This window comes from Exiguobacterium sp. s145 (genome assembly GCF_018618835.1).
Lineage (GTDB): Bacteria > Bacillota > Bacilli > Exiguobacteriales > Exiguobacteriaceae > Exiguobacterium_A > Exiguobacterium_A artemiae.
In genome coordinates, this window is record NZ_JACSMV010000015.1 from 1 (window position 1) to 57,671 (window position 57,671).

Sequence of the window (57,671 nt, forward strand, 5' to 3'; positions counted from 1 at the left end):
GGAGTCACGTTGACGAAGCTTGCGCTTCATTCATTGTTTGTATCCGAAGATACGTTTTTTGCCTCATCGTTCAGTTTTCAAAGTTCGTCCGCGCCTGTTTTGGCGACTCAATTAGAATACCAAGTCTGAAACAATAAGTCAACAACTTTTTAAAAGAAGTTTTTTTCTTGTTTCGTGCAGTGCGCTCGTCCTCTTAAGGACAAGAAATAATATACCATGGGATTTATTATTGTACAAGTGTTTTTTATAAAAAAAGAAAAACTCTTTTTTTCATCAGATTTATGACAAAAAAGAGAGTGTTCCTTCTATATATAATGCAGATGATACAGATCTTTAATCCATGAGCTGAATGATGTTCAGCTGCCGGTCCTCCATCAAATCTTTAACGATACGCCGGTTATGTTCTTCATACGCAATCACCGGGCGGTCAAATATACTGTTTTTTCGAAGGACTGTTGCAATCTTTCCATTACTCATCAAGACACGGTCACCCGGTTCAATCGGTAAGAGCAACTGTCCAAGGAGCATCACATATTTCGAATCATATTGCATAGGTCGCGCTTTTAAATGGCAGTATGCATCATATACCTTATATGCTTCACGGTACGGACGCCAACTTGTCATGGCTGCAAAGACGTCTGCCACGATGAACAATCTTGTATGATCCATGATTTTATCCCCTTTGACTTTCAAGGGATATCCGGAACCGTCCAACCGTTCATGATGTTGAACAATCAAGCGTTTGACTGTATCGGAAATGATGTTTTCCTTTTGTAAGGCTTGGAACGCCATTGCAGGATGACGGTGAAAGATTTCTTGTTGCATCGCTTCATAACGTTTTGTATGACGCCATTCCATGATTCGCGCTAATCCACAATCGGCAAAATAGGACGCGACCCATAAATCGTGAATCATCTTGCGCTCTTTTCGCGCTGCCTCTGCGAGCAGTTGCGCAATTGCCCCCCGGTAAATCGCATGTCGAACCGTATAAGCTTCTGTTCCGCGCTCTAGGAAATACGGTAAGATGTCGTCCCGACGCATCGTCTCCGGCATCGATTCCTTCACCCATCTCAATGCATCGTATACATTTGGAACCAATCCCTGCTCCCAGGAAGTGAACACATGATTATAAGTCTCGATCAATGAATCAAATATACTGTCTTCTGTCATGTCGTCCAGTTCTTGATCCGTCATCGAAGCTTCGCTCATACCTTCAGGTCGTTTCTCGATGTCCACCTCTTTGATCAAAAATCGTTTGATTCGTCTTAACTCATCTGCCCCGATTTTTTTGCCTGCCTCGACGATTGGAATATCTGTATGTAAAAATAAAGACTCGGTTATCCGGTCACCAAGAATAAGTCGCTCACTTGCCACACGCATCGTTGTCTCGTCCCTTTCCCTCAATGATTTTTAGAAAAACAGCAGAGTAAAGACAAGTTGTCCCCACTCTGCTGTACGTCGTTCTGCTTCGTTTATTCTTCTGTCTGCTCAGATTCACTGTTCATCTCAGAAGTGGAAACCGGCTGTTCTTCCGAACCCGTTTCGCCTTCTTCCAGTACAGTACCCTCTTCCTCGACAGCATCTTCTTTTTTCAGTTTCGCAACTGTTGCGACACGGTCGCCTTCTTCGATTCGAATCACTTTAACCCCTTGTGCATTACGTCCGACACTGGAGATATTTTGTGAATCTGTTCGAATGACGATGCCGCTTTCCGTCATGATCATGATGTCATCATCGACATCCACAACCCGGAGTGCCACGATTTGTCCGACCCGGTCCGTTACTTTACTAGCGATCAATCCTTTACCACCACGTGATTGTGTCCGGAACTCTGTCATTGGCGTCCGTTTACCGAAACCTTTTTCCGTAATGACGAGTACATCCTGTTCATCACGGGCAAGTTCCATTCCGATGACGATTGCGTCTGCCGATAAGTTCATCGCTTTGACACCGCGGGCACCACGACCCATCGAACGCACGTTCGTAATCGGGAAGCGGATCGCTTTTCCGGTATTTGAGACAGTAAAGACTTCATCTTCTGTCGAAGCAAGACGGACAGATGTCAATTCATCATCTTCAAACAGACGAATCGCAATCAATCCATTTTTATTGATTCGGGCATAAGCAGATAACGGTGAACGTTTGACACGACCTTTACGCGTCATGAAGATCAACGATTTCTGTTCATCCTGCATCACTTCTTCTGCATCAAGCGCTTCTTCCGGTTCTTCAAGACCATCCGGTGCATCTTCTGCAGTGACTTCGACATCAATGATGTTTTCGGTTGCTTCCGCTGCCTCTTGTTCTTCGAGGTAACGTTTAAAGTTGACCGGAATCATCGTCTCGACCTTCTCATCACGTTCGATTTGAATCAAGTTGATGATTGGAACACCTTTCGACGTCCGGCTCATCTCCGGCACTTCATAGCCGCGAATCCGGTAGACTTTTCCGCGGTTCGTAAAGAACAGAATCGTATCATGCGTCGAACATGACAAGAGACGTGTTACATAATCCGCGTCATTTGTACCGATTCCTTGGACACCACGTCCACCACGTCGTTGAGCACGGTACGAATCCGTCGTAAGACGTTTAATGTAGCCGCTGCTTGTCAACGTAATGATGATATCTTTTTCCGGAATCAAATCTTCATCTTCAAATTCGATGTGGTCCATCCGAATTTCGGTCCGGCGCTGGTCATTGAAGCGTTCTTTCACCTCTTCAAGTTCTGTCCGGATCAATTCGAGCAAGACTTCATCACTTTCAAGGATTCGTTTGAGTTCTGTAATCAATGCCATGATCTCATCGTACTCGGCATCGATTTTCTCACGTTCGAGACCAGTCAGACGCTGTAGACGCATATCAAGAATTGCTTGTGATTGTTTCTCGGACAATTCAAACCGTTCCATCAACTGTTCACGGGCAGCATCTGCTGTGCGGTTGGCACGGATGATCTTAATGACTTCATCGAGGTGATCAAGCGCAATCCGCAGGCCTGCAAGAAGATGTTCCCGTGCTTCTGCTTTCTCGAGATCAAACTGTGTCCGGCGACGGACGATTTCTTTTTGGTGCTCGAGATAGTGGTACAACATTTCCTTCAGCGTCAGGGTACGCGGACGTCCACTGACGATGGCAAGCATGTTGACACCGAACGTCGTCTGCATCGATGTCTGTTTGTAGAGATTGTTCAGGATGACACTCGCATTCGCATCACGACGGATCTCCATCACGACACGCATACCACGGCGATCAGACTCATCACGCAAATCGGTGATACCTTCGATTTTTTTCTCACGGACAAGATCGGCAATTTTTTCAACGAGACGGGCTTTGTTGACCTGGTACGGCAACTCCGTCACGATGATCCGTTCGCGATCTTTTTTTGTCTGTTCGATTTCGGCTTTCGCCCGGACGATGATTGATCCACGACCGGTTTCATAAGCGCGGCGAATTCCGCTGCGGCCCAAGATTTCTCCAGCTGTCGGGAAGTCAGGTCCTGGAATATGCTGCATCAGTTCAGAAATCGTGATGTCCGGATTATGCGATAACGCAAGGACTCCATCGATGACTTCACCGAGCTGGTGCGGTGGGATATTCGTTGCCATCCCGACTGCAATCCCGCTCGAACCGTTGACAAGCAAGTTCGGGAAGCGGGACGGTAACACTTCCGGTTCCCGTTCTGATCCATCGTAGTTATCTTTAAAATTAACAGTGTTTTTATTGATATCACGTACAATTTCCATTGCGATTTTTGACATACGGGCTTCCGTATATCGCATGGCTGCAGCGGAGTCGCCGTCGACCGAACCGAAGTTTCCGTGACCGTCGACGAGCTCATACCGGTAGCTGAAGTCCTGTGCCATACGAACCATCGTGTCGTAAACAGCAGAATCACCGTGCGGGTGATACTTACCGATAACTTCACCGACGATACGGGCAGACTTCTTGTGCGGTTTATCCGCGCGGATCCCGAGGTCATTCATCGCATATAAAATACGACGATGACCCGGTTTTAAACCGTCACGGACATCCGGTAAAGCACGTGCGACGATAACGCTCATCGCATAATCCATGAAGGATGTACGCATTTCTTGACTGATGTTGATATCTTTAATGATTCCTTGTTGATCGGACATTCGTATGGCCACCCTCTCTATTCAACGTTAAATATCCAAGTTCTTCACATAGTGGGCGTGCGACTGGATAAAGTCACGACGTGGTTCTACCTGGTCTCCCATCAAAATGTCAAAGACCTCATCTGCTTCGATCGCGTCCTGTAATTCGACACGCAGCATTTGACGACCACTCGGATCCATCGTGGTTTCCCACAGTTGCTCCGGATCCATCTCACCGAGACCTTTATAACGCTGAATGTCGTATCGTGCGTTTTCCGGAAGTGCTGCCAGTGCTTCGTTCAACTCACGCTCGTTGTGGACGTACGTGATGTTTTTTCCTTGCTTGATTCCGTAAAGCGGCGGCTGGGCAATATAGACGTAACCGTGCTCGACCAGCGGACGCATGTAACGATAGAAGAATGTCAATAACAGTGTCCGGATGTGGGCACCATCGACGTCGGCATCGGTCATGATGATGACTTTATGATACCGGGCTTTCTCGATGTTGAATTCAGAACCGATACTCGTTCCGAGCGCCGTAATGATCGTCCGGATTTCGTTACTGCCGAGAATCTTATCAAGACGTGCTTTTTCGACGTTCAAAATCTTACCTCGAATCGGTAAAATCGCTTGGAAATGACGATCACGTCCAGATTTCGCTGAACCACCCGCCGAGTCACCCTCAACGATGTAGATTTCAGAAATCGTCGCATCACGTGATGAACAGTCGGCAAGTTTTCCTGGAAGTGAACTGACTTCAAGGACGCCTTTACGACGTGTTAATTCACGGGCACGTTTCGCAGCCATCCGGGCACGAGACGCCATCATTCCTTTTTCGACGATGGCACGGGCACTTGTCGGATTCTCCATCATGAACTGTTCAAACGCAGACGAGAACAACGTATCCGTTGCCGTCCGTGCATCCGAGTTGCCGAGTTTCGTTTTCGTCTGTCCTTCGAACTGTGGATTCGGGTGTTTGATCGAGACGATCGCTGTCATCCCTTCACGTACATCTTCACCGGACAACGTACCGTCGGCTTCTTTCATCAGACCGAATTTTTTCGCGTAGTCATTGATGACACGTGTCAAAGCCGTCTTAAAACCGGTTTCGTGTGTTCCGCCCTCATGGGTCGGGATATTGTTCGTGAACGAATAGATGTTGGCTGCAAAACCATCGTTATATTGCAACGCGACTTCGACTTCAATCCCGTCGCGGTTCCCGTGTACATAAACGGGTTCTTCATGGACGACTTCTTTCGAACGGTTTAAATGCTCGACGTAAGACTTAATTCCGCCTTCGTAATGGAAGCTGCGCGTAATCGGTTCATCCGCACGATCATCCGTAATTTCGATCGTCAGTCCCTTATTTAAAAATGCGAGCTCACGAAGACGTGTCGCCAGCAGATCATAATCGTATTCAAGAGTTTCCTGGAAGATTTCATCATCCGGGAAGAAACGGATCATCGTCCCGGTTTCTTCTGACGTGCCGATAATTTCTAAATCGGCAGCAGGTACACCGCGGTGATACGCTTGGTAATACAACTTTTCATTCCGTTTGACGAATACTTCAAGTTTCGTCGACAGGGCGTTAACGACAGATGCCCCGACTCCGTGAAGTCCACCGGATACTTTGTATCCGCCGCCGCCGAATTTACCGCCGGCATGAAGTACGGTCAAGATGACCTCAACTGCTGGACGTCCCATCTTCTCTTGGATATCGACCGGGATTCCCCGTCCGTTATCTTCGACCAGAATCGAGTTACCCGGTTCAATCGTGACTTTGATCGTATCGCAATATCCTGCAAGTGCTTCATCGATCGAGTTATCGACGATTTCCCACACCAAATGGTGAAGCCCCTTCGATGCAGTCGATCCGATATACATACCCGGACGTTTCCGAACGGCTTCTAGACCTTCAAGCACCTGAATTTGATCGGCACCGTACCCTTGTTCTAATTCCATATCTTCATGATTACTCATCGGTTTTCTCACCTACTATTTCTTTGTATGATGTCTCTTCCAAAATGACGGCCCCCTGTTTCACGTGGAACAACTTCGCCTGTTTGATCGTTTCATGTGCGATTCCATCGACACTCGTTGTCGTCAGAATGGTCTGCACCTTTTGTTGCATCGTATCGAGCAAATGGGTTTGACGATGATCATCGAGCTCGGATAAGACATCGTCTAGAAGTAGCAATGGATATTCCCCCACTTCTTCATGAATCAATTCAATCTCTGCTAATTTCAAAGAGAGTGCTGCCGTTCGTTGCTGTCCTTGTGAACCATAAGTCTGGACATTCCGACCGTTGACTTCCATTTCGAAGTCATCCCGGTGCGGACCGAACAACGTCACACCTCTTCGGATTTCGTTTGTCTTCATTTTACCAAACTTCTGCATGTAAGAAGCAGTCATTCCTTCAACATCGAGCAAATCATTGCTGAATGTATCCGAACGGTAAATAAGGACGAGCTGTTCCTGTCCGCGACTGATTCCTTCATGAATCGGACGTGCCCACTTTTCGAGCTGGGCAATGAAGTGATGACGGCGCTGAACGATTTTAACGGCAAGCGTAATCATCTGCTCCGTCAAGACATCGAGGAACGTCTCGTCCCCACCTTTCATCGATAACTGCTTAAGCAATGCATTCCGTTGTTTGAGGACTTTTAAATACTGACTTAATTCATGTAGATAGACCGGGCTGACCTGACCAATTTCCATATCCAAAAAACGACGTCTGATTTGAGGACTGCCTTTGACGATGTGTAAGTCTTCCGGTGCAAACAGCACGATATTCAACGCACCAACATAATCACTGAGCCGGCGCTGTTCGAGATGATTTAGCTTCGCTTTTTTACCACGGCTTGAAATCGCGATTTCCTGCGAATGTGATCCTCTTCTCTTGTGAATCCGTCCTTCGACACGGGCTGTCTCGGCATCCCACTGGATCAATTCTTTGTCATGCGTCGTCCGGTGGGACTTTGCAAGAGCCAGAACGTAGATGGCTTCAAGGAGGTTTGTCTTCCCTTGTGCATTCTCTCCAATCAGCACATTCGTCTTTTCGGAAAAAGATAATTCCAACGACTCATAGTTGCGGTAGTGACTGAGTCGGACCGAATCTAGTCGCACGTTAGTTTCCCTCGTTCTTAATGATGAACTGACCGTAATCTTCTACGTCAATCACATCTCCATCCCGTAATTTACGACCGCGCCGCTGATCGACTTCACCGTTGACAAGAATGGGTACCTCGGCGAGGAACGGTTTAGCTTGTCCACCGCTCGAGATGATATCAGAAAGTTTCAGGAACTGACCTAATGTGACATATTCTGTTGAAATCTTGATTTGATTCATGGTTTGACTCCTCCTACCTACATATTATAAATGACGTACTCTTTATTGTACTAAAAAACTTATGATTTGGCAAAATGAACGAACGTATATGCGGATTTCAAAAAAAGCCCAAGGAACATAAACGGTTCCTTGGGTATAAATTATGCTGTCCGGACTGGCAGGATCAGCTGTAAGACGTTGTCTTGGTCAACCGGATGCAGAATGAACGGGCGGATCGAACCGGTGAACTGGATTTCGATATCCGTCGCATCGAGTGCCTTTAACGCGTCCATCATGTATTTCGAGTTGAACGAGATTTTTAACTCTTCTCCTTCAAGCGATAAGATGCTGACTTGTTCCGACACTTTACCGACTTCCGGTGAGTGGGAAGAAATCTCGACTGCCGTCGTTCCTTCTGCTGCAAACTTGATGACGTTGTTACGGTCTTCGCGAGCAAGCAGTGACGCACGGTCGATTGCTTGAAGTAATTCCTTCGCATTCATGCGGACTGCCGTGCGGTACTCTTCCGGAATCAAACGCGATGTGTCCGGGTAGTTGCCGTCAAGCAGACGCGAGAAGAATAAGACATGTTTCATCTTAAACAGGATCTGTTGATTCGTAATCGTGATGTCGACGTGACCATCACTAAGTAATTTGGATAATTCGTTTAAGCTTTTTCCTGGGACGATGACGTTTTGGAACGAAATCTCGTTATCCGTTTCAAACTGTGCCCGTCGTAAGGCCAGTCGGTGACTGTCCGTCGAGACGCATGTCAGGATGTCTTTATCCGCCGAGAAGTTAACACCCGTCAATACAGGACGTGTTTCCTGTACAGCAACGGCAAAACTCGTTTGACGGATCATTGACCGTAACAGATCAGCCGGTAAACGGAACTGCTGTCCGCCGTCGACTTGCGGTAAGCGTGGGAATTCATCCGGATCAAGTCCATTCAGGTGGAACTCTGCCGTACCCGATTGGATCCGTGTCATGAAGTTTGGTGATACTTCAAGGATGACTTCATCTGTGGGTAACTTTTTCACGATATCGCCGAAGAAGCGGGCGTTTAAGACCACACTGCCTGCACGATGGACTGTCACGTAGGATGTTCCGTTCTCTTCCGCGTAGATCGTCCGTTCAATCGAGATTTCCGTATCGCTTCCTGTCAGCGTCATACCGTCACCATGGGCTTCGAGTTTGATTCCCGTTAAGATCGGAATCGTTGTCCGGGATGAAACAGCTTTTGCTACATCTTGAATTGCTTGGATTAAAGTATCCCGTTGAATTGTAATATGCATATTGTCGTTAAGCTCCTCTCAAAATGGGCGTTACATCATCATAACATAATAATATATTTTTTTAATAATAGTATTAGGGGCTGTGGATAGTGTGGATAAGTCGGTGGATAACTTGGTATAGAGCCAAAACGCGTGTGGATAACTTGTGGATAACTAGGCTGTTTTATCCACAGCTTATCCACAGGTTTTACGAATGTTTCAATTCATGCTTGATTTGTTCGATGACTTTTCCCGTTTCTCCATCCGATTTGACGAGCGTACTGATTTTTTCATGTGCATGAATGACGGTCGTGTGATCACGTCCCCCAAACTCCTCACCAATCTTCGGTAACGAGCTTTCTGTCATCTCCCGCGACAGGTACATGGCAATCTGACGGGGAAAAGCAATTGATTTCGTCCGTTTTTTAGCTTTTAAATCGTCAAACGGCAGATTAAAGTGTTTACTGACCGATTCCTGGATATCCCGAATCGTGACTTTCCGCGGTTCACTTGCAGGCATGATGTTATGCAGGGCTTCAGCAGCGACATTCGGATCAATCGTCCGTCCAACCAGGTTAGCGTAAGCAATGACGCGGGTTAACGCGCCTTCAAGTTCCCGGATGTTCGTATCAATCTGGCTTGCAATATAAAGCATGACTTCATTGGAAACGTCCAGTTGTTCGGCATTCGCTTTTTTCCGAAGAATCGCAATCCGGGTTTCGAGATCCGGTGGCGTGATGTCTGTAATCAAGCCCCACTCGAAACGAGAACGCAAGCGATCTTCAAGCGTCGGAATTTCTTTTGGTGGACGGTCACTGGAGATAATGATTTGTTTTTGATCGTTATGCAGGGCATTAAACGTGTGGAAAAACTCTTCCTGCGTTTGTTCTTTTCCGGCAAGGAATTGAATATCATCTATTAATAGAACATCGATGTTGCGGTATTTATTCCGGAACTGAACCGTTTTGTTATCCCGAATCGAATTGATGAAGTCATTCGTGAACTGTTCAGAGGAAACATACGCGATTTTCGTTCCAAGCTTTTGATCCTGGACATACTGCCCAATCGCATGCATCAAGTGTGTTTTCCCCAGGCCGACGCCGCCGTAGATAAAAAGCGGATTGTAGGCTTTGGCGGGTGCTTCTGCTACTGCTAAAGAAGCGGCATGAGCAAAACGATTCCCCGATCCGATGACAAACGTATCGAATGTATACTTTTCGTTTAACTGTCCGAGTTCGCTCATCACCAGCTCATCGGACGATTTAGGCGTCTTTTGCGCTTTTGTCTTCGCAGGAGCAACTTCCATCACTTCTACTTCCTCATTTTGACGATCGAGCATATGTTTTGCTTGACCTTCCTCAATGAACTGAATATCCAGCCGGCTTCCCGTGACTTCTTCGACGGTATCTTCTAATAGAGATAAGTACTGACGTTCCAACCACGTGACAGTAAATGCTGCGGGCGCCGAGACGATCAAGGTCGTGCCGTTGAGCGTGACACCCTCAGTCGACTTCAGCCACATGTCGTAACTCGCTTTTGGGGTACGTTGTTCTTCCTCGATTACAGATAATACATTGTGCCAAAGTTCGGCAGCGTTTTTCATAAATACCCCCCTTTTTCTATCATGATATAAAAAACTATACACAGGTTTATGCACAGGACAAAGTTAATGAAGGAACACGACTTATCCCCAGAACATAAAAACTGTGGATAACGTTATCCACAGGGGTTGAATTCTGTGTATAAAGTTATCCACAGGTTGTGTATAACTTGAAGAATCAATTTGTCTTGCGTTATTGTTATGCACAATTAGTGTATCAAATGAAATGAGGTCTGGCAATGGTTAGAACGATTTATCCACAAGTAAATCCACATATGCACAGGCAGTTACCCACAGGCTGTGGACAGTGTGGATAAACTGTGGATAAGATGTGTATAACTTTGCGAAAGAGGAAGCGTTCAAAAATAGTTATGCACAAAATGAAAAAAAGCAGCGTCAAAAATTATAAAAACAAACCTTGACGTTAATTTTAAAAAATACTATTGTAGACAAAGTGATGAGTTATCCACGGAAAGTGTGGATAGTGTGGATAAGTCTGTGGATAGTTTGAAAAAGGGATTGTTTGATTCGTTTTCCATTCCATCCGATCGATCAATCGTATCGTATGATATGAAACCGACTGGGGAATCCTATTTTCACGAATTCCGTTATGTGTTACTGAAAATGCTTGTGATAATTCTTATGAACTTTCATTGACAAGGTCACTTTTGCTTTATATAATGTACAAGACTGCCTTAAAGTAGAAAACGATGATTTTTATAGAGTAATTTTTAAAGGAGGTGCAGACTAATGAAACCAACTTTCAACCCAAACAACCGTAAGCGCAAAAAAGTTCACGGATTCCGTGCGCGCATGGCAACGAAGAGTGGCCGCCGGATCTTGGCTGCTCGCCGTCTTAAAGGCCGCAAAGCCTTGACTGTATAATCGAGCAATGAGGAGATCACTTCTGGCGCTGCCTGAGGTGATCTTTTTTTTGTAGTTTTGAAGGATGTTCGTGCTTTTGTCACAAGACCACTCTCGCAGAGCAGGTTTATTCTATGATATGATGAAAGACGACGAATTTCGTGATGACAGGATGGAGTGTGATCAAGGTGAAGAAGGAATACCGCGTCAAGAAAGACAAAGAGTTCCAAGCGGTGTTTACTCGAGGAGCCTCTGTCGCAAATCGACAATTTGTCGTATATGCACTAAAGAAAGAGCAGCAAACTCACTTTCGGATTGGTTTATCGGTGAGTAAGAAAATCGGGAATGCCGTGGTTCGCAACCAAGTCAAACGTTATGTCCGTGAAGCGTGTCAGCTTCATGAAGCCTCGCTTGCCCCGAATTATGATTTTGTGATCATCGCACGCAATCCGGCTGCGAAGATGACTGCTCAAGAAGTTGCTGACAGTTTACGCCATGTCTTTAAACGATCCGGTGTCTGGAAGCGACAGGTAAAATAAACGTGTAGTATATCCTGTTGATTTGTAGCGGCCACTCGCCTGCTTCTATATATAGATAGAACTTCGAGGACCGACCACGTGTAAACATTACTAGGAGGAATTATGAACAAAAGAACTAAGATTTGGCTGACTCTCGGATTGATGTCCGTACTCGCGGTCGTTCTATCCGGTTGTACACCTGGAACATATGGAACAGGTGAACCGATTACTGGTGACACAGAAGGTTTCTGGAAACATTATTTTGTTTGGCCGATGGCTTGGCTCATTCGTGAGATCTCGCATTTCTTTAATGGAGATTACGGAATCGGAATCATCGTTACGACGTTGCTTGTTCGTCTCGTCATCTTGCCGTTGATGATCAAACAGACGAAGAGCATGGGTGGAATGCAGGTCATTCAACCGGAAATGGTCAAGTTACGTGAAAAATACAGTTCGAAGGATCAGGAAACACAGCAAAAACTGCAACAGGAAATGATGAAGCTGTACCAAGAGCACAATGTCAATCCGCTTGCCGGCTGTTTACCGATCTTGATTCAAATGCCGATTTTGATTGCCTTCTATAACGCAATCATTTATACACCGGCGATTTTCCAACATACGTTCCTCTGGTTCGATCTTGGAAAACCGGATCCGTACTTCATCTTACCGATCCTGTCTGCTATCTTTACGTATCTGCAGCAGAAACTCTCGATGGCGGGACAAGATGACAATCCACAGATGAAAATCATGTTATACGTCTTCCCGATCATGATCTTCGTCATGGGTGTGACGTTACCATCTGCCCTGTCACTGTACTGGGTCGTCGGTTACATCTTCTCGATCATCGTGACGATTGCCATCATGAAGCCAATGCGTGAGAAAATCAAAGCGCAGACGGAAGCAACGATTGCTTCAAAACGTGAACAGGAAGCAGCAAACGCAACTCCTGCTCCGAAAAAACCGAAAAAGAAACGTTAACAATAAGTGAGAGCGATACTCCGTTTTACAGAGTGTCGCTCTTTTTCTTTTGCGCTATTTCGTGTATAGTTGTCACGTTATACCCATTTATATATTCCTGAACATTCACTATAGAAAAGATTGTAAGAAAAGATTGCAGAAAACGAGGTGTGAATAACTGATGATGGAATTTGATACGATAGCCGCCATTTCAACACCGATGGGTGAAGGCGCAATCGCAATTGTCCGTTTATCCGGTCCAAAAGCAGTCGAAACGGCCGATCGGGTCTACCGCGGCGCCAATCGGTTGACTGACGTCCCGACACATACGATTCATTACGGCAAGCTGGTCGAACAGACGACAAAACAGGTTGTCGATGAAGTCATGGTCAGTGTCATGCGGGCACCAAAAACGTTTACGCGGGAAGATGTCGTCGAACTGAATTGTCACGGCGGAATCGTTGCCGTCAATCGGGTGCTCGAACTGATTCTCGAACAGCCGGACGTTCGTCTCGCAGAACCGGGTGAATTCACGAAACGGGCCTTTTTGAACGGTCGGATTGACTTGTCACAAGCAGAAGCCGTCATGGACTTGATTCGTGCGAAAACAGACCGGGCGATGACGGTCGCAGTCGGTCAAATCGAAGGACGGTTATCAAAACTGGTCCAGGATTTACGCGAACAATTGTTGCAGACGATTGCTTCGATTGAAGTCAACATCGATTATCCGGAATACGATGCGGAAGAAATGACGCAACAAATCGTCCAGAAAGATGCAGGCGAAGTCCGCCGGATCCTAACGGAACTTCTGGCGACGGCACGACAAGGGAAAATCCTCCGGGAAGGCTTGTCGACTGCCATTATCGGACGTCCGAACGTCGGAAAATCGTCTTTGCTCAACACATTGGTGCAAGAAGCAAAAGCAATCGTCACGGATATCGCCGGGACGACGCGGGATACGATCGAAGAATACGTCAATGTCCGCGGTGTGCCGCTGAAATTGATTGATACGGCCGGCATCCGGGAGACGGAAGATATCGTTGAACGGATGGGTGTTGAGAAATCGCGGCAAGCCTTAAACTCCGCCGATTTGATTTTACTCGTCTTAAACGGAAATGATGCATTGACGGAAGAAGACGTCCTGTTATTTGAAGCGATCCGGGGCATGAATGCAATCATCATCGTCAATAAAAGTGACTTAACACAAGCAATCGATCTGACGCGTGTCAATGAGCTTGCGGACGGACGTCCCGTCGTGACAACCTCCCTGCTCGAAGAAGCGGGCGTCACGGATCTTGAAGCTGCGATTGCATCCCTCTTCTTTGAACAAGGGGTTGAAGGGCAAGATATGACATACGTCTCGAATGCCCGTCATATTCAATTGATCAAACAGGCAAGTCAAATGATTGAAGATGCACTCGGAGCGGCGGAAGCGTCGATGCCGATCGATATGGTCCAAATCGATTTACGCCGGGCGTGGGATACACTCGGTGAAATCAACGGGGACACAGCGCAGGACAGTTTACTCGATAAATTATTCTCACAATTTTGTTTAGGGAAATAAATGTTGTCAGGTTGTTGATTTTTAAAAGGAGGAACCACAGTTATGGCTTATCAAGCAGGCGAATTCGATGTTATCGTCATCGGAGCCGGTCATGCAGGGATTGAAGCATCTCTTGCAGCCGCCCGTATGGGTTCAAAAACCGTCATGTTGACGATGAATCCGGACATGGTCGGATTCATGTATTGTAATCCGTCCATCGGCGGACCGGCAAAAGGAATCGTCGTCCGCGAAATCGATGCCCTTGGCGGAGAAATGGCACGGGCGATTGACGCGACGTATATTCAAATGAAAATGCTCAACACATCAAAAGGTCCGGCTGTTCGTGCACTTCGGGCACAGGCGGATAAATTCGAATACCAAAACCGGATGAAAAAAGCACTTGAAGATGAACCGAATCTGTTGTTACGTCAAGCACTCGTCGAGCGGTTAATCATCGAAGACGATACATGTGTCGGCGTCGTCACGAATACAGGAGCCGAGTACCGGGCAAAAGCGGTCATCATCACGACCGGAACTTTCATGCGCGGGAAAATCATCATCGGTGAATTGTCGTATGAGAGCGGTCCGAATAACCAGATGCCGTCAGTCAACTTGTCTAAACACCTGGAAGAACTCGGTTTCGAGCTCGCCCGTTTCAAAACCGGTACACCACCCCGGATCGACGGGAAAACGATTGATTATTCAAAAACGGAAATTCAACCGGGTGATGCTGTCGCATTGCCGTTCAGTCATGAAACAACACAGATGATTACGGAACAGATTCCGTGCTGGTTGACGTATACGACTGAATATACGCACCAATTGATCGACGCGAATCTCCATCGCTCTCCGATGTTCTCCGGAATGATTAAAGGAACGGGTCCGCGTTATTGCCCGTCGATCGAAGATAAGGTCGTCCGCTTCAGTGATAAACCGCGTCACCAGATTTTCCTTGAGCCGGAAGGCCGCGACACGGAAGAAGTCTACGTCCAAGGACTGTCAACGAGTCTGCCGGAAGACGTTCAACACGATATTTTACGGTCGATTCCAGGACTTGAAAAATCAGAAATGATGCGTCCCGGTTATGCGATTGAATACGATGCCGTCGTTCCGACACAGCTCTGGCCGACACTGGAAACAAAACGGATCGCCGGACTGTTCACAGCCGGACAAATCAACGGTACAAGCGGCTACGAAGAAGCAGCCGGACAAGGCATCATGGCCGGAATTAACGCGGCCCTGAAAGTCCAGGAACGAGATCCGCTCATTCTGTCCCGTTCACAAGGGTATATAGGTGTCATGATCGATGATCTCGTCACAAAAGGAACAAACGAACCGTACCGTTTGTTGACGTCACGTGCCGAATACCGGTTATTGTTGCGTCATGACAATGCCGATTTGCGTTTATCGGATATCGGATACGATCTCGGATTGATCAACGAGACACGCCATGCGAAACTGGCTGAGAAAAAAGAAGACATCCAACGGGAAATGAAACGACTCGAAAAAGTCGTCATTAAAGCAACGAGTGAAGTTAACGAGCGCTTGACGGAAATCGGTGTTTCGCCGTTGAAAGAGGCACTACATGCCATCACGTTACTGAAACGTCCGGAAATCACCTATGCGATGATTGCCGACATGACACCGCCGCCGGTCGCTTTGTCTGCGGAAGCAGCGGAGCAGGTCGAAATCCAGGTCAAATATGCCGGTTACATCGACAAACAGCTTGATCAAGTCGAACGGATGATGCGAATGGAGAAAAAACGGATTCCGGAACGTCTCGATTACGATGTCATCAGTGGTCTCGCAATTGAAGCCAAACAAAAACTAAACCAAGTGCGTCCGCTTTCGATCGGACAAGCATCACGGATTTCAGGGGTCAATCCATCTGATATCTCGATTTTGCTTGTTTATATCGAGCAAGGCCAATACGCATTGACTGCGGAGTGAAGAGAATGAACCAACAGCAATTCGTAACCGCATTAGCGGAGCAAGGATTAGAAGTATCGGACCATCAATTGCAACAGTTCCGGAAGTATTATGAACTGCTTGTCGAATGGAACGAAAAAATGAACTTGACGGCCATCACGGATGAGGAAGGTGTTTACCTGAAACACTTTTATGATTCAATCACGGCAGCATTCTATTTTGATTTTACAAAAGTCGAAACTGTTTGTGATGTCGGTGCCGGCGCCGGTTTCCCGAGTCTTCCGATCAAAATCATGTTCCCGCATCTGAAAGTGACGATTATTGACTCACTCAACAAACGAATCGGGTTCCTGAACATGCTCGCAACAGAGCTTGGACTCGAAGGTGTCGCTTTCCACCACGGACGTGCCGAAGAATTCGGGAAAAATAAACAGTTCCGGGAACATTTTGATGTCGTGACGGCGCGTGCCGTTGCCCGGATGTCCGTTCTTGCGGAATACTGTTTACCGCTTGCCCGAGTCGGCGGCCAATTCGTCGCGTTAAAAGCAGCGAAGCTCGGTGAAGAACTCGAAGAAGGCGCGACAGCCTTGAAGGTGTTAGGTGGAAATTTGCGGGAAAGTTTCCAATTCCAATTGCCAGGTGAAGAAAGTGAGCGTAATATCGTAATTGTCGATAAAAAACGATTAACACCCGGGAAATATCCGCGTAAAGCGGGGACACCGGCAAAAGATCCACTGGGTTAAACACCGTTTCACGTGAAACGATGACTGATGAAGGCGAGGTACACCAACGTGAAGAATGCAATTGCCAAACTGCTCGGTAAGGGAGGACAACCCGTTTCCCTAGAGCTAGATCCACAAGATACTGTCCGTGAGTTGAAGTTAACGGAACTGGTCGCCAACCGGTTCCAGCCGCGGACCGTCTTTGACGGGGAACGGATTACCGAACTAGCGACCACGATTGAAGAACATGGTTTACTGCAACCGATTGTCGTCCGAAAACAAGGCGAAGGATATGAAATCATCGCCGGCGAACGCCGTTTTCGGGCAGTTCAATCGCTCGGATGGGAGACAATTCCCGCTATCATTAAAAAGATGACAGACGAGACGACGGCTGCCCTCGCACTCATCGAAAATCTACAACGTGAAGAACTGACACCAATCGAAGAAGCGGAAGCGTACGCGCGGTTGCTTGCGATGCAGGAAATCACACAGGAAGTGCTGGCACGCAGACTCGGACGGAGCCAGTCAACGATTGCGAACAAGCTTCGTTTGCTGCGGTTACCGGAAACGGTCCGGGAAGCCCTGAAACAACGGAAAATCACGGAACGCCATGCCCGGGCTCTCCTGCCGTTAAAAGCAGCTGATTTACAGCTTCAGGTTTTGGTTGAAATCATCGAACGCGAATGGAATGTCAAAGAGACGGAACAACGTGTCGAACGGTTATTGACCCCAAAAGTTCCGAAAAAGCGTCACAAAAGTTTTGCCCGGGATACACGGATCGCTTTAAATACGATCCGTGATTCTGTCGATATGATTGAACGGACCGGTTTGACGGTCGAAAAAGAAGAAGTTGATTGTGAAGAATATGTCGAGGTGCGGATCCGCATCGTGAAGGCACGTCCGTAAACTAGCGGTCGTGCCTTCCGCTACGTTTAGGAGAGATACGTATGAATGAAATACCGATTGGAGCCATCCGGCCGAACCCGGGGCAGCCACGCAAACAGTTCCACGAGAAGGCACTGACTGAACTGGCCAATTCCTTGACGCGGCACGGAATGATTCAACCGATTGTCGTCCGCCCGCGCGAGGGATTTTACGAAATCATTGCTGGGGAGCGTCGTTATCAGGCAGCAAAACAAGCGGGATTCAGTCGTGTTCCGGTCTTGATTATTGAAGCGAACGAAACCCGTGTCATGGAACTGGCACTGATTGAAAACATTCAGCGTGCGGATTTGAGTGCAATTGAAGAAGCCATGGCCTATGCCGAGATGTTAGAGGAATTTAACATCACACAGGCAGAGCTTGCGAACCGTGTCGGAAAAAGCCGTTCCCATATTACGAACAGTCTCCGTTTATTACAGTTACCGGTTGAGGTCCAACAAGCCGTCATGGAAGAACGGTTATCGATGGGTCATGCCCGGGCCTTGTTGGCGTTAAAAAATCCATTGAAAATCGAACGGATGGCGGAACGTGTTATGCGTGAAAATTGGAATGTCCGTCGTCTCGAACAAGAGTTACGTGAAAAAAAACAAGTCCGTCCAGCCGTCAAACAGTCGACGGAGCTGGATTTCATCGAAGAAACGTTACGGGAACGAATCGGAGCGACTGTCCGGATCAAAACCACAAAACAAGCCGGGAAACTCGAAATTGATTTTACGGACGAGGCCGATCTGAATCGGATTCTCGAACTGCTTTTACCGGAAGAAGAGTAACAGCAAAGGATCCATTCCAGTGTCAGACTTGGAATGGATCCTTTTTTGACAGGTGCAGGATAAAAGAAAGGAAAAAAGTTGCCCTTAAATCGAGCGTGGTGTGAAGGAGATGGTCGTACGTGTCGTTTCAGCCGTAAGCTTCGTATCGAGCAAGGCAAAACTGTCGGCGACGAGTTCCGCCAACTCATAAACGAGGTGGAGCCGTGTATTTTGAAGAATCATCATTTCCATGAAGCCGCTGACGTTCACGACCGCTTTAATATTAAAGTCACCGACAGCCGGTAATTCTTTTTGGACACCGGCACCAGGAGCAAGCGGACCTTCGGAGAAGAAGACATGACCGACACTGGACAGACGGCCGAGACAGGCGTCAATGGCGATGACAAGCGGACGGTAATGTGTCGTTTGAATCGAATGAATCGTTTCCGCTAGATTCAAGGCATGAACTGGTTTGGCTAATGTCCCGTAGACATGCATGTTCGAAGGACGGTTTTTTTCTAAAAAGGTCCCGACAAGCGGTCCAAGTGAGTCGCCGGTCGACCTGTCGGAACCGATACAGACAAGAACGACAGGACGATTTTCTTTCATGGCACTGACTTGTTCATGCAACTGTTCAGCCAGCCGTTCCTTGGCGAATGGTTCCGTATATTCTAAAAAGAAAGAATAGGGCTTTTTTTCGTGAGAATGAAAACGGAAATTCATCTGGATCATCCTTTCTTCTCCTGGTGTCAGCATCCTGGTGTCATGGTGAGAGTGAAGGCATTCTGTAATGATTTTCCTTTCCCGGTTTTTGTGAAAATCTAACGTCGAAATTGGTTCTTTGGTTGAAAGTCATTTAAAATCACGTATACTGTCGTAATAGAGAGAAGTCGAAAGGATGGAGAGAATGGCTACCAATAAAGACGTACAGGATTCAGTCGCTCAAGTGGATCGGATTTTTGCACAAGTCATGGACGCAGACATGTGGATCCGCTTTGGGCTCAAGCTATTAATCGCCCTGATTATCATCGCCGGTTTTTATATACTGATGCGTATTTTAACAGGCGCGGTTTCACGACTATTTACGATTCGAAAGATTAATGAACACGATTCCCTGGCGCAACGCCAAAATGAAACGTTGCTGAAATTACTTCAAAATGCGATCCGTTACGTTCTTGGTATCGTCATGCTTCTGACGGTCCTCAGTCAGTTCGGGATCAACATCACGGGATTGGTCGCCAGTGCCGGTATCGCTGGTCTTGCCATCTCGTTTGGGGCAAAGAACCTGGTTCAGGATATCATTACCGGGGCCTTCATCATCTTTGAGCGTCAGTTCAAAGTCGGTGACTTCGTCCGTGTTGGTTTGATTGAGGGTGTCGTCACGGAACTCGGAATCCGGACGACGAAGTTAAAAGGATTGAATGGAGAAATCCATATCATTCCGAACGGACAAATCCTGCAGGTGACGAACTTCTCCGTCGACAACAGTTTTGCGTTGGTCGATGTGCAAGTTTCGTACGAAGAAGATTTGGAACGGGTCGAACAGGTCTTGCATCAAATCGCGAATGCGACGACTGAAAAATATACAGATATGTTTATCGAGCCGATTCAAATGCTTGGCGTTCAGACACTTGGACCTTCGGAAGTCGTCTATCGTCTGATGGCGGAAGTGCCGCCGATGCAACATTTCCAGGCCGGACGATTGATCCGGAAAGAACTCAAGCAAGGACTCGAACTGGAAGGAATTAAGATTCCGTATCCACGGATGGTCATGATGAATACAGAACAAGGGAATGGTGGTCAAGCCGATGGTGCCAAAAACGTACAATCTTCATGATTATGTCGAAATGAAAAAACAACATCCTTGCGGAACGAACCGTTGGCAAATTATCCGTGTCGGGATGGATATCCGGATTAAATGTCAAGGATGTGGCGCCAGTATCTTGATGCCGCGTCGTGACTTCGATAAGCGTTTGAAAAAAGTTTTACCTGAGTGAATATAGACAAATCCCTGGCGACCGTTACCGGTTGCCGGGGATTTTTTACTAAAAATAAAACGATTGCGTTGAATTACGGCCAAACCTGCGTGAAACAATCTTGTCTGTAAAAAAAGAAGACGCATCTCCTTGCTTAAAAAAATTGAACTATCTATAATTGTGAAAGATGTGCTGACGTGGTGTAATCATTCTACCCACTGCGGCCGCTAGCACGGATTTCCTAGGAAATACCGAAAAGGAGGAATTCCAAGTGGGATTAACAGCCGGAATCGTTGGCTTACCAAACGTAGGAAAATCAACACTTTTTAACGCAATTACACAAGCAGGTGTCGAGGCGGCGAACTATCCGTTCGCAACGATCGACCCAAACGTCGGTGTCGTCGAGGTGCCGGATGCGCGTCTTCGTAAATTGACGGAACTCGTCAATCCGAAGAAAACAATCCCGACGGCATTCGAATTCACGGATATCGCCGGAATCGTCAAAGGAGCTTCAAAAGGAGAAGGGCTCGGAAATAAATTCTTGGCCAACATCCGTGAAGTGGATGCGATTTGTCAGGTCGTCCGTTGTTTCATCGATGAGAACATCACACACGTTTCAGGAAAAGTCTCACCAATCGATGATATCGAAACAATCAACCTTGAATTGATTCTTGCGGATCTCGAATTGGTTGAAAAACGAATCCAACGTGTTCAAAAACAAGTCAAGTCACGCGATAAAAATGCAGCGGGTGAACTCGAAGCACTTGAAATCGTTTTGGCATTACTGGAAGACGAAAAGCCGGCACGTCTTGCCGAGTTAACGGAAGATCAGGCAGCAATCGTCAAGCATTTCCAATTGTTGACGATGAAACCGATGCTGTATGTCGCAAACGTCGGCGAAGATGAAGTCGCAGACGCAGACAGTAACGAAAACGTCCGTCTCGTTCGTGAATTCGCAGCAAAAGAAGGCGCGGAAGTCATCATTATCTGTGCCCGGATTGAAGAAGAGATTGCTGAACTCGAGCCGGAAGAACGCCAAGAGTTCCTCGTTGACCTCGGAATCGAAGAATCGGGTCTTGATCAGTTGATCCACGCAGCATACAACACGCTTGGTCTTGCGACGTACTTCACAGCAGGCGAAAAAGAAGTCCGTGCCTGGACGTTCAAAAAAGGTATGAAAGCGCCGCAATGTGCCGGTGTCATTCATTCGGACTTCGAACGCGGATTCATCCGGGCGGAAGTTGTCGCTTACGAGGATTTGGCAGCAGCCGGAAACATGGCAACTGTTAAAGAACAAGGGCGCTACCGTTCTGAAGGAAAAGAATATGTCTTCCAAGACGGCGATGTCGTCACATTCCGCTTCAACGTTTAAGCGAAGCGAACGAATGGTTATTGCATAAACCAAAATACTTTGATAGTATTAACAAATGTGAGTAATGAATTATTGCTCCTTGCTCGATGAATCGAGCCGCCAGTCCAAGAGGAGGTGACAGATATGCGTAAATACGAAGTACTTTACATCATCCGTCCGGAAGTTGATGAGGAAGCACGAAAAGCTCTAGTTGAGCGTTTCAACAAAGTCCTCACTGACAACGGTGGTACAGTTGAAAAAACAACTGAAATGGGTAAACGTCGTTTTGCTTACGAAATCAATGATATGCGTGAAGGTTTCTACGTTCTTCTTAACGTGACTGCTGAACCAGCAGCTACTAAAGAACTTGACCGTCTCATGAAGATCAGTGACGATATCGTTCGCTTAATGATCACAAAAGACGAGAAATAAGCTGAAACAGGAGAGTGATTCTGATGATTAACCGCGTCGTTTTAGTCGGTCGGTTAACTCGTGACCCTGAAATGCGTTATACGCAGAGCGGGATTGCGGTAACGCGATTCACACTCGCTTGTGACCGTCCGTTTACAGGACAAGATGGGAAGCGAGAAGCTGACTTCATCGATTGCGTCGTATGGCGCAAGCAAGCAGAGAACGTTGCTCAGTATTTGAAAAAAGGGAGCCTTGCAGGAGTTGAGGGTCGCCTTCAGATTAGTAGCTATGACGATAAAGATGGTCAACGTCGTTATCGTGCAGAAGTCGTCGCGGATAGTGTTCGATTCCTTGAATCACGCAATGCAAGCCGTTCTTCCGATAGTGATAGCTACTCTTCGAATTCAAATACAGGTGGAAACGGAAATGCTGCAGGATGGGGTTCACAGCAACAGCAGAACAACTCTTCCTCGCCAGCACCCGCTTCATCTTCATCGAATTCGGGCTTCGGCGCTGATCCGTTCAGCGGCGGCAGTTCGATCGATCTTTCAGACGACGATCTTCCATTCTAATGGAAACGTCGGACTGAAAAATTTACTCTAAAAAGGAGGTTAATCACATGGCACGTCGTCCAGGTGGAAAACGTCGTCGTAAAGTATGTTACTTCACGTCGAACCACATCACTCATATCGATTATAAAGACGTAGAACTTCTCAAACGTTTCATTTCGGAACGCGGTAAGATTCTTCCACGTCGTGTGACTGGTACTTCAGCGAAATACCAACGTCCACTTACAATCGCAATCAAACGTTCACGTCAAATGGCTTTAATTCCATACGTAGCTGACTGATTACGGTCCAGCGCTTTTCCTTTTCGAAGGAAAGGCGCTTTTTTTCGCTTCGCTTTCAACCGGTCCGCCTTTTCGGTTATAATATACAAGTTACCGAATTTTTCATACGAGTATATTTAGTATACAAGGAGGACGCGATGGGGTTAGGTCAGCAAGTATCACCTGAGCGAGAACAGCGCTTTTTTCGCTTCGTTCCGTATCTGTTAATCGTGGCTCTACTTTTTGTCATTGCCGTCGATCACCCAATCATCGCAGCGGTTGGAGCCGTCTTGACGACGGCACTGCTTGTCCTTCATCTGCTGGAGGAACGACGTGGTCGGAAGTCTTGGGAAAGCTACGTCGCCGGTATATCGATTCAAGTCGAAGACACCGGTCAAGATGCTTTGACGAACATGCCGATTGGAATTTTACTTTATGATGAAGAAGCACGTGTCACCTGGTTCAATGATCCGATGCGTGAAATTTTCGGAGATCTGGCCATGGGACACGTTTTGACGGATCTTGATCCTTTGTTCGTGGAAATGATTGGTGTCGATGAAGATCAAGCGACACTTGAAATCGGCGAATCGGTTTACCGTGTCTTTTCAAACAGCGAAAACCGGACCTTCTACTTGTTCGACATGACAGAAGAAGCCCAGGTCGAGCAGCAACTGGTCGATAATCAAACGGTGATCGGCGTCATCTATCTCGATAACTATGACGAGATGACACAAGGGATTGAAGATCAGCTTCGCAGCGAATTGAACAGCCGCGTCACCCAATTGTTGAATCACTGGGCCGCGGATCACGGCACGTATATCAAACGGACTGCTTCCGACCGTTACTTCATTGTGACGACGGAAGAGAACTTACGGATTTTGGAACGGTCGAAATTTACGATTCTCGATACCGTCCGGGAAGAAACGAGCCAACGCGGTGTCCAGTTGACGCTCTCGATCGGAATCGGATGCGGCAGTGATCCGATTCCGGCACTTGGTTTGATGGCTCAATCGAGTCTCGATCTGGCCTTAGGCCGCGGGGGCGATCAGGTCGTCATCAAACGGGACGGGAAAGTTCGTTTTTACGGCGGAAAAACCAATCCGACCGAAAAACGGACCCGTGTCCGGGCCCGTGTCATTGCCAATTCCTTGCGTGATTTAATGCAGGAATCAAGCCGTGTCCTTATCATGGGACACCGGAATCCGGATATGGATTCCCTCGGCTCCTCGATTGGAATTTTAAAATTAGCCGAGATGAACGATAAAGAAGCTCATATCGTTCTACCGGAAGCCGATATCGGACAAGGGATCCGGCGGATGATGAATGAAATCAGCCAGGAACCAAAACTCGAGACCCGTTTCATCAATGCATTCCAGGCCGATCAGTTGATTGATGATCAGGCACTTCTGATTATCGTCGACACTCATAAACCGTCGCTCGTCGTCGTCCCGGCATTGCTGGAGCGTTTTGAACGCCTGGTCGTCATCGACCATCACCGGCGGGGCGAAGACTTCATTGAAGAACCGGTTCTCGTGTATCTTGAACCGTATGCATCATCGACGTCAGAATTGGTGACGGAACTGATTGAATATCAGCCGACGAATCAGAAATTGGCGATGCTTGAAGCGACGGCATTACTTGCCGGAATCATCGTCGATACGAAAGGCTTTACGTTACGGACCGGTTCCCGGACGTTCGATGCGGCATCGTATTTACGTTCGCAGGGCGCCGATACGGTCCTCGTCCAAGAGTTCCTCAGTCAGGACCTCGAGACGTACGTCGAGCAGTCGCATATCCTCGAGCGGACAGAAGTCTACGCTGCCGGGATGGCGATTGCGACGGCCGAGCCCGGTGTCATTCATGATCAGGTCCTGATTGCCCAAACGGCAGATCAGCTGTTATCGCTCCAAGGCATCCGTGCCGCGTTCGTCATTGCGGAATTACAGGACGGCAGGACGGCGATCAGTGCCCGTTCACTCGGTGAAGTGAACGTTCAATTGATTATGGAGACACTTGGCGGCGGCGGTCATTTAACGAATGCAGCGACACAGATGACCGAATCGGTCCTGACCGTCGCAACCGAATTAAGAAAAGCGATTGACCACTATTTAGAAGATGAGACAAAAGGAGAGGAAACAGAATGAAAGTTATTTTCTTACAAGATGTAAAAGGCCAAGGTAAAACAGGAGACGTCAAGGACGTCGCTGACGCATACGCAAACAACGTATTGTTCAAAAAGAAATTGGCACGTCCGGCTACAACGGGAAACCTCAAGCAGCATGAAGCACATGAGCGTAAAGCGGCAGAAGAAGCGAAACAAGCATTACAAGATGCGCAAGCATTAAAAGAAAAGATTGAAAAAGAAACGATCATCGTTTCAACAAAAACAGGTGAAGGCGGTCGTGTCTTCGGTTCTGTCACAAGCAAACAGATTGCAGATGAGTTGAAACAGATGGGGTACAAGATCGATAAACGTAAAATCGAACTCGAGCACCCGATCAAGACACTCGGCGTCACGAAAGTACCACTGAAACTGCACAATGAAGTCACAGCAACGTTAAATGTCCAGGTTAAAGAAGCGTGAGTAGAAAAGGGGACCGGTGATGAGTGATGTAATGCAAAATACGCCCCCCCAGAGCATTGAGGCGGAACAAGCCGTCCTTGGGGCGATCATGATCGATGCGGATCGACTGATCAGTGCGTCCGAACGATTATTGCCACAAGATTTTTATCGTGCGGCCCATCAACGGATTTTCGAAACGATGCTTGTGTTGTCGGATCGCGGAGAAGCCATCGATCTCGTAACCGTTACGGCGGAACTGAGTACGCTTGGCATCCTCGAGGAAGTCGGCGGTTTGCCGTATCTCGGTGAACTGGCGGAAGGAGTTCCGACTGCCGCAAACATCAATTATTACGTCAATGTCGTCGATCAAAAGTCGACCTTGCGCCGATTGATCCGGACCGCCAATGAAATCGTCACGGATGGTTATGAACGGCAAAATGAGGTCGACGTCCTGCTGAATGAAGCGGAACGGAAGATTCTCGAAGTATCACAAGGAAAAGGCAGTGCCAGTTTCATTCCGATTTCGGATGTCCTGACGAGTGCCTATGCGACGATTGATAAATTGCACAAACAGAGCGGCGAGACGACCGGAATTCCAACCGGCTTCCGTGATCTCGACAAAGTGACGGCCGGCTTCCAGCGCAATGATTTAATCATCGTGGCCGCCCGTCCGTCTGTCGGGAAGACGGCGTTTGCCTTGAATATCTCGCAAAACGTCGCGACCCGTGCTGATGAGAATGTCGCCATCTTCAGCCTTGAGATGGGTGCGGAGCAGCTCGTCATGCGGATGCTCTGTGCAGAAGGCAATGTCGATGCCCAGCGTCTCCGGACCGGACAACTTGAAGACGAGGACTGGGGTAAGTTATCGCTTGCGATGAGCAGTCTGTCACAAGCCGGCATCTACATCGACGATACACCGGGTATCCGTGTCAACGACATCCGGGCGAAATGCCGCCGTCTGAAGCAGGAACATGGTCTCGGAATGATCATGATTGATTACCTGCAGCTGATTCAAGGAAACGGCCGTTCAAGCGATAACCGGCAACAGGAAGTCTCTGAGATTTCCCGGTCCTTGAAGTCGCTCGCCCGTGAACTTGAAGTCCCCGTCATTGCGTTATCGCAGCTGTCACGGGGAGTTGAGAGCCGGCAGGATAAACGGCCGATGATGTCCGATATCCGGGAATCCGGAGCAATCGAGCAGGATGCCGATATCGTCGCTTTCTTATACCGCGATGATTATTACAACAAAGAAACGGAAGATGCGAACACGATTGAGATCATTATCGCGAAACAGCGGAATGGTCCGACCGGTACCGTCAAACTCGCCTTTCGGAAAGAGTTCAACAAGTTCGTTGACCTCGAACCGAATAATTCGTATGCCCCGCCCGCCTAAACAGGTTCAAAACGCTTCTGTCTTCCGGGACAGAGGCGTTTTTTCAATCATTATGTTTGAATATCTTGAAGAGAAAGGAAAAAAATGAATTAAAAATGTCTTTTAAACGAACGAAAAAGAAATGTAACATTTAATTGTTCGGTATTTGGTTGACTTCTTTTTTTTTCCGCGTTACACTTAGTCGTGGTTTTGAATCGTACGTGGAGGTGGATGAGAATATGTCATCAGTAGTAGTAGTCGGAACACAATGGGGCGACGAAGGAAAAGGAAAGATTACCGATTTTCTTTCGAAAAAAGCCGATGTCGTTGCTCGTTATCAAGGTGGAGACAATGCCGGACATACAATCGTATTTAATAATGAGACGTATAAGTTACACCTGATTCCATCTGGAATTTTTTACTCGGACAAGAAATGTGTCATCGGGAACGGACTCGTCGTTAACCCGAAATCGCTCGTCAAGGAACTGAAGTATCTGCACGATCGTGGTGTTTCAACGGATAACTTACTGATTTCGAATCGTGCGCATGTCATCTTGCCGTACCATCAGTTGCAGGATCAGCTTGAAGAAGAAGCAAAAGGCGATGCGAAAGTCGGAACGACGCTCAAAGGAATCGGACCGTGCTACATGGATAAAGCAGCACGGATCGGAATCCGGATGGCTGATTTACTCGACAAAGAAACATTCGCTGAAAAATTAAAAATTGTCCTCGAACAGAAAAACCGGATGTTCACGAAGATGTATGATGCGGAAGCGATTGCGTTCGACGATATCTTCGAAGAATACTACGCGTACGGTCAAGAGTTCGCGAAGTATGTCTGCGATACATCGGTCGTCGTCAACGACAGCCTCGATAAAGGGGAAAAAGTCCTCTTCGAAGGCGCACAAGGTGTCTTACTCGACCTCGACCACGGAACGTACCCGTTCGTCACGTCATCGAACGCATCAGCCGGTGGTGTCGCTTCAGGTGTCGGCGTCGGTCCAGCCCGGATCGATCACGTCGTCGGTGTCTGCAAAGCGTACACGTCACGTGTCGGTGATGGTCCTTTCCCGACAGAACTGTTTGACGAAATCGGTCATCAGATTCGTGAAGTCGGCCGTGAATACGGTACGACGACAGGCCGTCCGCGCCGTGTCGGCTGGTTTGACTCGGTTGTCGTGCGTCACTCACGCCGCACAAGCGGTTTGACGGATCTTTCACTCAACTCGATCGATGTCCTGACAGGAATCGAAACACTTAAAATCTGTACGTCGTACGAATTCAACGGCAAACAGATTGATGAGTATCCGGCAAGCTTCCGTGATCTCGAAGCATGTGTCCCGGTCTATGAAGAGCTACCGGGTTGGAAAGAAGACATCACGCATATCCGTAAGTTTGAAGATCTGCCGATCAATGCACAGAACTATGTCAAACGGATTGCGGATTTGACAGGGATCTCGCTTGTCACGTTCTCGGTCGGACCGGGTCGTGAACAAACGGTCGTTCTCCGTGATTTATACGAAGAAGCTTAATGTTTTAAAGACGGCAACTCCGGATTTTTTGAATCTGGAGTTGCTTTTTTCATCTCTGATTAAGCGAAATCATTCACAAGATCGATGGAACGGGCGTATAATGAAGATAATGTTTCACGTGGAACGCATGACGTGAACGTATGATGAAGTCAACAGAGTGGCGTCGGGAGTTTCCGTCGCCACCTTTCTATATGCCTGAAAAACAGGTAAAATAGATTGAATAGAAATTATTAAGGGGGAACACCCAGTGACGGAACGTAAAATCCTCGTCGTCGATGACGAGCAACCGATTGCCGATATATTAAAATTTAAATTAGAAAAAGAAGGTTATAGTGTCGCCGTAGCAAATGATGGAGTGGAAGCACTCGAGAAAGTCGAAGAGTTCAATCCCGATTTGATTTTGCTGGATATCATGTTGCCCTTGATGGATGGCATGGAAGTTTGCCGGGAAGTCCGGAAAACTTCAAAAGTTCCGATCATCATGCTGACAGCAAAGGATTCCGAAATCGATACGGTCCTCGGCCTTGAGCTTGGTGCCAATGATTACGTCACGAAGCCGTTCAGCTCACGCGAATTATTAGCACGCGTGAAGGCGCATTTGCGGAACGTCAATACCGTCGAAGCGGCACCTGCCAATGCAGGACCGGGTCCGCTCAAAGTAGGAGAACTGTATATCGATACGAATTCTCATACCGTTACACGACAAGATCAAAAAATCGAGCTGACGCAACGTGAGTTTGAACTGTTGCATTACTTGGCAAAAAATATCGGGCAAGTCATGACCCGGGAACACTTGCTTCAAACAGTCTGGGGATACGACTACTTCGGTGATGTACGGACCGTCGACGTCACAGTGCGCCGTCTGCGTGAAAAAGTCGAAGACAACCCGAGTACACCAATCTATATCATGACCCGCCGCGGTGTCGGCTACTATCTCCAAGACGGGGAGAATGAATAACGATGTTAAAAGGAACGAACTTCTTTAAATCGATCCAGTGGAAGCTTGTCGTCATTTATGCGTTGTTGATTTTAGTCGCGATGCAAGTCATTGGGGTTTACTTCGTTCGTTCTCTTGAAAAACAGTACATTACGAACTTCTCAAAATCTGTTGAAGACCGGGCCGGACTTGTCGCGTACAATGTCGGGAAGGAATTCGATAAGACAGGCGATGATGAGGCCTCCAAACGGCAGTTGTCTGAATCTCTTGGACAGCTGCTGTCTGAGTTTAGTAGTGGCTCGACGTCAAGGAACGATATTCTCGAAGTACAAATCATTGATCAGGACTCGATCATTCAAGCGACATCCGACGAAGACAATCAGTCAGCGGTCGGACAACGGGCAACAAATTCACTGATAAAAAAAGCACAGGCCACGAGTTCGTCTCGTGTCGATACCGTCCTTGATCCGACGACGGAAGACAAGATCCGCATCTTTGCCGTCCCCGTCACCTCTGAACGGACCGGGGCGACGACCGGCATGATTTATGTCCGGGCGTCGATGGAGTCGATCTATTCTCAAATGCAGCAAGTCACACGGATCTTGGCAACGGGGACAGTGATTGCACTTGTCATCACCTCGATTCTCGGTGTCCTGTTATCGCGGACAATCACCCGTCCGATTTCGGACATGCGGCGTCAAGCGATCGAGATGCGGCGCGGGAACTTCTCGCGGAAGGTTAAAGTATATTCCGACGATGAAATCGGTCAGTTGGCGCGTTCCTTCAACGAACTGACGGATGAATTGCTCGAAGCGAACGCGACGACGGAAGCCGAGAGGCGGAAATTGACGAGCGTCCTCGAAAATATGACGGATGGCGTGATTGCGACAGACCGGACATTACGGGTTATCCTGATGAACGACCAGGCGAAGGATATCGTCGGTGTCGATGAATCTGGTATCGTCGGGACGAACTTAAAGGATCTCCTCGCACTTGGAGACGATTTCATGATTCCGGAAGACGGAACGATGCCGCCCCGTCTGCTCGATTTCAGCAGTGAGGATGAACTGTTCCTTGTCCGGGCCTTCTTCTCGCCGGTCAAAAAGCACAGTGGTCCGATTACCGGGATGATCATCGTCCTGCATGACGTCACGGAGCAGGAACAGGTCGAGCAGGACCGACGCGAATTCGTCGCGAACGTCAGCCACGAACTCCGGACACCGCTGACGACGATGCGGAGTTATCTGGAAGCCCTGGCGGAAGGTGCATACCAGGATGAAGAACTAGCACCTCGTTTCCTTGAAACGACACAAAACGAAACGGAGCGGATGATCCGCCTCGTCACCGATCTGTTGCAACTGTCGAAAATGGACAGCAAGGAATACAAGATGAACAAAGTTCGTTTTGATTACATTCAATTCTTAAATGATATTCTCGATCGCCACGATATGACGAAACCGGAACGGATTCAGTTCCGCCGCAAGATCATGAAACGGAAAGTCTACATCCGCGGGGACCAGGATAAGTTGATTCAGGTCGCGGATAATATCTTAACGAACGCGATCAAGTATTCACCGGAAGGCGGTACGATCACCGTCCGGACGATGTTACGGGCGAAACGGATCGTCATCAGCATCAAAGACGAAGGAGTCGGGATTCCAAAAGCGAACCTGCAGAAAATCTTTGAACGCTTCTACCGGGTCGATAAAGCACGGGCCCGGAAGATTGGCGGAACCGGACTCGGTCTCTCGATTGCCAAAGACGTCGTTTCGGCACACGGTGGTGACATTTGGGCAGAAAGCGAATGGGGACGCGGCACGACGATTTACTTTACGCTTCCGTATGAGGTGATCGAAGAGGTGGATATCGGATGACGAAACAGCGACTGAAATCCATCGCGTTGATTCTTCTGGTCAGCGCTTCGATTGTCCAGACGGCGATGTTATGGACGTATCATCCGAGCAGTGAGTCGATTGAGCAGGAACAGGTGTCGTTCAATGAAATCGATGCCTCGAAGACGGTCGAAGGAAATCAGCTGATCAATCCGGAACTTGTCGTCTACTCGGACGGTGAAAGTGCCTATCAGACCCAAATCATCGGTCGGACGATTCTGAACCGGATCGGCGCCTCGTTTGATGTCGGTGTCCTGGTTTTGACCGATAAGGCATCCAACATTCCGGTTAGTAAGCGGAGCGTCGAGATGATTTTCCCGACGCCGATCAGTTCGAAGATGCTCGAGGAATTACTCGGGGAAAAACAAATTGCGATGTCGGAACCGATCAAACGGCTCTATCTGCTTGATTATGAAGGACCGATTCTTCGGCTGGAGTCGACGACCGGACGATTTAAAGACTTTAAGTTAATCGGTGATGAAACGGTCTTAAAACGGTTATTCGCTTATGACAAGAAAAAACCGATGACGAAAGTCGAGCTCAAGGGCGGTGACTACACGTATGTCCCGAGCGGTGCGACGAAACTGGAAGAAGTATTCGTCTACGATGATGTTTCGCAGGATCCGAAGCCGCTCAGCCGGATCGAGAGTGCGTTCTTTACGGAAAACTCGAACGTGCAGCAAATCAAAAGCCGGGATGATCTGGACGTTCTGACGGACGGTGTCAGTGTCTCGACCTATGACCGGGATTATAATGCGTTCCGTTTCAATACGTTGTCGCCGAACACCCAGACCTCTTCCATTGATTACAGTACGATCGTCAGTTATATCAACATCCATGGCGGATGGCTCGATCCTGTGACGCAACGCAGCGGCTTCCGGTATTACTTTGATCAGATGTCGAAAGCAGATGAAGAACAGGCGGCGATGTTCCGATTGTATTTGAACCGGTATCCGATTTTCGGTGAAACAGGACCGTTGCTCGAACAACCGGACTTCGATCTCGCGACCATCAAAGTCACGTTCGAAGAAAATCAAATCCGTTCGCTCAGCCGCAGCATGATTCGGGCGGATCGGAAGTTGTTGCTTCGGGAAACGACCTTGCCGTCGATCGATCAGATAAAAAAACAGCTTCAATCCGCTGATCTGTTAGATGAGATTTCCGGCATCCGGATGGGGTATGAGATGACATACGAAATTGAAACGAGTCGTTATGCCTTGTTTAAGCCGGCCTGGTTCGTCAAACACAACGGGAAATGGACGACGGTCGATCAAGCTATCGGAAAAGAGGGGTAAGGATTCATGGATTGGAGTAAAGCAAAAACGTTCCTGATTTTGACGTTCCTGATCCTGAACGCCTATCTTGCCGTTCAGTTGATGGACCGAATGATCGATCCCCGAATCGTCACGACGAACGCGGACGGGAAAACTGTTTTGAAAGAACGAAAAATTGATGAAAAGAAACTGCAGACCGTCTCGAAAGACATCGGTTATTTGACGGCGGAAGTCGATACGAGTTCATTGGCGCCGAAATCAGGTTCACCGATCCAAGATGCCGTCACGTCTGTCAAAAATCAAATCGAGTGGTCGGTTCGTCTGACGAAACCGTTCCCGCTCGAAGCGAAAGCGATGCGTGATTCGGCGACATCGTTTGTCCGGTCATCGGCTGCGTACGGGACCGACTATACGTTTTGGAAATATGACAGTAAACATAACGAGATGACGTTTGTTCAAACGTACAAGGAGCAACCGCTGTACTCGACGCCGCAACAGTCGCGCGAAGATGACGCGATGATCGGTCCGTCCCTGCTCGTGCTCCAGTTGAACGAGCAGAAGGAAATCGTCAGCTACAAACAACGTCACTTAAACAAAGTCGTCCGTCAGGCGCAGGATGTCACGTTATTATCGGCGAGTGAATCCGTCATCCAACTGTCGGAGCAGGGTCTGTTCCCCGCTTCGAAACGAATGACGAGCCAAAAACTCGGTTACTTCTGTCTCGTGACGGAAGGAACGAAATCGGTGCAGATTTTACCGCCGACGTGGCAGATTGAACTGAACGGAGAAGAACTGTATTTCGTCAATGCAATCGACGGCGGAGTCCAGACCATCGAACGGCTTGATACCGTTTCAGAGAAATGAGGAATGCACGATGAGCCTACACTACAGCGTCCTTGCCAGTGGCTCGACGGGGAATGCCCTCTATATCGAAAGTGAACAGACCCGCCTGCTCGTTGACGCCGGCCTGACCGGGAAAGCGATGCTCGCCCTGTTTGACCAAATTCACCGGTCACCGGATCAGATTGACGGCCTGTTCGTCACGCACGAACATTCTGATCATATTAAAGGTGTCGGCATCATGGCCCGGAAGTACAACATCCCGCTCTATGCGAACGAAAAGACGTGGGCGGCGATGGAAGCGAAGATCGGCAAAATCGATCCCGCACTGAAGTTCCTGTGGGAAGTCGGTGAAGTCAAACAGTTCGGCGATATCGAAGTCGAGTCGTTTAACGTCAGTCATGACGCGGCCGATCCGATGTTCTTCCAGTTTGCCCACGAAGGCAAACGGCTGGCCCACATCACGGATACCGGCTACGTGTCGGACCGGATGAAGGGTGTCATCCGCGGAGCCGATGCCTACATCTTTGAAGCGAACCACGATATCGGAATGCTTCAGATGGGGCATTATCCGTGGAGCGTCAAACGGCGGATTCTCGGCGATTACGGACACGTTTCAAACGAAGATGCCGCCATCGCGATGAGCGAAGTGCTCGACGACCGGACGAAACGGATCCACATGGCCCACTTGAGTAAGGACAACAACATGAAGGAACTGGCCCGGATGAGTGTCTCACAGACGCTCGCAAGCCGCGATGTCGACCTTAGCAAAATCCAGTTGCTCGACACGGATCCGGTCATTCCGACACCCCTCTTGAAGCTTTGATTATGGGAAATTACTGAATATGCTCAAAAGACCCCCACATTTGGCTAACTCGCCACGTGATGGGGGTATACTTGTGTAAAGAGAGTCTAGAAGGAGGCGTGTGTCGATGGATCGACCAGAAGAACCACGGAATGAATCAGATCAGCCTTACGCATCGACCGATGAGACGAGCGGCTTTCCGCCGCGACGACCAAGTGAAGACGAGCCGGTCAGTCCCTATCGTGAACCATATGAAGAAGAACCGCAGGAACCAAAACGCCGCGGCGGCGGGAAGGCCTTTTTTGTTGGCCTGATCGGCGGGATTATCGGTGCTCTATTGATTGCCCTGATTGCCTGGCCGTTCGTGCGTGACGAAATGACTAGTCCGACGCCGGTCTCAAACGCGACGCCGGAACAGGCGGCGACGAAAGCAACGGAATCGGAAAACGATATCGTCAGTGCCGTCGGTCAGACGAAGGAAGCGGTCGTCAGCGTGACGAACCTGCAAAGCTCGTTCCAGGGTGCCGATCAGGAGACCGGAGCCGGATCGGGTGTCATCTATAAAAAAGACGGCAATAAAGCGTATGTCGTCACGAACTATCACGTCGTCGAAGGCGCGAGCCGGCTGTCGGTCACGTTGTCCGACGGAACGGCACTCGAAGCGAAAGTGCTCGGGGAAGATCCGACCTATGATTTAGCCGTGTTGTCGATCGATTCATCAAAAGTGACACAAGTCGTCAAACTCGGAGATTCGGATACGTTACGTGCCGGGGAGACGGTTCTTGCAATCGGGAATCCGCTCGGAATCTTTGCGAACTCGGTCACACGCGGTGTCATCAGTGCCCAGGAGCGGACGGTGCCGGTTGATACGAATAAGGACGGTCAGCAGGACTTTAACACCGAAGTCATTCAGACCGATGCCGCAATCAATCCGGGGAACTCAGGCGGAGCGCTCATCAATACGTCCGGTCAATTAATCGGAATCAACTCGATGAAGATTGCGGAAGCCAGCGTCGAAGGGGTCGGTTTTGCGATTCCAATCAACGAAGCGTTACCGATCATGCGTGATCTCGAACAAAACGGTGAAGTGATTCGTCCGCAACTGGGGATTCAGATCCGGGACGTTCAGGAATTCCCAAGCGGATTCCGGGAAGATCGTCTGAAACTGCCGAGTGACGTCAACCGCGGGATTGTTGTCGTCGGTTTGACGAAAAACAGCGGAGCAGCAAAAGCAGGCATGAAAGAAAATGATGTCATCGTTGAGATCAACGGAAAAGACATCCGATCGTTTGCTGATTTAAAAAGTGTCCTCTATCGTGACGCCAAAGTCGGAGACGACGTCAAAGTGACGTTCTACCGGGGCGGCGAGAAGCAGACACTCGATGTCAAACTGTCGGCGCAAGCGGCGACGGTGCAATAACAGATTCAGATCAACTACTCGTGTATATACGGGTAGTTTTTTTGTGCGCGGAAAGGATGATGTCATGGTTGTTCATCGTGTCTTGCTGTCACGCACTTTCCTCTGACAGCGCGGGCGAGCCGCGCTTTTTCCCGTAGGAGTCACGTGCAGCGGACACGATGAAATGGAGGAGGTCGTCGAGCAGTGAACGGAGTGACGTCCAAGCTGTGGATAACTTTTTTCGGTCGGAGAAGTCAATTTTTGTTATACTGATAGCGGATAAATGTGGATAACTTAAAAGGAGGAGAAGACCTGTGGATAAATATGTCTGTTTAGAACATGTCGAGTTAGCGCTCGACGAAGTAGTCGATGAAACGGAAGAGTACCCGATTTTGGAAGAGGTACCGGCAGAGAAAAACGTCACGTGTGAGTACTGTGACCAGCCCGCGACATATCTTGTGTCAAGCAAAAAATAATTATCAACATGTGGACATGTGGATAACTCTGTGGATAACTCCTGAATTTTCTGTCAGAAAGCGAGAAAAATGATGCAAATTACCATTATCACGGTCGGAAAGTTAAAAGAGAAGTACTTGAAGCAAGGAATTGCCGAATATACAAAACGGCTCGGCGCGTATTGTTCGATTCAGGAAATCGAGGTGCCGGACGAAAAAGCACCGGAACAATTAAGTGACGCCGAAATGCAGCAAGTGAAGAAAAAAGAGGGCGAACGGATTTTAGCGAAGATTGGACCGGATGTTCATGTCTACGCACTTGCTATCGAAGGAAAGCAACGGACGAGTGAACAGTTTGCGACAGAACTCGACCGACTGGCGACGTACGGCAAAAGTAAAATCGCGTTTGTCATCGGCGGATCGCTTGGTCTCGCACCGGAAGTCATGCAACGGGCGAACGATACGATTTCTTTCTCGAAGATGACGTTCCCCCATCAATTGATGAAGATGATTCTGTGTGAACAGATTTATCGGGCATACCGGATTAATCGGAATGAACCGTATCATAAGTAAGTGAGATTTTCTATTTGTTGCAATTAAGCGCAATTGGTAATGTGATATGCTCCTACAAAAGTAGACAGTTTAAATAATAAAACTGTCTACTTTTGTGCGAGCTTTTTTGTATGAAAATAGATAGTCTGAAAAAGGTTTTTACATGGTATGAGAAGTCGTATCGTTCTTCGAGTTCTCAACGAAACTTTGGTCGAAACTTCAATTACAAGCATATCCATCTATTGATACAAATCACTCAAATTTACTTTGTGATTCGCTGAAGACTATCGAAAATCTTTTATGATAATACCTGTGTTGCGCTTCTTTGTACCTATATGAGTACGTTATTTGAACTACAATCATATTTGCTTCTTTCAATATTATCATCCTTCCAAATTTGTTTAGAATGACAGTATAAATTTAAATTTAGTATTGAATTTAAATTAAGTAACATTATAGTGTATACTTTAAAAAAGGGAATATATTACATTTAAGAATAGGTGAGGTACCTTATGAAATTACTAAATAACATTACTTCTAATCATTACAATGAAGTGAAAAACTTATTATTAAATACGGATGAACTTAAAATAATAAGTCCGTTTTTAATGGAGTCGTTTGATAGTTTTTTTAACGAGTTGAACGGAAGTGAAATTAGACATATTTCGTTAACAACTACTTTAAAAGATAATAGTTCTGATTTATTAAAGAAATCAAATTCACTTTATTCTTTTTGTCTAAATTGTACTAAGAAAAATATAAGTTACAGCGTTCATATAGATAATAAATTACATGGAAAGATATATATTTCTTTAAAATCTGATACACCGTTGCGGGGTATAGTTACTTCTGCAAATTTTACTAATTCTGGTCTGAGAAGTAATCACGAATGGGGAGTTTTGATCGAAGACACTAATCAACTATTGGAATTAATTAACGAAGTCAATAGTGTTGGAAGCATAACATTATCAAATAAAGAATTGGAAGAGATTATAAAAAAGATAGATAGCTATTCAAAGACATTACCCCCACTTCAAGAATCAGAAATAGACTTAACTGTCAGCGATATATTTAATAATAGAAAGCATAAAGTTACGACAGATAAACGATACTTTATTAAGCCTGTAGGTGTTTCAGAGGAGCCTTTTTTAGAACATAGAAGGCTATCAACAGATATACAAAAGCTTCACTTCTCTAAACGAAAACCTAAGGCTGTAAGAAAGGGGGATATATTAATTTGTTATGGTGTGGGCACAGCTAAGCTTTTAGGTTACTTTGAAGTTACAGAAGGTCCTTATTATTTGGATGGAAACTCTAGTAGATGGCCCTGGGAAGTAAAAGCAAAAAATCTTTGTCCAGAATATAGCGAAAGATGGAATACATTTAATAATACTATTTCCACTATTCAGGCTTCATACAACAAAACACTACCCATTACAAAAAATAATCAAGGAAAAACTCTTGGAGCTTTAAATTTTGGAGCTGATAAAATTCAACTAACTCAGGAATTTGCCAGTCATGTCTTAAATACAATGGAAAGTTCCATTTAATTTTATACAAGTAATTCTAAAGATAGGAGGAAATAATGATTAATATTATCAACATGAAGTACGATAAGATGATGAAAATGACGAAGCATCTCGAAGAACAAAATTATTATGTAAACACAGATGATAAATTGAAATTCTATTTCTCAAATTTGAATTTTATTGAACCTGCTGGCGCAATCATATTTCTCTCAACAATTGATAGGTTAAAAGAGAATGAGATTCCATATGAGTTAGAATCTATTCAAAACCTAGAGAGAGATGCTATTTCTTATAGAGAAACTATGGGAATATTTCAAAAATTAGAGCTTTCTAGTGCCCGCTCGTTTAGTGAAGGTACAAATTATATTGCACCGACTAAGATAGTCTTGGCGGAACTCTTTGATGCACTTAATGATCAAAACAAATCAATTGAAATATACTACGATGAGATATCCGCTAAAATAGTTCAAAAAGTGCTAAAGAATCTTGCATTTCAGGCGGATGAAGCTGTAAGAAATTTATTTGAATTTGCATTAAGAGAAGTTGTTAGAAATATCTTTGACCATTCAAAAACACCACACTTTTACTATGGTTCTCAGCTATACCCAGCCACAAATAGTGTAGAAGTAGTTATTGCAGATGTGGGAATTGGATTGCTTAATACAGTGCCATTCGATATCGAAGAGACTTGGTTTTCTAGTCCTTCAGACGAGGAAGCTATACGAAAAGCAATAATTCCGGGATTATCAGCTTTATCAAATCATGCCTACGCTCCTGAAGATTACAAAAACTCTGGTTATGGTCTAGCACTTGTAAAAAGAATTGTAGAAAAAACTGACGGGGTATTTAGTATTGCTTCTGGCAAAAAAACTATAACTTACGATTTGTTAGGGGAAATTATTGAAGACTGTGATGTTAAAGGTACGCTAATTAGAATGAAGATTAATCTTAGTAATTTAAATCTAGTTAACTTTGATGAAGTGTTAGAAGATGCTAGAAAAGAAGCAGTGAGTAAAGGATATAGTGGCTCTCCATCGACAGCTTCACAAAAATTGAAGAGTCAAAATATAAGAAAGTTAAATTAGATATACTATCGAGAAACTTATCATAAGTAAGTGAATAGAAAATATTTTTTGAAGCGTCAAAGCGCAGCTAAATGTCTTTGATGCTTTTTTTGTTAATAGAATTAGGCTTAAAATCTATCGGAGGTAGAGAGTATATGGGTGCTTGGGGAGTAGCAATATTATCCGATGACATAGCAGAAGATATAAGCTTTAGATTTAAAGATCTATTAGGGGATAATTATCAAAATGAAGAAGCGAGTAGAATTGTTATTCAAGAACATCTGAATGAGATAGATGATGAAGACATTACAGCTTTTTGGTTATCATTTGCATTAATTCAATGGAAATTAGGAAGACTTCAAGAGGAAGTGAAAGATAAGGCACTGGATATTATTGATAGTGGTGCGGATCTTGAACGTTGGGAAGAAGATCCTACATTAAAAAGGAGGCGTGAAGCCGTTCTTTTTAAACTAGAGGAGAAATTAAATTCTCCACAACCACAAGCAAAAAAAATACCGAAGAGATTTATATCAGAAACAGCTTTAAAAATAGGAGATGCCATTAGCTATCAATTATCATCAGGTGATTTCATCATCCTTAAGGTTATTGATATTATTGAACAATGGACGAGAGATAGATATCCTCTTTTTGAAATATGCGATTGGATAGGAAAAGAAATTCCTTCGAAGGAACAAATTAATCAATTAGAATTAAAAAAAGAAACTTTTGCAGATGGAAGCCAAGAGTTAAATAAAATAGCTGTTTACCCTGCCGGAAAAAGAGATAATCCAATCAAAAGAATTAAAGTGATAGAAGAAGATATAACGATAAAATTAGATCCGGAACCTCCGTATACTTTGTTAACATGGAAAGAACTAGATGAATACTTAGCGCGAAATCGTTATACAGAATAAAAAGGAAGTAAAGAATACTTCTATAAGTTAAAGCAGTCTGCTTTGGATTAAATTGAAATACAAAATGTTTACTCACAAGATACTATATTCCTTACTGCTATTCGTTGAGCCGCATTATAAATAAATCTAGTTAGCATATAAAGACTGTATCAAATGATGCTTTACTCATTTGATATAGTCTTTTATGTTGGACATAAAAAGGATTAAATTTTTCAACAAGGAATATTGAAATTTAGATAAAAGTATACGGGAGGTCACTCATGAACTGGATCGAACTAAAAGAGGAAGCGGAAATTAAGGAATTGCTTGAGCACTATGGATATTTTCATGACGGCTGCTTGAAGGAAATGCATATGTGGACGGAAACGTATGTTGAGGAAAATTTGAATATGAATGCTCCTGGAAAATTAGATACGAACGTCAAACTGTTGTTTCAACGTCAGTTCAAAAACCCGTCTGTAATTGAATTATGGTTTGAAGGTGTAACCGGAGTTCACATCCTTCCGACACCGGAAAATTTCGCATCGATACTTTTTGAGGCTGTTATTCTAAAGCAAAACAATACTTATTATTGGTCAGATGATATTGATTTTGATCCGAGCACTATCGAACATAACGTAAGCTTTGTTTCAGCTAAAAAACTTAGATGGAGAGAAAGAAATGATTGGATAGGAAAACAGAATCGATATCGAGCTATCGAATAGATCGATTTGAATCATGTGTAAAATCGGATCCATGACCGATTTCTGCATTGATATAACGGTCAATCTACCTTTTTCTTTTTCGTTACTATGGCTATGACTACACCAAAAGTCACTGTAACCAAACCGATAAAACCTTGTGGGATGTTTCCGTACAACAACATGAAAATACCAGCACTGCTTAGTGCTACACCGGATCCAATCAACACTTCTCTCACTAAAAAGACTCCTTTCGAAATCAAACTGTATATTTCCTTCACTATAACGAATATTTTTATGAAACAGCAATGAGCCGATTTATAAAGATAAGTCATGAAAAATATAGAAACGAGTGTCCACCTAAATCAAAATTTCTCCTTAATCTATATTAAAAATCAAAAACACATGTTGAACGGACAGCGGAGTCGGTTCGACATGTGTTTTTTGTGGAAATTTCAATTCTTGTTACGTCCGTTCCAGTACCGTCGCGAGCATCCGGTGCACGACTTCGTGATCGCGGATATCATGCAACTGATAATCCTTGCCGGGTAACGTGTAAACATCGGTTGAGCCGACATAGGAAATGGCGAGTTCGAGTGTGCCGTCTTCCTGGCAGGTCGTCCGTAATTCCAGTTCGCCGCTGATGACACCGACTTCATTCGTCATCACACCATGTGTGGCGGTAAAAGTAGAGGTTTTCGTTTCCATCGAATCGACTCCTTCTTAGTAGGTACAGGTGTTCAGCATCGTTTGCAGCGCTGTTTTTTCCGTTGATTGGAGACTTAAGCCCCAACGGCTTTTCGTGTTGATCCACATCTTCGAGTACGCACAGCTCGCACCGGCACGGGTTGGTTTCCATGTCGATGGATCCTGGTCACCCTTTGAACGGTTCGAGCTTGCGGAGACGGCAATCAATTGCGGACCGTTGAGGTCGTTTGCGAACGCCTGACGTGTCGTTGTCGTCCAGCTGCTTGCACCTGAACGCCATGCTTCCGCGAGCGGCACGACATGATCGATGTCGAGATCGGATGGGTTTGTGAAGGTCAGTCCATCGTAATAACTGTACCATGAGCCGGATGTGACCGGACAGCTGCCGACGTATGAATCCGCATCGCGTTTCAAGACGACTTGGCGCGTGTCACAACCGTTTCCCTGGCTGATCCAGTGTGGGAACAAATCGCGCGAGTAACCGGTCATCGTACTTTCGGCTTTGACCGTTAAGGCATTGAGTTCGGATTGTGCCGTCGCTTTTGACGGGATACCGGATGGAAGGGCGGAAACGGGTGAGAGATCAAACTGAAATGCAGTGAGGAACAAAACAAACGATACGGCGAGTAACTTGAGTTTCTGGAACATGAACTGCCTCCTCTTATGTATGGTCGTGAAAGAAATCTCTCACATCTCCCAGTATCCCATTGAATATTTTGAAGAGGGTTAAAATCATGTAAATATTACAAAAGTTGAATACTTTTGATTAAAAATATTTTTTAAAAATTAAGACTAGTAATAGAAAAAGACGTTGCTAAAAATTAAAATCAATATTAGATACAAAACAAAATGAATGATTTAAAATTGCTCAGACTTTTAACATAAAAAAATTCAACTCTTGTATAGTAAAGGGGTACCTCTGTTCGATTCGGACAGTAGGCACTCCTTTTTTCAGGAGCCATGAGGAATTCAAATGCCAAGGAGCTGAAACATTACTATGAACAAACAAGACATCAGTGATATCCGTCGTCATTTTAAAGTTGACTCGGAACTACTTAAAATCAATGAAATTTATAATGTATATATCCGCAAGGAAACGAGTGAAATCTTCTATGAAGAAAGCCGGCCGTTTGCCTTTCTTGAACTCGAGCAGCAGGAGTTGTTCCTCGCGAATTTCAAGAAAGTCCTGACCGGGAAACTCGACATCAAATTGTTTGAAGTCAAGTTTCAGCAGCCGGAAGAAGGAGCAACCGGACATACGCAACAGTTGCTGTATGAAGGACTCTACACGGAAGAAACGGAAGACTGGACGGAACAGATGCAACAGATTGCACTGAAGATGGTCCAGGACGTCCAGTACGACAATGATATCGTCGTCACGTTCATCCGGGGACAGTACTACAAGACGACAAAACGGCAGGAGGACGAGACGGAGGTCAATAAAAACGATGAAGTCTATACGACACCGTTTATTCTGAGCAGTCTCAATCAGACGGAACTGCCAAAACAGTCGCTTGTCTTCGACTACGTCGATCTCGAGTTCAAGTCGAACCTGTTGATCAACCCGGTCATCAAACTGGCGTCACCGATCGGCGGCTTTTTATTCCCGTGCTTCACGGACAATGCCGCGGACGTCAACCGTGTCCTCTACACAGCCAGCAAACCGAACAAACCGGACCTGCTGTTCATCGAAAACGTCTTAAACGGCGAACAAATCGTGACAGCGGAAGAAGACAAAGCGGTGTTTGAAGAAATCGTCAAACTGGTCATCGGCGAATCGGTCGACTCGAAAACGCTCGCCGGCGTCTATGAGGAAGTTAATCACTTACTCGTCGCAGAAGACGAAAAAGAGGATGAGCCGGAAGACATCCCGATGCTAGACGTCAAAGAAGTCGAGCGTGTCCTAAAAGCGAGCGGTCTGGAAGACGTCAGTACGGAACAGGTCGAACGGGCCTTTAAAACGGTCATCGATGATACGACGTACGAGATGAAGGCAAGCAATATCGTCCCGAACTATGAAGCGAAATCGATTAAAATCAACACAAAAGTCGCGAATATCTCCGTCAGCGCCCAGGATTTGAAGTACATCAAGCAGGTCAATTACAACGGCAAACAATGTCTGCTGATTGAAGTCGAGGAAGACACGGTCATCGACGGGTTCACGCTCGTTTCGGAAGAAAATATTTTAAGTTAACTCAAAAGGCACCCGTTTCGCGTCATTCCGTCAAGGAAAGTACACGAAAGACGGGTGCCATTTTTTGAATCATCCAGAATGATTGATTAATCGGATAAAGATGCGTATGATTGGTTTTGTAAGCGGTATCTTTTAACGAAAAGAGATATCCGATATTTTTTTAATTATTTACGAAAGCGGTTTCGATACTTATTTTTACAAATGAATGACCTCTTATAAGCACGTCAGGAATTCGATAAAAGGAGGAAGAAACATGGGACAGAAGTATCAGCAATTGGTCGACCGGTTAGCGCAAAAAAAGACCGGCGAACGGCAGGATGGTGTCGAAGTCGTCATCAAACCGGTGCCGGACCGGCCGGAAAGCGGCGTACTTGATCCGCGCGTTTTAGAAGTCATGATGCAGCAACAGCAGGACAGTTCACCGGCCAGTCCTTTTTCACTCGAAGCAGCGCGGGCCGGGATGGGGTGGGTCAACACCGACCTGACAACGACAGACATCACGACGGAAGACATCATAATTCCAAGTGCGGAACAACCGATTCCGGCACGAATCTATCGTCCCCGGTCGACGGAACCGTTACCGGCGGTTGTCTATTTCCACGGCGGCGGCTTTTTCGGCGGAACGCTTGAACCGGTTGAACATCCTTGCCGGTTGTTGGCGGAACAAGCGAATGTCGTCGTGATTTCGATCGATTACCGGCTCGCACCGGAACATCCATTTCCAGCCGGTCTGAACGACTGTTTTACGGCCGTCAAATGGGTTTATGAACAGGCGGAAGAGCTCGGAATCAACCGCGCGCAGCTCGCTGTAGCCGGTGATAGTGCCGGCGGGAACTTAGCGACGGTCTGTGCCCTGCTTGACCGCGAACAACAGACTGAGATGATCCAGTACCAAATCCTGCTCTATCCGGTCGTCAATCTCGCGGCTCTGCCGACGGATGATTTCAACTGGCGTCTTGACGCCTACGAGATGAACGAGAATCGGGAGTTACTTGAAGAAATCGTCACAGCCCTTGAAGACACGGATGGACTGTTAAATCGGTTGTACCTGCAAGGGACGACGGACGTCCAGGATCCACATGTCTCTCCGCTCTTCAGCGACAAGTTGGCAGGACTGCCGGACGCATTGATCATCACGGCGGAATACGATTACCTTCGTCTCGAAGGCGAAGCGTACGGACGAAAACTCGCGCGGTCAGGCGTCAAGACAAAACGGATTCAATACAACGGCATGGATCATGCCTTTATCGAAAAGCTCGGGCAGTATCCGCAAGCGGAAGACTGCATCACGGAAATTGCAAACGGTCTGAAGAAACGGTTTGCGACTACACAACCAACAGGAGGATGAATCGATGACGACATATACATTAGATTGGAACGCCTATACGGCACTGGCAAGGCAGACGGTCGCAGAAGGAGCGGTCCTGCTGAAAAATGACAAACAGACGTTGCCGCTGCCTGCGGGAACAACAGTCTCGGTGTTCGGACGCAATCAGTTCAACTATTACAAAAGCGGAACGGGGTCCGGCGGAATGGTCAACGTCACGCACGTGACAAGTCCGCTCGAAGCGTTGCAACAACATCCGGATGTGACGGTAAACCAGTCGTTGCTCGACGTCTATGAAGTCTGGCTGAAAGATCATCCGTTTGATAAAGGCGAAGGCTGGGCGGCGGAACCATGGTCACAGGAAGAAATGCCGGTTACGGATGAAGTCGTCGCAGACGCAGCGTCGCAATCGGACGTTGCCATCATCATGATTGGCCGGACGGCCGGTGAAGACCGCGATAATACAGCGGATCCCGGCAGTTACCTGCTGACGGACGTCGAATTGACACTGATCGAAAAAGTCTCGGGAGCGTTCCCGAAGACCGTCGTCTTATTAAACGTCGGCAATGTCATCGACATGCAGTGGGCGCTTGATTTCAATCCGAGTGCGATCCTGTACGGATGGCAAGGCGGAATGGAAGGCGGCAACGCGTTGGTCGATCTCTTGACGGGAGCAGTCACACCATCCGGAAAACTGCCGGATACGATTGTCCGTTCCCTCGATGCATACCCGTCAACACCGTACTTCGGACATGAGGACCGGGCGATTTACAAAGAAGACATCTATGTCGGATACCGTTACTTCGAGACGTTTGCGAAAGACGATGTTCTTTATCCGTTCGGATTCGGCTTATCGTATACGACATTTGATGTCGTAACTGACAAGGTCGACATGACGGAGCAACAGGTCACGTTAACCGTCACCGTCACGAATACAGGAGCGCACAGCGGGAAAGAAGTCGTCCAGGTATATCTTGAAAAACCGCAGGGACAACTCGGCAATCCGGCACGCGGACTTGTGACGTTTGCGAAAACGCAACAGCTTGAACCGGGCCAACAGGAAACGTTAACACTGACCGTTCCGCTGACGGAATATGCGAGTTACGATGATGCCGGTGCGACGGGGCATAAATCGTCTTACGTCATCGAAGCGGGTGCCTATCATCTGTACGCCGGAACGGACGTCCGGACATCGGCGCATGTGGCGACACAAACGATTGAGACGTTACGTGTCATGGAGACGTTAAGTGAAAACATGGCACCGGTCACGGCATTCGACCGGCTGAAGCCGCAACAGACAGAGACCGGATATGACGTGTCGTATGAAGCGACACCACTTCGGACGATTGATCCGGAAGCCCGCCGTTTAGCCGAACGACCGGCAGCACGCACGTATTCGGAAGATCAAGGTCTGACACTGAAGGATGTCTATGAAGAGAAGACGTCCCTCGACGTGTTCCTCGATCAATTGACGGATGAGGATCTGGCAGCGATCGTCCGCGGCGAAGGGATGAACTCACCGCGCGTCACACCGGGAACAGCGGCTGCTTTTGGCGGCGTGACCGACCGGCTGACGGCATTCGGGATTCCGGCAGCCTGCTGTGCCGACGGTCCGTCCGGAATCCGGATGGATATCGGAACTAAAGCCTTCTCACTACCGAACGGAACGCTTGTCGCGTCGACGTTCAACGTCGAGTTGGTGGCGGACTTATTTGAGATGACCGGGCTCGAACTCCGGAAAAACGGCATCGATACGTTGCTTGGACCGGGGATGAACATCCATCGTCATCCGCTCAACGGACGAAACTTTGAATACTTCTCGGAAGATCCGCATCTGACCGGGATGATGGCCGTCGCCCAGCTCGACGGGATGCACCGGGTCGGCGTGACGGGAACGCTGAAGCATTTAAGTGCCAACAACCAGGAGTTCCATCGTCATGATCTCGATTCGATCGTCTCGGAGCGGGCGTTACGAGAGATTTATCTGAAAGGATTTGAGCACGCCGTCAAACGGGGACAGGCCTATGCGATCATGACGACATACGGTGCCGTCAATGGTCTGTGGACCGCCGGCCTGTATGATCAGAACACCCGGATTCTCCGTGATGAGTGGGGCTTTGACGGTGTCGTCATGACCGACTGGTGGGCGAAAATCAATACCGAAGAAACGGAAGCCAACCGGCAACAGACGGCGACGATGGTCCGTTCGCAAAACGATCTCTACATGGTCGTCGGAGAACCGGGTGCGAATCCGTTTGAGGATGATACGCTGTCGTCGCTTGCAGACGGGACGTTGACACGGGCGGAATTGTTACGGAGTGCGGCGAATATCTGTCAGTTCATCCTGCGGTCACCGGTCATGGAGCGGACACTTAGTCAGGAATCAACAGTCGACGTCACCGGATTACCGGAAGAAACGGATGATCTGAACGAACAGGCCGTAACGCATCAGCAACTCCAGAGCGGCGTTCCGATTGTCTTCGACGAACTCGACACGTCGACCGGAAGCAGTCATGTCTTCGCCGTGACGGCAGAAGAAACCGGGATGTACCACGTCACGTTTGAAGCCCGGTCGTATGCCGGGGAACTCGCGCAGATGCCGGTGACATTGTTTGCGAACAACATGCCGGTCGCGACGTTTACGTTTAACGGGACAAACGGCGAATGGGTGACGCAGACAAAAGATGTCTTTGTCTTTAATCCACACAACTACTTCAAGCTGTATTTTGCACTTGGCGGGCTTGAGCTCAAAAACATCACCTTTACGTTAACGGAATCGTTCCATATGAAAAACGGGTAAACTTAAACACCAGGCAGTCAGTTGCTGCCTGGTGTTTAACGCGTTTTAAAGGAGGACCCGATGCAATTCTCAAAAATGAAAAAGCAGATATTATCGTTCGTCGCGCCGTCACTTCGACCGCGTCTCGATTTGTATGCCACAGTTGACCGGCATTTTCATGACGGCGAAGCCCGAGTCTGGATGACACTGGACGGGGAAGAAATTTTCCGGGCGGAGGATTTGCGGTTTACGTTCGAAGCGGACCGTCGTTATGCGTTGGCGAAGAAGCGCTTGCCGGAAAAACCGGAGCGAATTACACTGGAGATTTTTCAATCGGATTGGTTCAACACATCACGTGTATTATATGAGCAGATTGAACGTGAGTTGGAGGAAGAGGGATGGCATGCCAGTTACGACGTGCAAAAGGATTTGTTGCTGTATCCGACGCTCTCGATTGAAGAGGCGTTGACGCATCCCCATGCCTTCATCCGCGGTTTTGCGTTGCTCGACCGGCGCGTCGGAAAACGGCGTTTGGAGCGATTGACATGCGATACACCATTTGAATTGACCTGTTTAAAGATTCGATTGGAAGCGGAAGTGAACTAACGCCAAAAAAAAGAGCAAGGCGCGGAGCCTTGCTCTTTTGCATGATTAAGTTAAATCGAAAACGAATTAACAGCATGAATGCCTTCTTGTTCGACGAATTCGTCAAGAAGTGCCCGGACGTCATCCGTTGAATTCGTATCCATCAGACGGGCGCGTAATTCGCTCGCCCCGCGGAAACCGCGGACATAAATCTTGAAGAACCGGCGGAGCGGCTTGAAAAGACGCGGCTCGAATTCAGCTGAATACTGATCGTGTAGGTCGAGTTGCAGACGTAACAAATCAAGTAATTCTTCGCTCGAATGGTCTTTCTTTTCGACTTCAAAGGCAAACGGGTTATGGAAAATCCCGCGACCAATCATGACGCCGTCGACACCGTATTGCTCGACGAGTTCAAGACCGTGCTGACGGTCGTTGATATCTCCGTTGATTGTCAAGAGTGTTTGCGGCGCGATTTCATCGCGGAGTTTCTTTATTTCCGGAATCAGTTCGAAGTGGGCCGGGACAGCACTCATTTCTTTACGTGTCCGTAAGTGAATCGAGAGGTTGGCGATGTCCTGCTCGAGAATGTGGCGTAACCAGTCGTGCCACTCCTCGACTTTCGAGTAACCGAGACGTGTTTTGACGCTGACGGGCAGACCGCCGGCTTTTGCTGCTTGAATCAGTTCAGCGGCGACATCGGGACGGTTGATCAGCCCGGATCCCTTTCCGTTGACGGCGACGTTTTGGACCGGACAACCCATGTTGATATCGATACCCTTAAAGCCCATTTCCGCCATTCCGATACTCATTTCACGGAAATATTCCGGCTTGTCGCCCCAGATGTGAGCGACCATCGGCTGCTCATCTTCCGTGAACTCAAGGCGTCCGCGGACACTCTGTTTGCCTTTTGGGTGACAGTAACTTTCTGTATTTGTAAATTCAGTGAAGAAGACATCCGGTCGCGCTGCTTTCGCGACGACGTGACGGAAGACGACATCGGTGACATCTTCCATTGGTGCAAGTACAAAAAATGGTCGTGGCAGGTCCTGCCAAAAGTTGTTTTTCATCGTATATAAAACCCTTTCCTTAAGGTAATTCGTTTTGCTCAATTAAAATTTCATCAACTATATACTTTAAGCGTATTGAACAAAAAGTGCAAGGAGACAAGCTTTGCAGGCGGGAATATTGAAGCCATTTGTCGAAACCAGATAAAGGAAGTCAGGGATGAATCTTTTAGTCCGTTCATATCGTAATAGGTGTAACACAGTCGCCAGGAAAGGATGAGTTCTCCATGCATACACTGTATATGAAACAAAAAGCACTCAGTTTACGAGGGCGTTTTTCGATCAAGAATGAACAGGAGCAGGAGCAGGAGCAGGATCAGTATCTCGTCGAAGGCAGCTTCATGAAAATTCCGAAGTCGTTTTCGATTACAACGACGGACGGGGAAGAAATTGCGACGATCACGAAAAAAACGCTCAGCCTCCGACCGAAGTTTTTTGTTGAGGTCGATGGACAAACGATGACAATCGAAAAGGAATTTTCGTTGTTCAAAGCCCGTTATACGATTGACGTAGCCGGAATCGAGATTGACGGAAACTGGTGGGACATGGATTTCCAGGTCAAGCGGCAAGGGGAAGTCGTTGGACAGGTTGAGAAAAAGTGGTTGTCGTTTGGCGACAGCTATGAAATTCAGGTAATCGATGCCGCGATGGAGACGATTCTGATTGCACTCGTCGTTGCGATTGATTGTGTGAAGGCAGATGATGCGGCAAACGCATCATCTTAACAGAACAGGAGAGAAGCATGAAATCACTTTTGATGAAGCAGACGATGGAGTTGAAACGACGTTTTACAATCCAAGACGAAGCCGGACAAGTCACGCATGAAGTGACCGGACAGTTGTTGCAAATGCAGAAAAACTGGCAACTCGTGCAGGAAGAAGCCGAGGTCGGCCGCGTAACGAAACAGACATTCAGCATGTTGCCGCATATCCTGGTGGAAGTCGACGGGCGTGTCGTTGCGACCATTCAAAAAACAGGATTTTTGATGTTTGCGGATTATCGGATCGACAGCCGGGACCTGCAAATCGACATCAACTGGGCGACGATGACGTTTAGTGTCACGTATCAGGGAAATAAAATCGGGCAAGGCAAAAGACGGTGGGTCCGTTTCGGAAAACAGTACGAACTGACACTGTTTGATGAGGCGGCGGAGACACTGTTTTTAAGTGTCGTCCTCGGACTCGATCGGGCGAAAGAAGACAAAACTGTCGCGACGCTGTTTGCGGACAATTGGGCAGGGGGGAAGAAGTAAATGGAACGATGGGATATTTATACGGCAGACCGCGAAAAAACAGGGCGGACCTGGCCGCGCGGAACAGAATTAAAAGACGGAGATTACCATCTTACTGTCCACATCTGCTTGTTCAATAAACAAGGACAGATGTTGATTCAGCACCGTCAGCCGTTCAAAGAGGGCTGGCCAAACATGTGGGACCTCAGCGTCGGCGGCAGTGCGACAGCGGGCGATACGAGTCAAACGGCGGCGGAACGCGAATTGTTTGAGGAACTCGGATTGTCCCTTTCGTTCGCCGGACGGCGTCCGCAGTTGACGGTTCCGTTTGAAGTCGGGTTTGACGACTATTACTTAATCGAAACAGACGTTGATCTGACGACACTGACGTTACAGGAAGAAGAAGTCCAAGCCGTCAAGTGGGCGACGGAAGACGACATCATTGCCGGCATACGGGAAGGAACGTTCATTTCGTACCATGAACCGTTGATCCGGTTGTTATTCATACTGCGCCATCAATACGGCGCCCACCAAAAATAAACGATCCCCAGGTCGCGTGCGACACTGGGGATCGTTTGCAATCAGGCTGTTTTTTTCGAAGCCGGAACCGATTGTTTCGGTTTGGTTTCCGGTAAAAAGAAACTAAAGATCAGGTACGTCGAACAGCTGAGGAAAACGACGACCATCGAGCCCCCAAGTCCGATGATCATCCGGGCTGCCGTATACGCCCAGTAGTTTAGAAGATAGGTGGCGATGATTGACATCATCAGGCACAACAGGGCCAGCATCGGTGCTTTTTTTTGGTCCGAGCTTCATCAGGATGAGTGCCGCCAAGATGTTCGCGAAGACACGTGCCGTCGTAATCGAATAGTTGACGAGTTGCGAAATCAACGGATTGACGGTCCGGTCATCGAAAAAATGGACCGTGATCTGTGGTGTCAAGGAAGACCCGGTGACCCAATTCATGGTGAACGTCGCATAAGCGAACCAGAGAACGGCCATCATCAAATACCCTTTTCGTGCATGATTAGATTGTGTAGACTAATGTACGCCTTCTTTTCTTAAGATAAATCCCTGTCTGACAGGGATTCGAACTACTTCACTTTGTTATCAATTCGTTAAATGTAGTCGAGTTCGAAGGGGAAGTAAAATAGATAATTCTTATGTTTTCCATAAGTTAAAAGAATAGATCAAAAGTAATTGTATGCGTTTATCGAATACTTGAAAAAATGTCTGTCACTTGTTTACGTTTTGGTTTGATGAAGCGTCATCCGTTCACAGGTCATCCCGTCGGCAGTCTGAACGAGACGGTACACATCAGGGTTCTGCAATTGCTGCCAGTCATCGTAGCCAAAGGTTGAATCGATGGTGTGCAACAATAAAGCCATTGCGTTTCCATGTGTCACAAGCACCGTATGACGGGCCGGATGCAACGATGCTTCTTTCAGAACAGACGTCATCCGCTCCATCACTTCACGACTCGATTCACCGCCGGGAAAGCGGAGATCGAAATCGACGAACGTTTCTTGTAAAGCGGAACACCAATCGCTTAATGGCGAGGTGCTGAGGATTCGTTCTTGGAGCTGATCCTCGATTTCAACCGGACAATCCTGGAGAGCGGCGACAGGTAAAATCGTTTCCTGTGCCCGGCGGAACGGACTGGATAAAATCCGGTCGACTGGGATGGTTTTGAAAAAACCGGTGAGTGCGTCTGCTTGTTTGTAACCTTGTTTCGTCAACGGAGCATCATGTGCTTGTCCGGTTGCTTCGCAATGGCGGATGACATAATATGTCTTCACGATCAGTTCCTCCTCCTGCTGTAGTCTTTGTAGGAGACTTCTGGAAAACGTACGCAAAGTCCTGTTTCACGTTATGAAAGAAGAAATGAAAAAATAAAATAAAACGGTTGACAAACAATCATAAGATTACTAGTATTAGAAACAATTCAGGTGATTATGTCACCTCAGTAACCGAATAAAAAGAGAAAGCTATGATTGTCATGGGTCACACTATGGCAGGAGCAGCTTCTGGAGAGACCGTGTAAACGGCGCCGAAGGGTTCACAATCTCAGGCAAAAGGACAGAAGAGTACTAAATCTTTATTTTTTGTGTTGGCTTTGCCGACCGGAAAATGATTATTTGTTATTCTGATGATTTTTTTGAGATTGGACACCCGTCCAGTCTCTTTTTTTGTTGGACTGACAGAACAGTCTGACCGGGGGAAAACAGAGAGATCATCAAAGGAGGAGTTCAGGTTTGGAACAGCAAGGATTAAAGCGGGATTTATCGAATCGTCATGTCCAATTGATTGCGATTGGTGGAACGATCGGAACAGGGTTGTTTTTAGGGTCTGGGAAAGCGATTCAGTTGGCGGGACCGTCAATCGTATTTGCTTATCTGCTTGTCGGGATTGCGATTTTCTTCGTCATGCGGGCACTCGGAGAGTTACTGTTGTCAAAAGCCGGTTATCAGTCCCTGACGGATATCGCGGAAGATTATCTCGGACCGCGCGCCGCGTTCGTAACCGGCTGGACGTATTGGTTCTGCTGGATCATGACAGCGATGGCCGACGTGATCGCCGTTGGTGTTTACGTCAAATACTGGTTTGATATCCCGCAATGGATTCCGGCCGTTATCGCCCTGTTGATCTTACTCGGCTTTAATCTCCTGACGGTCAAACTGTTTGGAGAACTCGAGTTTTGGTTCGCCTTGATCAAAGTCGTCACGATTTTAGCCTTGATTGGCGTCGGAATCGTCTTGCTCGTGATCGGCTTTAATACGGATGCAGGACCGGTCACGGTCAAGAACTTGTGGCAGCACGGCGGGATGTTCCCGAACGGTGTCACCGGATTCCTGTTGTCGTTCCAAATGGTCGTCTTTGCCTATGTCGGTGTTGAACTGGTCGGTGTCTCGGCCGCCGAAACGGCTGATCCGAAAAAGAACATTCCGTCCGCAATCAATAAAATTCCGCTACGGATTTTGTTCTTCTACGTCGGTGCCTTGCTTGTCCTCTTGATGATCAATCCGTGGACCGGACTGAACGCAACGGAAAGCCCGTTCGTCAAAACGTTTAGTCTGATCGGGATTCCGGTCGCGGCCGGAATCATCAACTTCGTCGTTCTGACATCAGCCGCATCTGCTTGTAACAGCGGAATGTTCTCGACGAGCCGGATTCTCTATAATCTCGGGAATCAAAAACAGGCACCTCAATCATTTTCAAAGCTCAATAAAAATCATGTGCCGGCGAATGCGTTGTTCGTCTCGACGCTGGTCGTCTCGGGTGGAGCCTTGTTGAGTAAATTACTTCCGGGACAAGCGTTCAGCATCGTCACAACGATCAGTGCAATCTGTTTCATTTGGGTCTGGGGTGTCATTCTCGTCTGTCACTTGAAATATAAGAAAACACAGCCGGAATTGCATGCCGCCTCCACATTCAAAGCGCCGTTGACACCTTTCGTCAACTACCTCGTGCTCGGTCTGTTTACACTGATTTTAATCGTCATGCTCGTCGCGGACGAAACACGTCCGGCCTTGCTCCTGACACCGGTCTGGTTCATCGGATTGTTTATCCTGTATCAGCTGCGGACGAAAAAACATCAAAAAGCAGAGCGTCACAGTGCGTAATGCATCAAGGAAATAAACAAAGACCCGATTCCCCGCCAAGTAAGGCAGGGAACCGGGTCTTATTTGTTGAGACGATACTCAGCTGTGAAACGCTCCATCCGCCAGCTGTTTCTTCAAGGCGGTCGCCTTTTTGCGAATCGCCTGCTGATCCGCTTTGTCCCGTTTTGCCCACTGCCGGTACATCATCGACATCCGTTGGTTGCCGGAGAAACGTTCCTCGTGCCGGGCGATGAAGTCCCAGTATAAGGCGTTGAACGGACAGGCATTGTCGCCAAGCGCATCCTTCTGGTTAAAGGGACAGTTCCCGCAATCGCTCATCTTATGGATATAGTTCGCCGAGGCAATATACGGTTTCGTCGACAGGAGACCGCCGTCGGCATGCAAGGCCATCCCGAGCACATTCGGCAGGACGACCCAGTCATAGGCATCGATGTACATTTCGTTGAACCAATCCGCCGTCTGCTGCGGGGAAATCTCAAACAGATTGGCAAAGTTCCCGAGTACCATCAGCCGCTGAATGTGGTGATTGTGCGCATTTTCGATGACAGGTCGCAACGACTCTGCGACACACGTCATCGTCGTTTCGCCGTCCCAAAAGAAGTCCGGCAAGTCCCGGTTGTGTTGCAGGACATTGACCTGTTCGTACCCCGGCATCTCACTTAAATAAACCGCCCGCATGTATTCGCGCCAACCGAGAATTTGCCGGATGAATCCTTCGACGGCATTAAGCGGTGCCTCCTGCTCTTCCAGTGCGGCCGCTGCCGCTTTGATGACTTCGTCCGGTGACAGTAAGCCGATATTGATCGACGAAGAGAGCAGCGAGTGGGATAACGTATCTTCTCCCGTCAGCATCGCATCCTGATAGGTCCCGAACGTCTCAAGCCGTTCCTCGATGAACCGGGCGAGTGCGCGCTGCGCTTCCGCTCGGGTGACCGGCCAGTGGAACGTCTTAATCTCCCCCGGGTGATTGGCAAACGACGTGTCGACCTTTTTCATGACATCACGTGTAATCTGATCCGGTCGGAATCGGATCGGTGCTTTAAAATCCACACCATCCTTCGCCGATTTCCGATTCTCCGCATCAAACGACCACTTTCCGCCGACCGGTTTATTTCCATTCATCAACAAGCGATGGTCTTTGCGAAGCTGCCGGTAAAACCGGTCCATCTTCCACGGTTTATCCCCAAGTAGTGCCACGGCTTCGTCCTGCGTCAATAAAAAGAGCGGAACATCGGAACAAATATCGACAGTGATCGTCTTCGGAAGACCTTCTTGAAACTTTCTCATGACACGGCGCATCGGTTCGGCTGTCAGGGCTGTATAGAGGAGGTACGTCGGTTTGTACTGCTTCTGGTGCTGCTTCCAAGCATCGTCAAACGAGTCCGCTTCCCGGTAATCGACTGTAAATCCTTTGTCCCGGAGTTCTTCTGCGAAATGACGCATCGCCGAAAAGATCAGCACTAATTTTTGTTTATGATACGCTTTCCAGGTCGAGCGGGACGTTGCTTCGACCATCAGGATGATGTCCTCTTTCGGATCGGCTTCCGTCAGAAGCGGTAAGCTGTGACTGAGTTGATTACCGAAAATCCAGCGTGTCGCCATGAATGGTTCCCCCTTCTTCTTCTATAAGAGTATATATCCGCTTTTTCTAAAAGTATGTCTTAGGATGTGCGCATTCAATTCAGGGAAAGTATATTTATTTTTAACGGGAAACACTCGATATTTTAATTTATGAACGACCTGTGATAGGGTTATACTGGAAAGGTAAGTTGTCGTCATACGAGCGCTTTCAACTGGTATGACAGGTCCATAATATCAAACGGGGATAGGAAGGATATCATGAGCAGTATGCCTAAACAAACAGATGTTATTTTGATTGGTGCTGGAGTCATGAGCGCAACGTTAGGGGTCTTATTAAAAGAGCTTGCGCCGGACATGAAGATTAAAGTATTCGAGAAGTTAGCGAGTGCTGGGGAAGAAAGCTCAAATGAATGGAATAACGCGGGGACGGGTCACGCTGCACTTTGTGAACTGAACTATACGACGGAAAACGCCGACGGAACGATCGACATCAGCAAGGCCGTTAAGGTCAACGAACAGTTCCAACTGTCGCGCCAATTTTGGTCGCACCTCGTCAAAGAACAAGTCTTGCCGAATCCGAAAGAATTCATCATGCCGATTCCACATATGAGTATGGTCGAAGGCGCGGAAAACGTCACGTTCCTGAAAAAACGATTGGAAGCGCTATCAGCTAATCCGTTGTTTAAAGGGATGGAGTTTTCGGAAGATCCGGAACAACTCAAACAATGGATTCCATTGATTATGGAAGGCCGGACATCACCGGAACCGATCGCAGCCACGAAAATCGATTCGGGAACAGACGTCAATTTCGGTGCGTTGACACGGATTCTGTTTGATCACTTAAAACAACTCGATGTCGAGATCAACTACGGTCATGGCGTTGAAGATTTGAAACGGGTCGACGGCGGCTGGGAAATCAAAGTCAAAAATGACCAAGACAACCGGATCGAACACCATACGGCGAAGTTCGTCTTTATCGGCGGTGGTGGCGGCAGTCTGCCATTACTTCAAAAAACAGGTATTCCGGAGTCGAAACAGATTGGCGGATTCCCGGTCAGCGGCTTATTCCTCGTCTGTAAAAACCCGGAAATCGCCGAGCGTCACCATGCGAAAGTCTACGGGAAAGCCAAAGTCGGTGCGCCACCGATGTCTGTCCCGCACTTGGATACACGTTACATCGACGGTCAAAAGTCATTGTTATTCGGACCGTTCGCCGGCTTCTCGCCGAAGTTCCTCAAAACCGGATCGAATCTTGATTTGATCACATCGGTTAAACCGAACAATGTCTTGACGATGCTGGCGGCAGGAGCAAAAGAGATGGGACTGACGAAGTACTTGATCGAGCAGGTCTTACTGTCGACGGAACAACGGATGAACGAACTGCGTGAGTTCATCCCGAATGCGAAGACGGAAGACTGGGATGTCGTCGTTGCCGGACAACGGGTTCAGGTCATCAAAGATACACCGCAAGGCAAGGGGACACTTCAGTTCGGAACGGAAGTCGTCAGTGCGGCAGACGGTTCGGTTGCAGCGTTGCTCGGTGCGTCACCAGGTGCTTCAACAGCTGTACCGGTCATGCTGGAAGTGCTGGCCAAGTGTTTCCCGGATCAACTGCCTAGCTGGGAAGCGAAAATCAAAGAAATGATTCCGTCGTACGGCACGTCA

General features: G+C 47.4%; 53 protein-coding genes and 1 riboswitch (1 of these 54 running past the window's edge). Of the genes, 39 read left to right on the forward strand and 14 right to left on the reverse strand.

The window, feature by feature from the left end; all coding sequences use genetic code 11:
* Positions 1 to 333 precede the first annotated feature (333 nt).
* From KNQ07_RS11395 to dnaA, 7 genes are all read right to left on the reverse strand, one after another.
* Positions 334 to 1,380 (reverse strand): HD-GYP domain-containing protein, encoded by a 1,047-nt coding sequence (locus KNQ07_RS11395; protein ID WP_214766754.1) that lies wholly within the window; start codon positions 1,378 to 1,380, stop codon positions 334 to 336.
* A gap of 92 nt (positions 1,381 to 1,472) precedes the next feature.
* Complete coding sequence (gene gyrA / locus KNQ07_RS11400; RefSeq protein ID WP_214766756.1) at positions 1,473 to 4,133, reverse strand: DNA gyrase subunit A; 2,661 nt, start codon at positions 4,131 to 4,133, stop codon at positions 1,473 to 1,475.
* 27 nt (positions 4,134 to 4,160) lie between these two features.
* The gene (gyrB, locus tag KNQ07_RS11405; RefSeq protein ID WP_200868725.1) at positions 4,161 to 6,074 is read right to left on the reverse strand and encodes a DNA topoisomerase (ATP-hydrolyzing) subunit B; all 1,914 of its coding nucleotides are present in this window, start codon (positions 6,072 to 6,074) and stop codon (positions 4,161 to 4,163) included.
* A gap of 10 nt (positions 6,075 to 6,084) precedes the next feature.
* Positions 6,085 to 7,239, reverse strand: a complete 1,155-nt coding sequence (recF, locus tag KNQ07_RS11410; protein ID WP_012368918.1) for a DNA replication/repair protein RecF — start codon at positions 7,237 to 7,239, stop codon at positions 6,085 to 6,087.
* Position 7,240: 1 nt separating this feature from the next.
* Positions 7,241 to 7,462, reverse strand: a complete 222-nt coding sequence (gene yaaA, locus KNQ07_RS11415) for a S4 domain-containing protein YaaA (protein ID WP_012368917.1) — start codon at positions 7,460 to 7,462, stop codon at positions 7,241 to 7,243.
* Between the two features lie 140 nt (positions 7,463 to 7,602).
* Positions 7,603 to 8,736 (reverse strand): DNA polymerase III subunit beta, encoded by a 1,134-nt coding sequence (gene dnaN, locus KNQ07_RS11420; protein ID WP_012368916.1) that lies wholly within the window; start codon positions 8,734 to 8,736, stop codon positions 7,603 to 7,605.
* 187 nt (positions 8,737 to 8,923) lie between these two features.
* Positions 8,924 to 10,318 carry a chromosomal replication initiator protein DnaA gene (gene dnaA / locus KNQ07_RS11425; protein WP_012368915.1) on the reverse strand — a complete coding sequence of 465 codons (1,395 nt, stop codon included), beginning with the start codon at positions 10,316 to 10,318 and terminating at the stop codon, positions 8,924 to 8,926.
* Between the two features lie 747 nt (positions 10,319 to 11,065).
* Here dnaA and rpmH point away from each other — a divergent pair.
* From rpmH to KNQ07_RS11465, 8 genes are all read left to right on the forward strand, one after another.
* Positions 11,066 to 11,200 carry a 50S ribosomal protein L34 gene (rpmH, locus tag KNQ07_RS11430; RefSeq protein ID WP_012371910.1) on the forward strand — a complete coding sequence of 45 codons (135 nt, stop codon included), beginning with the start codon at positions 11,066 to 11,068 and terminating at the stop codon, positions 11,198 to 11,200.
* Between the two features lie 167 nt (positions 11,201 to 11,367).
* Entirely contained in the window at positions 11,368 to 11,718 is a 351-nt protein-coding gene (gene rnpA, locus KNQ07_RS11435; protein WP_012371909.1) for a ribonuclease P protein component, read from the forward strand.
* 102 nt (positions 11,719 to 11,820) lie between these two features.
* Complete coding sequence (yidC, locus tag KNQ07_RS11440) at positions 11,821 to 12,675, forward strand: membrane protein insertase YidC (protein ID WP_012371908.1); 855 nt, start codon at positions 11,821 to 11,823, stop codon at positions 12,673 to 12,675.
* A gap of 160 nt (positions 12,676 to 12,835) precedes the next feature.
* Positions 12,836 to 14,218 (forward strand): tRNA uridine-5-carboxymethylaminomethyl(34) synthesis GTPase MnmE, encoded by a 1,383-nt coding sequence (gene mnmE / locus KNQ07_RS11445; protein WP_285801136.1) that lies wholly within the window; start codon positions 12,836 to 12,838, stop codon positions 14,216 to 14,218.
* A 42-nt stretch (positions 14,219 to 14,260) separates the two neighbouring features.
* Positions 14,261 to 16,147 carry a tRNA uridine-5-carboxymethylaminomethyl(34) synthesis enzyme MnmG gene (gene mnmG / locus KNQ07_RS11450; protein ID WP_214766758.1) on the forward strand — a complete coding sequence of 629 codons (1,887 nt, stop codon included), beginning with the start codon at positions 14,261 to 14,263 and terminating at the stop codon, positions 16,145 to 16,147.
* 5 nt (positions 16,148 to 16,152) lie between these two features.
* Positions 16,153 to 16,869 carry a 16S rRNA (guanine(527)-N(7))-methyltransferase RsmG gene (rsmG, locus tag KNQ07_RS11455; RefSeq protein WP_012371905.1) on the forward strand — a complete coding sequence of 239 codons (717 nt, stop codon included), beginning with the start codon at positions 16,153 to 16,155 and terminating at the stop codon, positions 16,867 to 16,869.
* Between the two features lie 27 nt (positions 16,870 to 16,896).
* A complete protein-coding gene (gene noc, locus KNQ07_RS11460) occupies positions 16,897 to 17,754 on the forward strand; it encodes a nucleoid occlusion protein (RefSeq protein WP_251139532.1) in 858 nt (285 codons plus the stop codon).
* A gap of 41 nt (positions 17,755 to 17,795) precedes the next feature.
* Complete coding sequence (locus KNQ07_RS11465) at positions 17,796 to 18,560, forward strand: ParB/RepB/Spo0J family partition protein (protein ID WP_214766762.1); 765 nt, start codon at positions 17,796 to 17,798, stop codon at positions 18,558 to 18,560.
* An 84-nt stretch (positions 18,561 to 18,644) separates the two neighbouring features.
* Here the strand turns inward: KNQ07_RS11465 and yyaC are convergent, their stop codons facing one another.
* Positions 18,645 to 19,262 (reverse strand): spore protease YyaC, encoded by a 618-nt coding sequence (gene yyaC / locus KNQ07_RS11470; RefSeq protein ID WP_214766827.1) that lies wholly within the window; start codon positions 19,260 to 19,262, stop codon positions 18,645 to 18,647.
* Between the two features lie 184 nt (positions 19,263 to 19,446).
* Between yyaC and KNQ07_RS11475 the strand changes: the two genes are divergently transcribed.
* The 22 genes from KNQ07_RS11475 (at position 19,447) to KNQ07_RS11580 (ending at position 40,938) form a co-directional block, all read left to right on the forward strand.
* On the forward strand, positions 19,447 to 20,376 hold the full coding sequence (locus KNQ07_RS11475; protein WP_214766764.1) for a mechanosensitive ion channel family protein: 930 nt from the start codon (positions 19,447 to 19,449) through the stop codon (positions 20,374 to 20,376).
* Entirely contained in the window at positions 20,348 to 20,536 is a 189-nt protein-coding gene (locus tag KNQ07_RS11480; protein WP_214766766.1) for a DUF951 domain-containing protein, read from the forward strand. Before KNQ07_RS11475 ends, KNQ07_RS11480 begins: the two co-directional genes overlap by 29 nt.
* A gap of 250 nt (positions 20,537 to 20,786) precedes the next feature.
* Positions 20,787 to 21,887 (forward strand): redox-regulated ATPase YchF, encoded by a 1,101-nt coding sequence (gene ychF / locus KNQ07_RS11485; protein ID WP_012371899.1) that lies wholly within the window; start codon positions 20,787 to 20,789, stop codon positions 21,885 to 21,887.
* Positions 21,888 to 22,010: 123 nt separating this feature from the next.
* Entirely contained in the window at positions 22,011 to 22,298 is a 288-nt protein-coding gene (rpsF, locus tag KNQ07_RS11490) for a 30S ribosomal protein S6 (protein WP_012371898.1), read from the forward strand.
* A 23-nt stretch (positions 22,299 to 22,321) separates the two neighbouring features.
* Positions 22,322 to 22,849 (forward strand): single-stranded DNA-binding protein, encoded by a 528-nt coding sequence (locus KNQ07_RS11495; protein WP_012371897.1) that lies wholly within the window; start codon positions 22,322 to 22,324, stop codon positions 22,847 to 22,849.
* 47 nt (positions 22,850 to 22,896) lie between these two features.
* Positions 22,897 to 23,127, forward strand: a complete 231-nt coding sequence (gene rpsR / locus KNQ07_RS11500; RefSeq protein ID WP_012371896.1) for a 30S ribosomal protein S18 — start codon at positions 22,897 to 22,899, stop codon at positions 23,125 to 23,127.
* A 137-nt stretch (positions 23,128 to 23,264) separates the two neighbouring features.
* On the forward strand, positions 23,265 to 25,250 hold the full coding sequence (locus KNQ07_RS11505) for a DHH family phosphoesterase (RefSeq protein ID WP_214766768.1): 1,986 nt from the start codon (positions 23,265 to 23,267) through the stop codon (positions 25,248 to 25,250).
* On the forward strand, positions 25,247 to 25,690 hold the full coding sequence (gene rplI / locus KNQ07_RS11510) for a 50S ribosomal protein L9 (RefSeq protein ID WP_012371894.1): 444 nt from the start codon (positions 25,247 to 25,249) through the stop codon (positions 25,688 to 25,690). The genes KNQ07_RS11505 and rplI overlap by 4 nt, the downstream gene beginning before the upstream one ends.
* Positions 25,691 to 25,709: 19 nt before the next feature.
* Positions 25,710 to 27,062, forward strand: coding sequence for a replicative DNA helicase (gene dnaB / locus KNQ07_RS11515; RefSeq protein ID WP_012371893.1), 1,353 nt, complete (start codon positions 25,710 to 25,712; stop codon positions 27,060 to 27,062).
* Positions 27,063 to 27,280: 218 nt separating this feature from the next.
* Positions 27,281 to 28,573, forward strand: coding sequence for an adenylosuccinate synthase (locus KNQ07_RS11520; protein WP_012371892.1), 1,293 nt, complete (start codon positions 27,281 to 27,283; stop codon positions 28,571 to 28,573).
* A gap of 247 nt (positions 28,574 to 28,820) precedes the next feature.
* Positions 28,821 to 29,531, forward strand: a complete 711-nt coding sequence (yycF, locus tag KNQ07_RS11525; RefSeq protein ID WP_012371891.1) for a response regulator YycF — start codon at positions 28,821 to 28,823, stop codon at positions 29,529 to 29,531.
* A gap of 2 nt (positions 29,532 to 29,533) precedes the next feature.
* Positions 29,534 to 31,384, forward strand: coding sequence for a cell wall metabolism sensor histidine kinase WalK (gene walK / locus KNQ07_RS11530; protein ID WP_114596768.1), 1,851 nt, complete (start codon positions 29,534 to 29,536; stop codon positions 31,382 to 31,384).
* Entirely contained in the window at positions 31,381 to 32,697 is a 1,317-nt protein-coding gene (locus tag KNQ07_RS11535) for a YycH family regulatory protein (RefSeq protein WP_214766770.1), read from the forward strand. Before walK ends, KNQ07_RS11535 begins: the two co-directional genes overlap by 4 nt.
* Positions 32,698 to 32,703: 6 nt before the next feature.
* Positions 32,704 to 33,540 (forward strand): two-component system regulatory protein YycI, encoded by an 837-nt coding sequence (locus KNQ07_RS11540; RefSeq protein ID WP_214766772.1) that lies wholly within the window; start codon positions 32,704 to 32,706, stop codon positions 33,538 to 33,540.
* Between the two features lie 10 nt (positions 33,541 to 33,550).
* Entirely contained in the window at positions 33,551 to 34,342 is a 792-nt protein-coding gene (locus tag KNQ07_RS11545) for an MBL fold metallo-hydrolase (RefSeq protein WP_026831603.1), read from the forward strand.
* Between the two features lie 106 nt (positions 34,343 to 34,448).
* The gene (locus tag KNQ07_RS11550) at positions 34,449 to 35,741 is read left to right on the forward strand and encodes a trypsin-like peptidase domain-containing protein (protein ID WP_214766774.1); all 1,293 of its coding nucleotides are present in this window, start codon (positions 34,449 to 34,451) and stop codon (positions 35,739 to 35,741) included.
* 293 nt (positions 35,742 to 36,034) lie between these two features.
* The gene (locus tag KNQ07_RS11555; RefSeq protein ID WP_012371885.1) at positions 36,035 to 36,196 is read left to right on the forward strand and encodes a CxxH/CxxC protein; all 162 of its coding nucleotides are present in this window, start codon (positions 36,035 to 36,037) and stop codon (positions 36,194 to 36,196) included.
* A 72-nt stretch (positions 36,197 to 36,268) separates the two neighbouring features.
* The gene (gene rlmH / locus KNQ07_RS11560; protein WP_012371884.1) at positions 36,269 to 36,748 is read left to right on the forward strand and encodes a 23S rRNA (pseudouridine(1915)-N(3))-methyltransferase RlmH; all 480 of its coding nucleotides are present in this window, start codon (positions 36,269 to 36,271) and stop codon (positions 36,746 to 36,748) included.
* 491 nt (positions 36,749 to 37,239) lie between these two features.
* Positions 37,240 to 38,277 carry a restriction endonuclease PLD domain-containing protein gene (locus KNQ07_RS11565; protein ID WP_214766776.1) on the forward strand — a complete coding sequence of 346 codons (1,038 nt, stop codon included), beginning with the start codon at positions 37,240 to 37,242 and terminating at the stop codon, positions 38,275 to 38,277.
* 35 nt (positions 38,278 to 38,312) lie between these two features.
* Complete coding sequence (locus KNQ07_RS11570) at positions 38,313 to 39,341, forward strand: ATP-binding protein (RefSeq protein ID WP_214766778.1); 1,029 nt, start codon at positions 38,313 to 38,315, stop codon at positions 39,339 to 39,341.
* A 134-nt stretch (positions 39,342 to 39,475) separates the two neighbouring features.
* Positions 39,476 to 40,234, forward strand: a complete 759-nt coding sequence (locus KNQ07_RS11575) for a hypothetical protein (protein WP_214766780.1) — start codon at positions 39,476 to 39,478, stop codon at positions 40,232 to 40,234.
* Positions 40,235 to 40,494: 260 nt separating this feature from the next.
* Positions 40,495 to 40,938, forward strand: a complete 444-nt coding sequence (locus KNQ07_RS11580) for a hypothetical protein (protein ID WP_214766781.1) — start codon at positions 40,495 to 40,497, stop codon at positions 40,936 to 40,938.
* 441 nt (positions 40,939 to 41,379) lie between these two features.
* Here KNQ07_RS11580 and KNQ07_RS11585 read toward each other — a convergent pair whose 3' ends face one another.
* Both KNQ07_RS11585 and KNQ07_RS11590 read right to left on the reverse strand, forming a co-directional pair.
* Positions 41,380 to 41,622 (reverse strand): hypothetical protein, encoded by a 243-nt coding sequence (locus KNQ07_RS11585; protein WP_214766782.1) that lies wholly within the window; start codon positions 41,620 to 41,622, stop codon positions 41,380 to 41,382.
* Positions 41,623 to 41,637: 15 nt separating this feature from the next.
* The gene (locus KNQ07_RS11590) at positions 41,638 to 42,270 is read right to left on the reverse strand and encodes an HNH endonuclease family protein (RefSeq protein ID WP_026827053.1); all 633 of its coding nucleotides are present in this window, start codon (positions 42,268 to 42,270) and stop codon (positions 41,638 to 41,640) included.
* Positions 42,271 to 42,619: 349 nt separating this feature from the next.
* On the opposite strand from KNQ07_RS11590, the gene KNQ07_RS11595 reads away from it, so the two are divergent.
* The 4 genes from KNQ07_RS11595 to KNQ07_RS11610 all read left to right on the forward strand — a co-directional run bounded on the left by KNQ07_RS11595 (position 42,620) and on the right by KNQ07_RS11610 (position 48,528).
* Positions 42,620 to 43,816: a DUF4317 domain-containing protein gene (locus tag KNQ07_RS11595; protein WP_214766784.1), complete on the forward strand. Its 1,197-nt coding sequence runs from the start codon at positions 42,620 to 42,622 to the stop codon at positions 43,814 to 43,816.
* Positions 43,817 to 44,069: 253 nt separating this feature from the next.
* Positions 44,070 to 45,164: an alpha/beta hydrolase gene (locus KNQ07_RS11600; RefSeq protein WP_214766786.1), complete on the forward strand. Its 1,095-nt coding sequence runs from the start codon at positions 44,070 to 44,072 to the stop codon at positions 45,162 to 45,164.
* 4 nt (positions 45,165 to 45,168) lie between these two features.
* Positions 45,169 to 47,943: a glycoside hydrolase family 3 protein gene (locus KNQ07_RS11605; RefSeq protein WP_214766788.1), complete on the forward strand. Its 2,775-nt coding sequence runs from the start codon at positions 45,169 to 45,171 to the stop codon at positions 47,941 to 47,943.
* Positions 47,944 to 48,003: 60 nt separating this feature from the next.
* Complete coding sequence (locus tag KNQ07_RS11610; RefSeq protein WP_214766789.1) at positions 48,004 to 48,528, forward strand: SF0329 family protein; 525 nt, start codon at positions 48,004 to 48,006, stop codon at positions 48,526 to 48,528.
* Positions 48,529 to 48,578: 50 nt separating this feature from the next.
* Here KNQ07_RS11610 and KNQ07_RS11615 read toward each other — a convergent pair whose 3' ends face one another.
* Complete coding sequence (locus KNQ07_RS11615; RefSeq protein ID WP_071499283.1) at positions 48,579 to 49,574, reverse strand: tRNA dihydrouridine synthase; 996 nt, start codon at positions 49,572 to 49,574, stop codon at positions 48,579 to 48,581.
* Positions 49,575 to 49,798: 224 nt separating this feature from the next.
* On the opposite strand from KNQ07_RS11615, the gene KNQ07_RS11620 reads away from it, so the two are divergent.
* The 3 genes from KNQ07_RS11620 to KNQ07_RS11630 are packed head-to-tail and all read left to right on the forward strand — an operon-like array spanning position 49,799 to position 51,342.
* Positions 49,799 to 50,296: an LURP-one-related/scramblase family protein gene (locus KNQ07_RS11620; RefSeq protein ID WP_214766791.1), complete on the forward strand. Its 498-nt coding sequence runs from the start codon at positions 49,799 to 49,801 to the stop codon at positions 50,294 to 50,296.
* Between the two features lie 17 nt (positions 50,297 to 50,313).
* Positions 50,314 to 50,823 (forward strand): LURP-one-related/scramblase family protein, encoded by a 510-nt coding sequence (locus tag KNQ07_RS11625; RefSeq protein ID WP_214766793.1) that lies wholly within the window; start codon positions 50,314 to 50,316, stop codon positions 50,821 to 50,823.
* Positions 50,824 to 51,342 carry an NUDIX hydrolase gene (locus tag KNQ07_RS11630; RefSeq protein ID WP_026831620.1) on the forward strand — a complete coding sequence of 173 codons (519 nt, stop codon included), beginning with the start codon at positions 50,824 to 50,826 and terminating at the stop codon, positions 51,340 to 51,342.
* 102 nt (positions 51,343 to 51,444) lie between these two features.
* Here the strand turns inward: KNQ07_RS11630 and KNQ07_RS11635 are convergent, their stop codons facing one another.
* Together KNQ07_RS11635 and KNQ07_RS11640 are read right to left on the reverse strand one after the other, a co-directional pair.
* A complete protein-coding gene (locus tag KNQ07_RS11635) occupies positions 51,445 to 51,807 on the reverse strand; it encodes a hypothetical protein (protein ID WP_214766795.1) in 363 nt (120 codons plus the stop codon).
* 239 nt (positions 51,808 to 52,046) lie between these two features.
* Positions 52,047 to 52,601 (reverse strand): histidine phosphatase family protein, encoded by a 555-nt coding sequence (locus tag KNQ07_RS11640; protein WP_214766798.1) that lies wholly within the window; start codon positions 52,599 to 52,601, stop codon positions 52,047 to 52,049.
* 218 nt (positions 52,602 to 52,819) lie between these two features.
* A riboswitch (glycine riboswitch) is annotated at positions 52,820 to 52,895 on the forward strand.
* A gap of 162 nt (positions 52,896 to 53,057) precedes the next feature.
* Between KNQ07_RS11640 and KNQ07_RS11645 the strand changes: the two genes are divergently transcribed.
* Positions 53,058 to 54,425, forward strand: a complete 1,368-nt coding sequence (locus KNQ07_RS11645; protein WP_012371864.1) for an amino acid permease — start codon at positions 53,058 to 53,060, stop codon at positions 54,423 to 54,425.
* 78 nt (positions 54,426 to 54,503) lie between these two features.
* Here KNQ07_RS11645 and KNQ07_RS11650 read toward each other — a convergent pair whose 3' ends face one another.
* A complete protein-coding gene (locus tag KNQ07_RS11650; protein WP_214766800.1) occupies positions 54,504 to 56,027 on the reverse strand; it encodes a cryptochrome/photolyase family protein in 1,524 nt (507 codons plus the stop codon).
* Positions 56,028 to 56,264: 237 nt separating this feature from the next.
* Between KNQ07_RS11650 and KNQ07_RS11655 the strand changes: the two genes are divergently transcribed.
* Positions 56,265 to 57,671, forward strand: the 5' portion of a protein-coding gene (locus tag KNQ07_RS11655; RefSeq protein ID WP_214766802.1) for a malate:quinone oxidoreductase. 87 nt of this gene lie beyond the right edge of the window; the window shows 1,407 of its 1,494 coding nt (coding positions 1-1,407); the start codon lies at positions 56,265 to 56,267; its stop codon lies beyond the right edge, outside the window.

What these genes read in the sequence shown, in the direction of transcription:
- yyaC (WP_214766827.1), bottom strand. Translation starts at nt 19,262, where the DNA reads ATGAATTTCCGTTTTCATTCTCACGAAAAAAAGCCCTATTCTTTCTTT.
- KNQ07_RS11580 (WP_214766781.1), top strand. Translation starts at nt 40,495, where the DNA reads ATGAACTGGATCGAACTAAAAGAGGAAGCGGAAATTAAGGAATTGCTT.
- KNQ07_RS11505 (WP_214766768.1), top strand. Translation starts at nt 23,265, where the DNA reads ATGGGGTTAGGTCAGCAAGTATCACCTGAGCGAGAACAGCGCTTTTTT.
- KNQ07_RS11650 (WP_214766800.1), bottom strand. Translation starts at nt 56,027, where the DNA reads ATGGCGACACGCTGGATTTTCGGTAATCAACTCAGTCACAGCTTACCG.
- KNQ07_RS11635 (WP_214766795.1), bottom strand. Translation starts at nt 51,807, where the DNA reads ATGATGGCCGTTCTCTGGTTCGCTTATGCGACGTTCACCATGAATTGG.
- KNQ07_RS11615 (WP_071499283.1), bottom strand. Translation starts at nt 49,574, where the DNA reads ATGAAAAACAACTTTTGGCAGGACCTGCCACGACCATTTTTTGTACTT.
- rlmH (WP_012371884.1), top strand. Translation starts at nt 36,269, where the DNA reads ATGCAAATTACCATTATCACGGTCGGAAAGTTAAAAGAGAAGTACTTG.
- mnmG (WP_214766758.1), top strand. Translation starts at nt 14,261, where the DNA reads ATGGCTTATCAAGCAGGCGAATTCGATGTTATCGTCATCGGAGCCGGT.
- KNQ07_RS11535 (WP_214766770.1), top strand. Translation starts at nt 31,381, where the DNA reads ATGACGAAACAGCGACTGAAATCCATCGCGTTGATTCTTCTGGTCAGC.
- KNQ07_RS11620 (WP_214766791.1), top strand. Translation starts at nt 49,799, where the DNA reads ATGCATACACTGTATATGAAACAAAAAGCACTCAGTTTACGAGGGCGT.
- KNQ07_RS11570 (WP_214766778.1), top strand. Translation starts at nt 38,313, where the DNA reads ATGATTAATATTATCAACATGAAGTACGATAAGATGATGAAAATGACG.
- gyrB (WP_200868725.1), bottom strand. Translation starts at nt 6,074, where the DNA reads ATGGAATTAGAACAAGGGTACGGTGCCGATCAAATTCAGGTGCTTGAA.
- KNQ07_RS11565 (WP_214766776.1), top strand. Translation starts at nt 37,240, where the DNA reads ATGAAATTACTAAATAACATTACTTCTAATCATTACAATGAAGTGAAA.
- KNQ07_RS11630 (WP_026831620.1), top strand. Translation starts at nt 50,824, where the DNA reads ATGGAACGATGGGATATTTATACGGCAGACCGCGAAAAAACAGGGCGG.
- yaaA (WP_012368917.1), bottom strand. Translation starts at nt 7,462, where the DNA reads ATGAATCAAATCAAGATTTCAACAGAATATGTCACATTAGGTCAGTTC.
- dnaN (WP_012368916.1), bottom strand. Translation starts at nt 8,736, where the DNA reads ATGCATATTACAATTCAACGGGATACTTTAATCCAAGCAATTCAAGAT.
- KNQ07_RS11590 (WP_026827053.1), bottom strand. Translation starts at nt 42,270, where the DNA reads ATGTTCCAGAAACTCAAGTTACTCGCCGTATCGTTTGTTTTGTTCCTC.
- rpsF (WP_012371898.1), top strand. Translation starts at nt 22,011, where the DNA reads ATGCGTAAATACGAAGTACTTTACATCATCCGTCCGGAAGTTGATGAG.
- KNQ07_RS11625 (WP_214766793.1), top strand. Translation starts at nt 50,314, where the DNA reads ATGAAATCACTTTTGATGAAGCAGACGATGGAGTTGAAACGACGTTTT.
- KNQ07_RS11550 (WP_214766774.1), top strand. Translation starts at nt 34,449, where the DNA reads ATGGATCGACCAGAAGAACCACGGAATGAATCAGATCAGCCTTACGCA.
- KNQ07_RS11480 (WP_214766766.1), top strand. Translation starts at nt 20,348, where the DNA reads ATGGTGCCAAAAACGTACAATCTTCATGATTATGTCGAAATGAAAAAA.
- walK (WP_114596768.1), top strand. Translation starts at nt 29,534, where the DNA reads ATGTTAAAAGGAACGAACTTCTTTAAATCGATCCAGTGGAAGCTTGTC.
- yidC (WP_012371908.1), top strand. Translation starts at nt 11,821, where the DNA reads ATGAACAAAAGAACTAAGATTTGGCTGACTCTCGGATTGATGTCCGTA.
- KNQ07_RS11600 (WP_214766786.1), top strand. Translation starts at nt 44,070, where the DNA reads ATGGGACAGAAGTATCAGCAATTGGTCGACCGGTTAGCGCAAAAAAAG.
- KNQ07_RS11585 (WP_214766782.1), bottom strand. Translation starts at nt 41,622, where the DNA reads ATGGAAACGAAAACCTCTACTTTTACCGCCACACATGGTGTGATGACG.
- KNQ07_RS11545 (WP_026831603.1), top strand. Translation starts at nt 33,551, where the DNA reads ATGAGCCTACACTACAGCGTCCTTGCCAGTGGCTCGACGGGGAATGCC.
- dnaB (WP_012371893.1), top strand. Translation starts at nt 25,710, where the DNA reads ATGAGTGATGTAATGCAAAATACGCCCCCCCAGAGCATTGAGGCGGAA.
- rpsR (WP_012371896.1), top strand. Translation starts at nt 22,897, where the DNA reads ATGGCACGTCGTCCAGGTGGAAAACGTCGTCGTAAAGTATGTTACTTC.
- KNQ07_RS11605 (WP_214766788.1), top strand. Translation starts at nt 45,169, where the DNA reads ATGACGACATATACATTAGATTGGAACGCCTATACGGCACTGGCAAGG.
- rplI (WP_012371894.1), top strand. Translation starts at nt 25,247, where the DNA reads ATGAAAGTTATTTTCTTACAAGATGTAAAAGGCCAAGGTAAAACAGGA.
- KNQ07_RS11610 (WP_214766789.1), top strand. Translation starts at nt 48,004, where the DNA reads ATGCAATTCTCAAAAATGAAAAAGCAGATATTATCGTTCGTCGCGCCG.
- KNQ07_RS11495 (WP_012371897.1), top strand. Translation starts at nt 22,322, where the DNA reads ATGATTAACCGCGTCGTTTTAGTCGGTCGGTTAACTCGTGACCCTGAA.
- KNQ07_RS11575 (WP_214766780.1), top strand. Translation starts at nt 39,476, where the DNA reads ATGGGTGCTTGGGGAGTAGCAATATTATCCGATGACATAGCAGAAGAT.
- gyrA (WP_214766756.1), bottom strand. Translation starts at nt 4,133, where the DNA reads ATGTCCGATCAACAAGGAATCATTAAAGATATCAACATCAGTCAAGAA.
- KNQ07_RS11475 (WP_214766764.1), top strand. Translation starts at nt 19,447, where the DNA reads ATGGCTACCAATAAAGACGTACAGGATTCAGTCGCTCAAGTGGATCGG.
- KNQ07_RS11395 (WP_214766754.1), bottom strand. Translation starts at nt 1,380, where the DNA reads ATGCGTGTGGCAAGTGAGCGACTTATTCTTGGTGACCGGATAACCGAG.
- noc (WP_251139532.1), top strand. Translation starts at nt 16,897, where the DNA reads ATGAAGGCGAGGTACACCAACGTGAAGAATGCAATTGCCAAACTGCTC.
- dnaA (WP_012368915.1), bottom strand. Translation starts at nt 10,318, where the DNA reads ATGAAAAACGCTGCCGAACTTTGGCACAATGTATTATCTGTAATCGAG.
- rsmG (WP_012371905.1), top strand. Translation starts at nt 16,153, where the DNA reads ATGAACCAACAGCAATTCGTAACCGCATTAGCGGAGCAAGGATTAGAA.
- KNQ07_RS11465 (WP_214766762.1), top strand. Translation starts at nt 17,796, where the DNA reads ATGAATGAAATACCGATTGGAGCCATCCGGCCGAACCCGGGGCAGCCA.
- mnmE (WP_285801136.1), top strand. Translation starts at nt 12,836, where the DNA reads ATGATGGAATTTGATACGATAGCCGCCATTTCAACACCGATGGGTGAA.
- KNQ07_RS11520 (WP_012371892.1), top strand. Translation starts at nt 27,281, where the DNA reads ATGTCATCAGTAGTAGTAGTCGGAACACAATGGGGCGACGAAGGAAAA.
- KNQ07_RS11540 (WP_214766772.1), top strand. Translation starts at nt 32,704, where the DNA reads ATGGATTGGAGTAAAGCAAAAACGTTCCTGATTTTGACGTTCCTGATC.
- KNQ07_RS11595 (WP_214766784.1), top strand. Translation starts at nt 42,620, where the DNA reads ATGAACAAACAAGACATCAGTGATATCCGTCGTCATTTTAAAGTTGAC.
- rpmH (WP_012371910.1), top strand. Translation starts at nt 11,066, where the DNA reads ATGAAACCAACTTTCAACCCAAACAACCGTAAGCGCAAAAAAGTTCAC.